This is a genomic window from Georgenia sp. SUBG003 (genome assembly GCF_000715355.2).
Lineage (GTDB): Bacteria > Actinomycetota > Actinomycetes > Actinomycetales > Actinomycetaceae > Georgenia.
This window is the reverse complement of sequence record NZ_CP180204.1, coordinates 4,172,623-4,228,417: the sequence shown is the minus strand read 5'-3', so window position 1 is coordinate 4,228,417 and position 55,795 is coordinate 4,172,623. Positions and strand designations below refer to the sequence as shown.

At 63.7% G+C, this 55,795-nt stretch carries 48 protein-coding genes, 2 rRNA genes, 19 pseudogenes and 4 other annotated features (2 of these 73 running past the window's edge); of the genes and pseudogenes, 38 read left to right on the top strand and 31 right to left on the bottom strand.

The window, feature by feature from the left end:
- A protein-coding gene (locus tag DA06_RS23365; RefSeq protein ID WP_418606196.1) for a hypothetical protein crosses the window boundary here: on the bottom strand, nt 1–600 show its 5' portion. 300 nt of this gene lie to the left of the window's left edge; 600 of the gene's 900 nt are visible here — the first part of the coding sequence; its start codon is at nt 598–600; its stop codon lies off the left edge, out of view.
- A gap of 9 nt (nt 601–609) precedes the next feature.
- On the opposite strand from DA06_RS23365, the gene DA06_RS23360 reads away from it, so the two are divergent.
- The 3 genes from DA06_RS23360 to DA06_RS23350 are packed head-to-tail and all read left to right on the top strand — an operon-like array spanning nt 610 to nt 1,767.
- Entirely contained in the window at nt 610–807 is a 198-nt protein-coding gene (locus DA06_RS23360; protein WP_418605190.1) for a LacI family DNA-binding transcriptional regulator, read from the top strand.
- Entirely contained in the window at nt 804–1,481 is a 678-nt protein-coding gene (locus DA06_RS23355) for a substrate-binding domain-containing protein (protein ID WP_418606194.1), read from the top strand. The genes DA06_RS23360 and DA06_RS23355 overlap by 4 nt, the downstream gene beginning before the upstream one ends.
- The gene (locus DA06_RS23350) at nt 1,396–1,767 is read left to right on the top strand and encodes a hypothetical protein (protein WP_418608393.1); all 372 of its coding nucleotides are present in this window, start codon (nt 1,396–1,398) and stop codon (nt 1,765–1,767) included. The genes DA06_RS23355 and DA06_RS23350 overlap by 86 nt, the downstream gene beginning before the upstream one ends.
- A gap of 101 nt (nt 1,768–1,868) precedes the next feature.
- On the opposite strand, the pseudogene DA06_RS23345 reads toward DA06_RS23350, so the two are convergent.
- Nucleotides 1,869–2,162: pseudogene (locus tag DA06_RS23345) on the bottom strand (CpaF family protein); the annotation flags it as partial.
- Between the two features lie 540 nt (nt 2,163–2,702).
- Between DA06_RS23345 and DA06_RS23340 the strand changes: the two are divergent.
- From DA06_RS23340 to DA06_RS23330, 3 genes and pseudogenes are all read left to right on the top strand, one after another.
- Nucleotides 2,703–2,897 (top strand): hypothetical protein, encoded by a 195-nt coding sequence (locus tag DA06_RS23340; RefSeq protein ID WP_418606191.1) that lies wholly within the window; start codon nt 2,703–2,705, stop codon nt 2,895–2,897.
- 178 nt (nt 2,898–3,075) lie between these two features.
- Nucleotides 3,076–4,022 (top strand): annotated as a pseudogene (locus tag DA06_RS23335) (cytochrome b); the annotation flags it as partial.
- Between the two features lie 25 nt (nt 4,023–4,047).
- The gene (locus DA06_RS23330) at nt 4,048–4,953 is read left to right on the top strand and encodes an AGE family epimerase/isomerase (RefSeq protein WP_418606188.1); all 906 of its coding nucleotides are present in this window, start codon (nt 4,048–4,050) and stop codon (nt 4,951–4,953) included.
- 20 nt (nt 4,954–4,973) lie between these two features.
- Here DA06_RS23330 and rrf (DA06_RS23325) read toward each other — a convergent pair.
- From rrf (DA06_RS23325) to DA06_RS23315, 3 genes and pseudogenes are all read right to left on the bottom strand, one after another.
- Nucleotides 4,974–5,090: ribosomal RNA gene (gene rrf / locus DA06_RS23325) — 5S ribosomal RNA — on the bottom strand.
- 120 nt (nt 5,091–5,210) lie between these two features.
- Nucleotides 5,211–5,473, bottom strand: a sequence feature (23S ribosomal RNA rRNA prediction is too short).
- A 19-nt stretch (nt 5,474–5,492) separates the two neighbouring features.
- Nucleotides 5,493–5,653: a sequence feature (23S ribosomal RNA rRNA prediction is too short), on the bottom strand.
- A 98-nt stretch (nt 5,654–5,751) separates the two neighbouring features.
- Nucleotides 5,752–5,879, bottom strand: a 5S ribosomal RNA gene (gene rrf, locus DA06_RS23320).
- Between the two features lie 464 nt (nt 5,880–6,343).
- Nucleotides 6,344–6,955, bottom strand: a pseudogene (locus tag DA06_RS23315) (AMP-binding protein); the annotation flags it as partial.
- Between DA06_RS23315 and DA06_RS23310 the strand changes: the two are divergent.
- The 4 genes and pseudogenes from DA06_RS23310 to DA06_RS23295 all read left to right on the top strand — a co-directional run bounded on the left by DA06_RS23310 (nt 6,848) and on the right by DA06_RS23295 (nt 9,303).
- Entirely contained in the window at nt 6,848–7,720 is an 873-nt protein-coding gene (locus tag DA06_RS23310; protein ID WP_418606187.1) for an ABC transporter permease subunit, read from the top strand. The pseudogene DA06_RS23315 and the gene DA06_RS23310 sit on opposite strands and share 108 nt — an antisense overlap.
- Nucleotides 7,678–8,352: pseudogene (locus DA06_RS23305) on the top strand (alpha-amylase family glycosyl hydrolase); the annotation flags it as partial. The gene DA06_RS23310 and the pseudogene DA06_RS23305, both read left to right, overlap by 43 nt.
- A complete protein-coding gene (locus DA06_RS23300; RefSeq protein WP_043506314.1) occupies nt 8,352–9,068 on the top strand; it encodes a DEAD/DEAH box helicase family protein in 717 nt (238 codons plus the stop codon). The pseudogene DA06_RS23305 and the gene DA06_RS23300, both read left to right, overlap by 1 nt.
- The gene (locus tag DA06_RS23295; protein ID WP_418606185.1) at nt 9,052–9,303 is read left to right on the top strand and encodes a hypothetical protein; all 252 of its coding nucleotides are present in this window, start codon (nt 9,052–9,054) and stop codon (nt 9,301–9,303) included. The genes DA06_RS23300 and DA06_RS23295 overlap by 17 nt, the downstream gene beginning before the upstream one ends.
- A gap of 155 nt (nt 9,304–9,458) precedes the next feature.
- Here the strand turns inward: DA06_RS23295 and DA06_RS23290 are convergent, their stop codons facing one another.
- Nucleotides 9,459–9,698, bottom strand: coding sequence for a hypothetical protein (locus DA06_RS23290; RefSeq protein ID WP_418606184.1), 240 nt, complete (start codon nt 9,696–9,698; stop codon nt 9,459–9,461).
- A gap of 502 nt (nt 9,699–10,200) precedes the next feature.
- Nucleotides 10,201–10,503 (bottom strand): hypothetical protein, encoded by a 303-nt coding sequence (locus DA06_RS23285; RefSeq protein ID WP_418608391.1) that lies wholly within the window; start codon nt 10,501–10,503, stop codon nt 10,201–10,203.
- 87 nt (nt 10,504–10,590) lie between these two features.
- Here DA06_RS23285 and DA06_RS23280 point away from each other — a divergent pair, with 87 nt between their 5' ends.
- The 5 genes and pseudogenes from DA06_RS23280 to DA06_RS23260 all read left to right on the top strand — a co-directional run bounded on the left by DA06_RS23280 (nt 10,591) and on the right by DA06_RS23260 (nt 14,738).
- On the top strand, nt 10,591–10,827 hold the full coding sequence (locus DA06_RS23280; RefSeq protein WP_418606183.1) for a hypothetical protein: 237 nt from the start codon (nt 10,591–10,593) through the stop codon (nt 10,825–10,827).
- Between the two features lie 260 nt (nt 10,828–11,087).
- The gene (locus tag DA06_RS23275) at nt 11,088–11,939 is read left to right on the top strand and encodes a hypothetical protein (RefSeq protein WP_418606181.1); all 852 of its coding nucleotides are present in this window, start codon (nt 11,088–11,090) and stop codon (nt 11,937–11,939) included.
- A 478-nt stretch (nt 11,940–12,417) separates the two neighbouring features.
- Nucleotides 12,418–12,732, top strand: a pseudogene (locus tag DA06_RS23270) (nuclease-related domain-containing protein); the annotation flags it as partial.
- 310 nt (nt 12,733–13,042) lie between these two features.
- Entirely contained in the window at nt 13,043–13,414 is a 372-nt protein-coding gene (locus DA06_RS23265; protein WP_418608389.1) for a hypothetical protein, read from the top strand.
- A gap of 9 nt (nt 13,415–13,423) precedes the next feature.
- Nucleotides 13,424–14,738: pseudogene (locus DA06_RS23260) on the top strand (glucose-1-phosphate adenylyltransferase).
- On the opposite strand, the pseudogene DA06_RS23255 reads toward DA06_RS23260, so the two are convergent.
- Together DA06_RS23255 and DA06_RS23250 are read right to left on the bottom strand one after the other, a co-directional pair.
- Nucleotides 14,711–14,773, bottom strand: a pseudogene (locus DA06_RS23255) (hypothetical protein); the annotation flags it as partial. The pseudogenes DA06_RS23260 and DA06_RS23255 sit on opposite strands and share 28 nt — an antisense overlap.
- A gap of 173 nt (nt 14,774–14,946) precedes the next feature.
- On the bottom strand, nt 14,947–15,489 hold the full coding sequence (locus DA06_RS23250; protein ID WP_418608387.1) for a nucleoside/nucleotide kinase family protein: 543 nt from the start codon (nt 15,487–15,489) through the stop codon (nt 14,947–14,949).
- On the opposite strand from DA06_RS23250, the pseudogene DA06_RS23245 reads away from it, so the two are divergent.
- The 3 genes and pseudogenes from DA06_RS23245 to DA06_RS23235 all read left to right on the top strand — a co-directional run.
- Nucleotides 15,467–16,205: pseudogene (locus DA06_RS23245) on the top strand (DNA polymerase III subunit alpha); the annotation flags it as partial. The gene DA06_RS23250 and the pseudogene DA06_RS23245 sit on opposite strands and share 23 nt — an antisense overlap.
- Nucleotides 16,188–16,472, top strand: a complete 285-nt coding sequence (locus tag DA06_RS23240; protein ID WP_418608183.1) for a hypothetical protein — start codon at nt 16,188–16,190, stop codon at nt 16,470–16,472. The pseudogene DA06_RS23245 and the gene DA06_RS23240, both read left to right, overlap by 18 nt.
- Nucleotides 16,473–16,622: 150 nt before the next feature.
- Nucleotides 16,623–16,868: pseudogene (locus tag DA06_RS23235) on the top strand (WXG100 family type VII secretion target); the annotation flags it as partial.
- Nucleotides 16,869–16,940: 72 nt separating this feature from the next.
- Here the strand turns inward: DA06_RS23235 and DA06_RS23230 are convergent.
- Nucleotides 16,941–17,537 carry a GTPase domain-containing protein gene (locus tag DA06_RS23230; RefSeq protein WP_418608182.1) on the bottom strand — a complete coding sequence of 199 codons (597 nt, stop codon included), beginning with the start codon at nt 17,535–17,537 and terminating at the stop codon, nt 16,941–16,943.
- A gap of 216 nt (nt 17,538–17,753) precedes the next feature.
- Between DA06_RS23230 and DA06_RS23225 the strand changes: the two are divergent.
- A pseudogene (locus DA06_RS23225) lies at nt 17,754–18,734 on the top strand (hypothetical protein); the annotation flags it as partial.
- A 125-nt stretch (nt 18,735–18,859) separates the two neighbouring features.
- Nucleotides 18,860–19,174 (bottom strand) — a sequence feature (16S ribosomal RNA rRNA prediction is too short).
- Between the two features lie 558 nt (nt 19,175–19,732).
- On the opposite strand, the gene DA06_RS23220 reads toward DA06_RS23225, so the two are convergent.
- Nucleotides 19,733–20,314 (bottom strand): prepilin peptidase, encoded by a 582-nt coding sequence (locus DA06_RS23220; RefSeq protein ID WP_418606180.1) that lies wholly within the window; start codon nt 20,312–20,314, stop codon nt 19,733–19,735.
- 768 nt (nt 20,315–21,082) lie between these two features.
- Here DA06_RS23220 and secF point away from each other — a divergent pair.
- Nucleotides 21,083–21,754: pseudogene (secF, locus tag DA06_RS23215) on the top strand (protein translocase subunit SecF); the annotation flags it as partial.
- A gap of 366 nt (nt 21,755–22,120) precedes the next feature.
- Here secF and DA06_RS23210 read toward each other — a convergent pair.
- Nucleotides 22,121–22,876: a DUF4062 domain-containing protein gene (locus tag DA06_RS23210; protein ID WP_052437062.1), complete on the bottom strand. Its 756-nt coding sequence runs from the start codon at nt 22,874–22,876 to the stop codon at nt 22,121–22,123.
- A gap of 32 nt (nt 22,877–22,908) precedes the next feature.
- Nucleotides 22,909–23,163, bottom strand: coding sequence for a hypothetical protein (locus DA06_RS23205; RefSeq protein ID WP_418606178.1), 255 nt, complete (start codon nt 23,161–23,163; stop codon nt 22,909–22,911).
- On the opposite strand from DA06_RS23205, the gene DA06_RS23200 reads away from it, so the two are divergent.
- The 3 genes from DA06_RS23200 to DA06_RS23190 all read left to right on the top strand — a co-directional run bounded on the left by DA06_RS23200 (nt 23,135) and on the right by DA06_RS23190 (nt 25,709).
- Nucleotides 23,135–24,319: a cytochrome c oxidase subunit I gene (locus DA06_RS23200; protein WP_418606177.1), complete on the top strand. Its 1,185-nt coding sequence runs from the start codon at nt 23,135–23,137 to the stop codon at nt 24,317–24,319. The two genes, DA06_RS23205 and DA06_RS23200, sit on opposite strands and share 29 nt — an antisense overlap.
- Before the next feature lie 268 nt (nt 24,320–24,587).
- Nucleotides 24,588–24,899, top strand: coding sequence for a hypothetical protein (locus tag DA06_RS23195; RefSeq protein ID WP_052437061.1), 312 nt, complete (start codon nt 24,588–24,590; stop codon nt 24,897–24,899).
- A gap of 549 nt (nt 24,900–25,448) precedes the next feature.
- A complete protein-coding gene (locus DA06_RS23190; RefSeq protein WP_418606176.1) occupies nt 25,449–25,709 on the top strand; it encodes a hypothetical protein in 261 nt (86 codons plus the stop codon).
- Between the two features lie 211 nt (nt 25,710–25,920).
- On the opposite strand, the pseudogene DA06_RS23185 reads toward DA06_RS23190, so the two are convergent.
- Nucleotides 25,921–26,785 (bottom strand): annotated as a pseudogene (locus DA06_RS23185) (FAD-binding protein); the annotation flags it as partial.
- A gap of 12 nt (nt 26,786–26,797) precedes the next feature.
- Between DA06_RS23185 and DA06_RS23180 the strand changes: the two are divergent.
- A complete protein-coding gene (locus DA06_RS23180) occupies nt 26,798–27,430 on the top strand; it encodes an ABC transporter substrate-binding protein (RefSeq protein WP_052437060.1) in 633 nt (210 codons plus the stop codon).
- Nucleotides 27,431–27,467: 37 nt separating this feature from the next.
- On the top strand, nt 27,468–27,608 hold the full coding sequence (locus tag DA06_RS23175; RefSeq protein WP_418606175.1) for a hypothetical protein: 141 nt from the start codon (nt 27,468–27,470) through the stop codon (nt 27,606–27,608).
- A 676-nt stretch (nt 27,609–28,284) separates the two neighbouring features.
- On the opposite strand, the gene DA06_RS23170 is transcribed toward DA06_RS23175, so the two are convergent.
- Nucleotides 28,285–28,665 (bottom strand): substrate-binding domain-containing protein, encoded by a 381-nt coding sequence (locus tag DA06_RS23170; protein WP_418606174.1) that lies wholly within the window; start codon nt 28,663–28,665, stop codon nt 28,285–28,287.
- A gap of 37 nt (nt 28,666–28,702) precedes the next feature.
- Nucleotides 28,703–29,128 (bottom strand): ABC transporter permease, encoded by a 426-nt coding sequence (locus tag DA06_RS23165; protein WP_418606172.1) that lies wholly within the window; start codon nt 29,126–29,128, stop codon nt 28,703–28,705.
- Between the two features lie 169 nt (nt 29,129–29,297).
- Here DA06_RS23165 and DA06_RS23160 point away from each other — a divergent pair, with 169 nt between their 5' ends.
- Nucleotides 29,298–29,843, top strand: coding sequence for a hypothetical protein (locus tag DA06_RS23160; protein WP_418606171.1), 546 nt, complete (start codon nt 29,298–29,300; stop codon nt 29,841–29,843).
- A gap of 50 nt (nt 29,844–29,893) precedes the next feature.
- On the opposite strand, the gene DA06_RS23155 is transcribed toward DA06_RS23160, so the two are convergent.
- Together DA06_RS23155 and DA06_RS23150 are read right to left on the bottom strand one after the other, a co-directional pair.
- A complete protein-coding gene (locus DA06_RS23155) occupies nt 29,894–30,187 on the bottom strand; it encodes a DUF6228 family protein (RefSeq protein ID WP_418606169.1) in 294 nt (97 codons plus the stop codon).
- 652 nt (nt 30,188–30,839) lie between these two features.
- A complete protein-coding gene (locus DA06_RS23150; protein WP_052437059.1) occupies nt 30,840–31,139 on the bottom strand; it encodes a DUF2809 domain-containing protein in 300 nt (99 codons plus the stop codon).
- Between the two features lie 422 nt (nt 31,140–31,561).
- On the opposite strand from DA06_RS23150, the gene DA06_RS23145 reads away from it, so the two are divergent.
- The 3 genes from DA06_RS23145 to DA06_RS23135 are packed head-to-tail and all read left to right on the top strand — an operon-like array spanning nt 31,562 to nt 32,948.
- Nucleotides 31,562–32,302: an NAD(P)/FAD-dependent oxidoreductase gene (locus tag DA06_RS23145; RefSeq protein ID WP_418606168.1), complete on the top strand. Its 741-nt coding sequence runs from the start codon at nt 31,562–31,564 to the stop codon at nt 32,300–32,302.
- Nucleotides 32,303–32,334: 32 nt separating this feature from the next.
- A complete protein-coding gene (locus tag DA06_RS23140) occupies nt 32,335–32,811 on the top strand; it encodes an ABC transporter permease (protein WP_418606166.1) in 477 nt (158 codons plus the stop codon).
- Nucleotides 32,808–32,948 carry a hypothetical protein gene (locus tag DA06_RS23135; RefSeq protein WP_418606165.1) on the top strand — a complete coding sequence of 47 codons (141 nt, stop codon included), beginning with the start codon at nt 32,808–32,810 and terminating at the stop codon, nt 32,946–32,948. The genes DA06_RS23140 and DA06_RS23135 overlap by 4 nt, the downstream gene beginning before the upstream one ends.
- Nucleotides 32,949–33,113: 165 nt before the next feature.
- Here DA06_RS23135 and DA06_RS23130 read toward each other — a convergent pair whose 3' ends face one another.
- On the bottom strand, nt 33,114–33,407 hold the full coding sequence (locus DA06_RS23130; protein WP_418606163.1) for a hypothetical protein: 294 nt from the start codon (nt 33,405–33,407) through the stop codon (nt 33,114–33,116).
- A gap of 1,463 nt (nt 33,408–34,870) precedes the next feature.
- Here DA06_RS23130 and DA06_RS23125 point away from each other — a divergent pair.
- A complete protein-coding gene (locus DA06_RS23125; RefSeq protein WP_418608180.1) occupies nt 34,871–35,434 on the top strand; it encodes a glycosyltransferase in 564 nt (187 codons plus the stop codon).
- Between the two features lie 88 nt (nt 35,435–35,522).
- Here DA06_RS23125 and DA06_RS23120 read toward each other — a convergent pair.
- A pseudogene (locus tag DA06_RS23120) lies at nt 35,523–36,014 on the bottom strand (SpoIID/LytB domain-containing protein); the annotation flags it as partial.
- Nucleotides 36,015–36,880: 866 nt separating this feature from the next.
- Nucleotides 36,881–37,093 carry a DNA cytosine methyltransferase gene (locus DA06_RS23115; protein ID WP_418606162.1) on the bottom strand — a complete coding sequence of 71 codons (213 nt, stop codon included), beginning with the start codon at nt 37,091–37,093 and terminating at the stop codon, nt 36,881–36,883.
- A gap of 1,067 nt (nt 37,094–38,160) precedes the next feature.
- Here DA06_RS23115 and DA06_RS23110 point away from each other — a divergent pair.
- The 5 genes and pseudogenes from DA06_RS23110 to DA06_RS23090 all read left to right on the top strand — a co-directional run bounded on the left by DA06_RS23110 (nt 38,161) and on the right by DA06_RS23090 (nt 42,839).
- Nucleotides 38,161–39,449, top strand: a pseudogene (locus DA06_RS23110) (tripartite tricarboxylate transporter permease).
- A gap of 142 nt (nt 39,450–39,591) precedes the next feature.
- Complete coding sequence (locus tag DA06_RS23105) at nt 39,592–40,197, top strand: dihydrodipicolinate synthase family protein (protein WP_052437056.1); 606 nt, start codon at nt 39,592–39,594, stop codon at nt 40,195–40,197.
- Between the two features lie 107 nt (nt 40,198–40,304).
- A pseudogene (locus DA06_RS23100) lies at nt 40,305–40,940 on the top strand (mannitol dehydrogenase family protein); the annotation flags it as partial.
- A gap of 42 nt (nt 40,941–40,982) precedes the next feature.
- Nucleotides 40,983–41,613 (top strand) — a sequence feature (16S ribosomal RNA rRNA prediction is too short).
- A 274-nt stretch (nt 41,614–41,887) separates the two neighbouring features.
- The gene (locus tag DA06_RS23095; protein ID WP_418606160.1) at nt 41,888–42,355 is read left to right on the top strand and encodes a hypothetical protein; all 468 of its coding nucleotides are present in this window, start codon (nt 41,888–41,890) and stop codon (nt 42,353–42,355) included.
- A gap of 52 nt (nt 42,356–42,407) precedes the next feature.
- Entirely contained in the window at nt 42,408–42,839 is a 432-nt protein-coding gene (locus tag DA06_RS23090; RefSeq protein ID WP_052436323.1) for a hypothetical protein, read from the top strand.
- A gap of 180 nt (nt 42,840–43,019) precedes the next feature.
- Here DA06_RS23090 and DA06_RS23085 read toward each other — a convergent pair whose 3' ends face one another.
- The 4 genes and pseudogenes from DA06_RS23085 to DA06_RS23070 form a co-directional block, all read right to left on the bottom strand.
- Nucleotides 43,020–43,520, bottom strand: a complete 501-nt coding sequence (locus tag DA06_RS23085) for a hypothetical protein (protein WP_418606158.1) — start codon at nt 43,518–43,520, stop codon at nt 43,020–43,022.
- Between the two features lie 514 nt (nt 43,521–44,034).
- Nucleotides 44,035–44,444 (bottom strand): annotated as a pseudogene (locus tag DA06_RS23080) (GTP-binding protein); the annotation flags it as partial.
- Between the two features lie 123 nt (nt 44,445–44,567).
- Nucleotides 44,568–44,885: pseudogene (gene fusA / locus DA06_RS23075) on the bottom strand (elongation factor G); the annotation flags it as partial.
- 414 nt (nt 44,886–45,299) lie between these two features.
- Nucleotides 45,300–45,671 carry a hypothetical protein gene (locus DA06_RS23070; RefSeq protein WP_418606157.1) on the bottom strand — a complete coding sequence of 124 codons (372 nt, stop codon included), beginning with the start codon at nt 45,669–45,671 and terminating at the stop codon, nt 45,300–45,302.
- Between the two features lie 15 nt (nt 45,672–45,686).
- Here DA06_RS23070 and DA06_RS23065 point away from each other — a divergent pair.
- Nucleotides 45,687–46,145: pseudogene (locus DA06_RS23065) on the top strand (molybdopterin dinucleotide binding domain-containing protein); the annotation flags it as partial.
- A 55-nt stretch (nt 46,146–46,200) separates the two neighbouring features.
- A pseudogene (locus tag DA06_RS23060) lies at nt 46,201–46,914 on the top strand (4Fe-4S dicluster domain-containing protein); the annotation flags it as partial.
- 838 nt (nt 46,915–47,752) lie between these two features.
- Here the strand turns inward: DA06_RS23060 and DA06_RS23055 are convergent.
- From DA06_RS23055 to DA06_RS23035, 5 genes are all read right to left on the bottom strand, one after another.
- Nucleotides 47,753–48,226 carry a hypothetical protein gene (locus DA06_RS23055; RefSeq protein ID WP_418606155.1) on the bottom strand — a complete coding sequence of 158 codons (474 nt, stop codon included), beginning with the start codon at nt 48,224–48,226 and terminating at the stop codon, nt 47,753–47,755.
- Between the two features lie 1,897 nt (nt 48,227–50,123).
- Complete coding sequence (locus DA06_RS23050) at nt 50,124–50,711, bottom strand: DUF416 family protein (RefSeq protein ID WP_418606154.1); 588 nt, start codon at nt 50,709–50,711, stop codon at nt 50,124–50,126.
- Between the two features lie 904 nt (nt 50,712–51,615).
- Nucleotides 51,616–52,098, bottom strand: coding sequence for an RHS repeat-associated core domain-containing protein (locus tag DA06_RS23045; protein ID WP_418606153.1), 483 nt, complete (start codon nt 52,096–52,098; stop codon nt 51,616–51,618).
- Nucleotides 52,065–52,928: a hypothetical protein gene (locus DA06_RS23040; protein ID WP_418606151.1), complete on the bottom strand. Its 864-nt coding sequence runs from the start codon at nt 52,926–52,928 to the stop codon at nt 52,065–52,067. The genes DA06_RS23045 and DA06_RS23040 overlap by 34 nt, the downstream gene beginning before the upstream one ends.
- 760 nt (nt 52,929–53,688) lie before the next feature.
- On the bottom strand, nt 53,689–54,117 hold the full coding sequence (locus tag DA06_RS23035) for a zinc-ribbon domain-containing protein (RefSeq protein ID WP_418606150.1): 429 nt from the start codon (nt 54,115–54,117) through the stop codon (nt 53,689–53,691).
- Between the two features lie 102 nt (nt 54,118–54,219).
- On the opposite strand from DA06_RS23035, the gene DA06_RS23030 reads away from it, so the two are divergent.
- The gene (locus DA06_RS23030) at nt 54,220–54,618 is read left to right on the top strand and encodes a hypothetical protein (protein WP_043497264.1); all 399 of its coding nucleotides are present in this window, start codon (nt 54,220–54,222) and stop codon (nt 54,616–54,618) included.
- Between the two features lie 724 nt (nt 54,619–55,342).
- Here the strand turns inward: DA06_RS23030 and DA06_RS23025 are convergent.
- A protein-coding gene (locus tag DA06_RS23025; RefSeq protein WP_043506103.1) for a PH domain-containing protein crosses the window boundary here: on the bottom strand, nt 55,343–55,795 show its 3' portion. The gene runs 27 nt beyond the window's last position; 453 of the gene's 480 nt are visible here — the last part of the coding sequence; its start codon lies beyond the right edge, outside the window — the gene reads right to left on this strand; its stop codon occupies nt 55,343–55,345.

Sequence of the window (55,795 nt, the reverse complement as noted above, 5' to 3'; positions counted from 1 at the left end):
GAGGGCGGCCGTGTTGCCCGGCAGCACTGCCTCGATCCTTTCCGAGACCGCCGCTGGATTGTAACGAAGATAGGAGTCGTAAACGTATGAACCACTGAAGAAAACGGGCTCGAACTGGGAAAGCAGCCCTTCGCCGCGCAGCTCATTGAACAGTGCGACCACATCCTGCTCTTCCATTGGCTCCGACAAATACGACAGTCGAACAGCCTCCGAGTTTATAGGGAAGGGGTTCGCGAGCCGCGACTGAGCTTTTAGGTTGGGTGCCTCGTAGTCTATCTCGCGGCCCGACGTGCTCGTCGGGATCAGGAAGGGATCAGACTGCTTGGCAACATCGTCAGCCACAGGATCCTCGAGCAGGTTTAGCAGCTCTACAATTTCTGGCGGATAATCCTTCCTGCCGAGATCAGGTTCCACGCCGTTGAAGTGCACGACTACCCATATTCTTTCAACGTTGAACCCACGATGACTGAGGCTCAAGTCTCTCTGCCATGATGAAATCATCGAATCTGTGGCTACACGAATGCTCGGCGACACGAGGCGCCTGTTCTTCGGCACATCCCAGCTGGTGGAAAGCGCAGGCGCGTGCAGCAGTGCCGGCACGGGCTGAAGATGAACACGAAGGTGGCGGTCGCGACGATCGTGGACGTGGCGGCGCGTGCCGGGGTCTCGACCGCGACTGTCTCCAGGGTGATCAACGGCAAGTCCGTGCGCCCTGATCTAGCGGACGCAGTGCGCGCGGCCGCCGAAGAGTTGAATTACTCACCCAACAGGACAGCCCGCACTCTCCGCCGACGCTTGGCGAGGTGATCGCCCTAATCCTTCCTGACATCGAGAATCCCTTTTTCACTTCGCTGGCACGTGGGGTCGAGGACGTGGCCCAGCAACATGGCTACTCCGTCGTGATGTGCAACTCCGACGACGACATTGATAAAGAGTCTCAATACCTGCGCATCGCAATGAGCGACAGGATGGCGGGCATCATCATTTGCCCAGCCGATGAGACGACGTCGTTGGAGTCGGTACTGGGCTCCATCGGATCAGTCGTGGTGGTGGACCGCACGGTGAGGGAAGACGTTGATCAGGTCGTTCTGGACAACGACGCGGTCTCTCGCAGGGCTGTGACAGCCCTCATCAAGGCGGGTCGTACGCGCATCGCTTGCGTAACCGGTCCGGCCAAAACACTGACCGCCCGGACCCGGGCCGAGGTGTGGCGGCGGGAACTCACGGCTGCAGGGCTGCACGCGTCAGACGACCTTCTCGCGTACGGGAACTTTCGCGTGGACGGTGGGCGCACCGCGACCGAACGGCTGCTTTCCCTGCCGGAGCCACCGGATGGCATTCTGACGTGGGCTCCTCGGACTCGGCTGCGACTGAGTCCAATGCCTGGAGGATGCTGTGGCCGGCACGCAGTGCACCGGCCATCAACTGCAGCGAGTCGTCCAGTTGATCCGCGAAGGCGGCTTTCCGGCGATCGACCATAAGGGCGAGAACCAACCGCACAAGGATCGGGCCGAAGGCCGCCAGCAGCACGGCCAGCAACGGCCCTCCGGCCAGGAGGCCGAGCGTGGCCGCGACGAGAGCCCCTATGCCGACGAGAAAGACGAAATCCTGGGGTCGAGTCTTCACTCCTGCCCGCTGCAGGATCGTGTCCGCTCCGACGTCGGCTCTGCGCTCGAGAACTCTGCCGATCGCCCCAGTAGCCGCCGTAGCTCCCCTTGCGAGGGCGCCGCTGCCATGTCCCACGTTCAGGCGGCGACGTTCGAGTGAAAGGCGGACCTGTCCGGGAGAGATCGCCGCATAGACCAGTGTGGCGAGCGCGAGGGCAATCAAACAGGTACCGACGCCGGCGGGCGTCATGAGGTATTGGATCATCGGAAGCCGCCTTGGGGGCCAGGTACACCGAAGATGTGCGGCGACACCTTGATGCCGAGTTCGTCGAACTTGTCCGTGAACCGCGGACGGATCCCTGTGGGAATAGGGCGGCCGAGGAACCTCCCGTTAACGTCGACGCCTGCGGAGTAGTCGAACACGAACGCGTCCTGGAGCGTGACCGTCTGACCTTCCATCCCCTGGACCTCGGTGACGGCGGTGACTCGACGGGTGCCGTCGCGCAGTCGGCTGAGCTGCACGACCAGGTCGACCGCGGAGGCGATTTGTTCCCGCGTTCTAGCTGGCCCCACAGCCCCCCCTCAAGGCAAGGCAACGTTCGATTTCCGTTTCACGTGAAGTGGTGTATAGGGTGCCTGAACCTTTCCATAGCCCTGAACCTTGCCATAGCGCTGTAGCCAGCTCGCAGGCGCCGGCTCATTAACAGCGACGCCTGGGGCGCCCGCGATTGTGCCTGAAAATTCTGCTGGCGCTTACCGGCACCAATCGATCAGAGCTCACCATCCTTTCGCTTGAAACGGGTGAAGTTCAGTGGGCGACACTCGAGTATGGGCAGTAGGCAGGTGAACACCTGAGCGTTGTGGAAGAGTGCCATTCTTACGGCTGGGACACTGCGCTGCGGCTCACGGACGTCGCAGTATCGAGGACCTTCCTGTGGGAACGAGTGGTCGGCACCATCGCCGCGCGTGTTGCCGCTTTAAACTTAGGGCCGTTCGTTTCACGTGAACGCCCGAGTGTAAGAACCCGGCGCACGACTCTCAGCGCCTGCGTATTGCTGGCCTCATAGTTCGTCCCTGATCCCCTAATCAAGAGGCTTGCTGCCACTCTTCGAAGCGCTGACCGCGAACCGACGAGGTTCAACTGAAGTTGCTAACAACACCTGTTTCGAACTCTATTCCGCGCTTGCCGCTTTTGATGCGCTCTGGCTCTACGCCGCGTTTCACGTGAACGATGGACAGCCGCCGCCGCTGCTGGCGAACTCCGATTGCTGCCACGGACCCGGAATCTGAAGGTTGCAGCTTTGGCCCTGTCGGCCATAGAGAATGGTGTAAGTCGCGGAGCGCCCCAGCCGCCGCGGCGCATCCGTCGGTACCGGCCCACTTGTTGCTCAGCCCGGCAGCGGCAAAGAGCAAGGCACGCGATACCGCCTCTTCGGCCTTGCTGATGCGGCGCGTGCGCAATACGTGCGAGGTCAAGGGTGGCCTGCTCATGCGGCAGATGCACCACTGGGCCGCGCTGCTGTTCATGGCGGCGATCGTCACGCACATGATGCGCATCTTCTTCACCGGTGCGTTCCGCAAGCCGCGTGAGATCAACTGGCTCGTGGGCTTCACCCTGATGATCCTCGGCCTGGCCGCCGGATTCTCCGGCTACTCGCTCCCCGACGACGTCCTGTCCGGCAACGGTCTGCGCATCGCCGACGGCGTGGCCAAGCGATCCCGATCATCGGTTCCTACCTCAGCTACGGCCTCTTCGGCGGGGAGTTCCCCGGCACCGAGATCATCCCGCGCCTGTTCACGGTCCACATCCTGCTCGTCCCGGGGCTGATCATCGCGCTCGTGACGGTGCACCTGATCCTGATGGTCGTCCACAAGCACACCCAGTACCCGGGCGTCGGCCGCACCGACAACAACGTCGTCGGGTACCCCGCGTTCCCCGTGTACGTGGCGAAGATGGCCGGCTACTTCTTCATCGTCTTCGGCTTCATCGCCCTCATGGGCGCGCTGATCGCGATCAACAACGTCTGGAACTACGGTCCGTACGACCCCTCCCCCCGTTTCCGCGGCGCCCAGCCGGACTGGTACATGCTCTTCCTCGAGGGCGGGCTGCGCCTCATGCCCAACTGGGAGGTCGTCATCGGCGGCTACACGCTGTCGCTCAACATCCTCGTCCCCCGGCGTCGTCGTCCCCCGGCCTGCTGTTCACGTTCATCGCGCTCTACCCCGTTCCTCGAGCGGGCGGCGACCAACGACGTGCGCGAGCACCACGTGCTCGACCGGCCTCGCAACGTGCCCGTGCGCACCGCCCTCGGTGTCGCGTGGCTCGGCGCGTTCCTGATCCTGGTCCTGGCAGGGGCCAACGACATCATCGCGACCCACTTCGACCTGTCGATCAACGACATCACGTGGGCGTTCGGTCGAGCTCTACATCACCTGCCGGATGACCCACGTGTTCAGCCTCGGGTTGCTGGCCGACGAACAACCTAGTGCCGGCGGTCCGGACCGGGAGAGCTTGCGTGAACTGACCACGCATGGGATCCGTGCACTGCTCGGCCCCCTCCACGATGGCGAGTACCGTGGCTGGTACGCCGCCGTGGACGACGGAGCGGTCTCCCCCACCAAGCAGGCATACGGGCACGCATTCGTCGTGCTCGCCGCGAGTTCCGCGCGCGCAGCAGGTATCGAGGCGGCCACGGAGCTGCTCACCGAGGCGCTCGACGTCCAGGACCGGTACTTCTGGGACGAGGCGGCCGGACTAGTCGTAGAGGAGTGGGACCGTACGTGGAACGCGCTTGACCCATATCGTGGCGTCAACTCGAACATGCACACGGTGGAGGCCTACCTGGCAGCGGGCGACGTGACAGGCGAGCGCACCTGGCACCACCGAGCTGGACGGATCGCCGCGAAGGTAGCCGCATGGGCAGCCGGCAACGCATGGCGGATCCCCGAGCACTTCGACGCCGACTGGGCTCCGATGCTCGAGCATCACAAGGACAAGCCGGCAGACCCCTTCCGGCCCTACGGCGCCACCGTCGGTCATGGACTCGAATGGGCAAGGCTCCTTGTGGCAACTGACGCCACGCTAGGCGACGCGGCTCCGCCGGGGCTCGTGGCGGCCGCCGTCTCGCTTGACCGTGCGGTCGCCGACGGCTGGGCGACCGACGGATCAGAAGGCTTCATCCCGGTCATCACCGGAATGCCGATGTGTGGCCCCTCGAGGTGCCGAGCCACTGCGCCACTCGAGCGCCGCCTGTCCCCGTACCGGTTCCGTGGCGTTGAGGTAATCCCGATAGCCCTTGGGATGATGGCGCCCTGGGATGCAGAAATGGCCCTCACCGGGTGGTGAGGGCCATTTCTGGGATGGGTGTTCGGCGGTGTCCTACTCTCCCACACAGTCTCCCGTGCAGTACCATCGCGCTGAGGGGCTTAGCTTCCGGGTTCGGAATGGGACCCGGGCGTTTCCCCCTCGCTGTGACCGCCGTAACTCTATGGAGATATCGGTCGCCCGACCCGGCGGTCGGGGGGTGCGTATCTCGGGAACCGCACAGTGGACGCGTAGCACTCTTCGTTTCTTCCAACACGTGTTGGTGTTGTGGCAAGTTGTCGGCCAATTAGTACCGGTCAGCTCCACGCGTTGCCGCGCTTCCACGTCCGGCCTATCAACCCAGTGGTCTGCTGGGGGCCTTCCCACCACGAGGGTGGTGGAAACCTCATCTTGAAGCAGGCTTCCCGCTTAGATGCTTTCAGCGGTTATCCCTTCCGAACGTAGCCAACCAGCCATGCTCCTGGCGGAACAACTGGCACACCAGAGGTTCGTCCGTCCCGGTCCTCTCGTACTAGGGACAGCCCTTCTCAAGTTTCCTGCGCGCGCAGCGGATAGGGACCGAACTGTCTCACGACGTTCTAAACCCAGCTCGCGTACCGCTTTAATGGGGCGAACAGCCCAACCCTTGGGACCTACTCCAGCCCCAGGATGCGACGAGCCGACATCGAGGTGCCAAACCATGCCGTCGATATGGACTCTTGGGCAAGATCAGCCTGTTATCCCCGGGGTACCTTTTATCCGTTGAGCGACGGCGCTTCCACAAGCCCACCAGGAAAGTGGCCCTCGACCGGGTTGGTGAGGGGCATTCTTGGGATGGGTGTTCGGCGGTGTCCCTACTCTCCCACACCAGTCTCCCGTGCAGTACCATCGGCGGCTTGAGGGGGCTTTAGGCTTTCCCGGGGTTCGGATGGGACCCGGGCGTTTCCCCCCTCGCTGTGACCGCCGTAACTCTATGGAGATATCGGTGCGCCGACCCGGCCGCGGTCGGGGGTGCGTATCTCGGGAACCGCACAGTGGACGCGTAGCACTCTTCGTTTCTTCCAACACGTGTTGGTGTTGTGGCAAGTTGTCGGCCAATTAGTACCGGTCAGCTCCACGCGTTGCCGCGCTTCCACGTCCGGCCTATCAACCCAGTGGTCTGCTGGGGGCCTTCCCACCACGAGGGTGGTGGAAACCTCATCTTGAAGCAGGCTTCCCGCTTAGATGCTTTCAGCGGTTATCCCTTCCGAACGTAGCCAACCAGCCATGCTCCTGGCGGAACAACTGGCACACCAGGAGGTTCGTCCGTCCCGGTCCTCTCGTACTAGGGACAGCCCTTCTCAAGTTTCCTGCGCGCGCAGCGGATAGGGACCGAACTGTCTCACGACGTCTAAACCCAGCTCGCGTACCGCTTATGGGCGAACAGCCCAACGGAGATCATGATCGCGCCCGTCTCGGTCTGCCACCACGTGTCGACCACCGGCGTCCTCCCGCCGCCGATGGTGCTGCGGTACCAGACCCAGGCCTCAGGGTTGATCGGCTCGCCCACCGAGCCCAGCACGCGCAGCGAGGAGAGGTCGTGGCGCTCGGGGTACTCCGCGCCCCACTTCATGCACGTGCGGATCGCCGTCGGGGCCGTGTAGAGGATCGAGACCCTGTACTTCTCCACGATCTCCCACCACCGGTCCTTGTCCGGGGTGTCGGGCGTGCCCTCGTAGATCACCTGGGTGGCGCCGTTGACCAGCGGGCCGTAGGTGACGTAGCTGTGTCCGGTGACCCAGCCGATGTCCGCGGTGCACCAGTAGACGTCGGTCTCGGCCTTGAGGTCGAAGACGTTCTTGTGGGTGAACGCCGACTGGGTGAGGTACCCGCCCGTGGTGTGCAGGATGCCCTTCGGCTTCCCGGTGGTCCCGGAGGTGTAGAGGATGTAGAGCGGGTGCTCCGCCCCGACGGCGACCGGTGTGTGCTCCGGCGAGGCGGCGGCCAGCAGGTCGGTCCACCTCTTGTCCCGGCCCTCCGTCCACGCGACCTCCTGGCCGGTCCGCTCTGGAAGGTCTTCGTCGGCCTCGAGAACTTCGCCACGGCGTTCGGCGACACCCGCTACTCCGGGCCCTTCCTGCAGGTGCTCCTGTGGACGCTCGCCTTCTCCGTGCTGTCCGTGGTGACGACCTTCCTGCTCGGGCTCTTCCTCGCCATGGTCTTCAACGACGAGAGGGTCCGCGGGCGCAAGATCTACCGGACGCTGCTGATCCTGCCCTACGCCTTCCCGGGCTTCCTCGCCGCCCTGCTGTGGTCGGGGCTGCTCAACCGGCGCTTCGGCTTCGTCAACTCGGTGCTCCTCGGCGGCGCCGAGATCCCGTGGCTCACCGATCCGTGGCTGGCGAAGCTCTCGGTGATCGGGGTGAACCTGTGGCTGGGTTTCCCGTACATGTTCCTGATCTGCACCGGTGCCCTCCAGTCGATCCCGAAGGACGTCCTGGAGGCGGCCAAGATCGACGGCGCAAGCAGGTTCCGGACGTGGCGCTCCGTGGTGCTCCCGCTGCTCATGGTCTCCACCGCGCCGCTGCTGATCTCCTCCTTCGCGTTCAACTTCAACTTCAACCTCATCTACATGCTGACCGGCGGCGGGCCACGGATGGCTGACGCCTCCGTGCCCATCGGGCACACCGACATCCTCATCTCGATGGTCTACTCGATCTCCGGACTCGACGGCACGGCGGACAAGAACTACGGCCTGGCCAGCGCCTGTCGATCGTCTCTTCCTGATACCAGTTCGTCAACGACCCCCACCTGCAGGAGAAGGGCCTGAGCAACTACTGGGGCTACAACTCCATCGGGTTCTTCGCCCCGCACAACGGCTACGCCGCCTACGGCACCCGCGGCGAGCAGGTCCAGGAGTTCAAGACCCTCGTCAAGGCGCTGCACGAGGCGGGCATCGAGGTCATCCTGGACGTCGTCTACAACCACACCGCCGAGGGCAACCACCTCGGCCCCACGCTGTCCTTCCGGGGGATCGACAACGCCGCGTACTACCGCCTCGTGGACGGCGACGAGGCGCACTACTTCGACACCACCGGTACGGGCAACTCCCTGCTGATGCGCTCCCCGCACACGCTGCAGATGATCATGGACTCGCTGCGGTACTGGATCGAGGAGATGCACGTCGACGGCTTCCGCTTCGACCTCGCCTCGACGCTGGCCCGTGAGCTGCACGAGGTCGACCGGCTGTCGGCGTTCTTCGACATCATCCAGCAGGACCCGGTCATCTCCCAGGTCAAGCTCATCGCCGAGCCGTGGGACGTCGGCGAGGGCGGGTACCGAGGTGGGCGGGTTCCCCCCGCTCTGGTCGGAGTGGAACGGCAAGTACCGCGACACGGTCCGCGACTCTGGCGCGGCGAGCCCTCGACCCTGGGCGAGTTCGCCAGCCGGCTCACCGGGACATGACCCTGAGCATCAGCCGGTTCTGGGGAAGCAACACCATCGCCGAGCACCCGGAGGCGGCCGAGGTCGTCGTCTCGACACCGCAGACGCTGATGAACGCGCAGTCGTCACCGTCCTACCAGTGGCTCACGGGCGCCGACATGGTCGTCGTGGACGAGGCGCACACTTCAGTGGCGCCCATGTACACCGCCGTCCTCGACTGGCTCGGCCGAGGTAGGTCCCGGCGGGAGCGCCGCCTCCTCCTTGGGCTCACCGCAACGCCCTTCCGTGGCACGAACGAGGCGGAGACGCACCGCCTGGTGCGGCGCTACGACGACAACCGTCTTGAGAAGGGGGCGTTCGACGGCGACATGTACCGCGCCCTGCAGGACAAGGGCATCCTTGCGCGGGTGAACCAGCGCGTCCTCGACGGAAGCGAGCTCAGCCTGAACTATCAGGAACTGACCGAGCTCCAGGATCGCCGGCTTCTTCCGAAGGGGGTCGAGCAGCGACTCGGGCAGGACCTGGCCAGGAACCAGCGGATCGTCCAGTCGATCGTGGATCTGCCCGAGGACTGGACCGTGCTCCTGTTCGCAACGTCGGTGGAGAACGCCGAGTCGCTGGCGGCGCAGCTCGCATATGCCGGTGTACCGGCCGCCGCTGTCTCGGGAGCCACCAAGGCGGCGTACCGGAGGGATGTGGTCCGGCGATTCCGTGCGCGTGAACTACGAGCCTGACGAACTACAGCGTGCTCACCCAGGCTTCGATGCCCCGGAGGTCAGGGCCGTCTACGTAACTAGGCCGACGTGGAGTCCCAACCTGTATCAGCAGATGATCGGGCGCGGATTGCGTGGCCCCAAAAACGGCGGCTCAGAGCTGGTGGACATCATCAACGTCGCGGACAACGTCAACGAGTACGGAGAGCAACTCGCCTTCAGCCACTTCGACTACCTGTGGTCGACCAGCCGATGAATTTAGGGCGAAGTATTAGGGATGACTAGCGACCACTTCCCAACGCCGTTGCACTCACTCGACGGGCGCTGGAGTGTGTTCGCTAAGCCCTTCGATCTGTGGCGTTAGTTGGAGATTTTCGAGTCGACTCAGCAGATCGGTGAGTTCGCTGACGATCAACTCGAGGCTGTGGTGATGTGACGCGGGCCGTTGAGGTCGGTCAGAACCTCGGTTCTGTTCATCTCCAGCGGCGCAATCTGTTCGGCCTCGGTCGTATCAATGCGTGAGTTCCAGTCCTTCGCCACCACACTGCAGATTTCGGACGCGATTCGCCGAGCCTCCGCGGGCCAGCGCCGCTCCTGCTGCACATCTCGAAGCTGCTCGACGCCATCAAGAGCCAGATCGATGAAGACCATCGACTTCTCGACGATTGGCAGCTTGGGTTCTCATGCGAAACCTCTCGACCTTCGTTCGTTCTTTCCATCAATGTTTTGGAGCGATTAGAGACTGCGAACCAACTCAGGCCGCACGCCAAAACTGGTCACGCTCGCTGGGACTGCGTTGCGCCACACCTTACAGTCCACCGAACATTCGACAAGCACAACCCACGGAAACAATTCACTCCAGCTGCGGACCAAGCCAGTACTCCATGACCTAGCGGCACACACGCTGGCCAAGGCATCCATGGTCATCATAGGGCCGCGGTCGGGTCTTTCCTAAGCGTGAACGCGGCCGAGTCTTTCCTAAGCGTGACGCGCGCTCCAAGCTGTCAGGCGGGCGTTTTTCGCTGCCGTGATGTAGAAACATGGCTTGCCCCCTCCCGCCGCGAAGGAACTCTAGGCCGAGAGCGTCGAGGTGACCTACGACCTAACCCGAAATTCAGGCGAGCCGATCGAGCGAGGTGCGTCGGCGGGGCGGTTAGGCGGCCTTCTCGAGCGTGACCCTGTAGCCGAGGTTCTCCAGGTCGTGGACGTGGTTGCGGATGGGTCGGTTGTGGTTGACGTGGGAGTCGTAGAAGTCCGGGCCGAGGTCGGTGAACCGGGCCTGCGGGTCGCTGAGCAGGTGCCAGATGATGGTGAGAATTGAACGGCCGACCGCCACGATCGCGCGCTTCTTGCCTCGCCGGCGGGCGATGCGCCGGTACCACTCGCCCAGGAAGGTGACCTCGGGCAGCGCTTCCTGGGTGACGCGCGCCTGGTGTACTCGAGCTCGGTGCCCCACTCGTCCGGCAGCGCGGGCACGGCGGGCTGATACGGCGTGACGACGATCGTCTCGTAGGTCGGCGGCACGTACTCCTGGCCGGGGTCGATGAGGACCTCCTCGACCCACGCCTCCTTCACGAGCACCTGCTCGTCCCACGCCGCGGTGACGAGGATCTCCTCCTCCCAGGCCGCGCTGACGAGCCTCTGCTCGACCCAGGCGTCCTGCAGCACCTCGCTGACACCGGTGGCCTCCCAGCCGACGCTGCTCGAGTTGCTCTCCGAGTTCCAGTCGGGATCGATCTCCCACCGCGTGGCGCTCCCGTTCTTCTGGCGGAACTCGTAGCGGATCACCGCGTCATGGTGGATGGTCTCGTACACGGCGGGGTGCTGGACGGTCTCGTACACGGCCGGGTGGTGCACGGTCGTGTACTCGGCCTCGTGGTGAATCTGCTGGACCGTCGGCGCAACGTAGGGCTGTCCCGGGTCGACGAGACGCTGCTCCGTGACCGCCGGAACCTCCGGCACCCCCGGCGTACCCGGGCGGACGGAGCACGTCCTCAGCCGGACAAGCTCGTCGTCAACCGGGGTGACCCCATGTGGCCCATGGAGATGCTCCCGCGGCTCTCCACGCTAGGCCGCGTAGCGATCACCGAGGCTGTGCTCAACTTCGGGAGGACTCAGCCCTGGACCGTGCAGCACCGCTCGAATGTCAGCTACGGCCGGAACGCATACAACCCGCCGGAGTACTGGTGGGTGAGTCAGCACGGCATGCTCCTGACACCGCTCGGGCCATGGCCGGTGGCCTCCTGCCTCTCGCCCGATGCCGATCCGGTTCCGCCGGGCTTCCCGGTCCCGGACGTGACGACGGCGCAGGCGCGCCGGCTCGGAATGGTCGAGTCGCTGGACGACCTCTCCTACGACGACTGGGTCACAATTCTCGAAGCCGTCGAGAAGACCGACGACATCGCGCGAATAGCCTCGGCCTACAGCTGGGCCTGCCGCTACATCACCGCCCCGGAGCAGCTCAGGGTCGCAGTAGGGCAGGAGCTTCGACACGTGCCGACCAAGAACGTCTGCGTGGTGTCGAGCCACGAGGCGTCCCGCTCCATGCGAGAACTCGGCCAGCCTGTGCTGGTCGTGACGGACCGGGAGGCGTTCACCGATCTGGTCGAGGAGTGGGGAATCACCGACGGTGATGATGCTGTCCGCTACACCATGGAGGCGGCGCCCGTGGGAGAGCCGGTTCGCATCCTCGACAAATATCCGCCGCTTCGAAACTTCCTCAGCAAGGACCAAAGGGTGACTTCTCCCGCCACGAGAAGTCACCTAAGAGATATCAGCGTGACTACAACGAACGGGCGTATCACTTCTACGACTTCCGGTGGCGGAACATCCTGCACTTGCTGCCCGACCTCGTTCGACAACTTGATGGCACACCCACCACGAAGATCTTGAGCCACTGAGGAGCCGATATGACCGCCATTGCTCTGCTGAGCCACTTCGGCATCAATGTCCCCCCGATACGTCACGATGAACGGACGTGTCGTGTTCGACAACGTCACGTCAACCCCTACCGGCGGATACGCGCACGCTACCTTCGGTGACGTGACACCGGTTGCACCTCACACGTTCCATGGGGGGGCAGACGAGCCCGATGACACACCGGGTGGAGATGCGGCGTGGTGGGATGTGGATGCGGATCAGGTGACTCGCCACATCGAGGCCATGGAACGTGCATTTCCCGGGTTCACCTACTTGCCGGCCGAGGACGACTTCGCTCCGTGCTGGATGGGCGACATCGTCACCGGACGTGGGACGTTCCCGATCGGCGTCTTCTTGCGTCGCGACCGTGGGCTCCCTTACGTGGCCGTTCGTGGGCAGCGCCGTTTGGGCGCGCCCGCCGGTCGTCGGTGGGAGCGCGCGCCTCACCTGTATGACAGCGGCAACTTGTGTGTCGCTGACCAAGGCGATTGGAATCCCGATGAGCACACCGCGCTGGCCTGGTCCGCTCGCTCTCCCGGTTCGGAGAGCGCAATGCGCGCTCGGCACGCTAGGTGAACATTTCACCGCGAGCCTCTTGGAGCACCTCTGCCGAATGCTCGGCGTGCGCCTCGTGCATGGCTTGCGATTTCCCGGCTCCGTACGCGCGGACATCGACCACGCTGTGGTTGCCGGCAACCGGGTAGCGCTCATCGATTCCAAGCTATGGAAGCCCGCCCTTTACGAGCTGGACCCGTGGCGGAAGATCCTTGGCAACAAGCAGACGCACGCGGGCTACCACACGAGCCTCGGCACGGCGATCGAGCGCGTCCGCGCACTCATTCCGGCAGCCGAGGTGCGTGGCTGGATCGTGGTGCATCCCAACGCGCCCAGCACCGTCGGTGTCGTCAACTCGTGCACGTTCATGCAAGTGACAGGTCGGCGGGGCGATAATTTCAATGACCGGAATACTTCTGCGCCACGTCCGACTGGAAGCAAGCTATGTGTGACTCCCCTAGCATCTGCACGGATGCCGGGTTGTGCGACGCACCACCCGACCGCAACGGGGAGGAAACAGCATGGCTTCGTCGAGCGCAGCGCGCAGGTACCGCTACCTCATGACCTTGCACCGGCTGGACCGGCTCGCGTTGCTCAACCTCATGCGGCCCGCGTTCCCCGCGCTCGACGAGGACTACCTCCGGTCGTTGACCCGCGCCAAGATGATCGATGCCCTCCTCGATGCGCAGGCCGAGGCCGTTAACGACGCGTGGGACGAGGTCGATCGTTACCCCCTTCGACGGCCGGACTTTGGCACCTCAGCCCCGGACGGGCGCCTGTTCTTGCGTCGATCGAAGGTGCACGTGATCTGGCAGAGCGACTGGGAGCTGGGTCCAACGCGACACGAGGCAATTTACCGCCATCGGACGACGGAGGACGCGGACCGGCCCTAAGGTCGGGGCATGGCAGCCCCACGCGTCCTCGCGATAGTCCTGGCCGGCGGCGAGGGAAAGCGGCTCATGCCGCTGACCGTCGACCGCGCTAAGCCCGCGGTGCCGTTCGGGGGCATCTACCGCCTCATCGACTTCGCCCTGTCCAACATCGTCAACTCGGGCTACCTCCGGGTCGTCGTGCTGACGCAGTACAAGTCGCACAGCCTGGACCGGCACATCGCCAAGACGTGGCGGATGTCGAACCTGCTCGGCAACTACGTCGCCCCGGTCCCCGCGCAGCAGCGCGTGGGCAAGCACTGGTTCCTCGGCAGCGCCGACGCCGTCTACCAGTCCCTCAACCTCATCGACGACGAGCGGCCCGACATCGTCGTCATCGTGGGCGCGGACAACATCTACCGCATGGACTTCTCCCAGATGGTGGAGCAGCACATGGACTCCGGCTTCCCGCTCACGGTGGCGGGCATCAGGCAGCCGCTGTCCCTGGCGGACCAGTTCGGGGTCATCCAGGCCGACGCGGACAACCCCCACAAGATCGGCGAGTTCCTCGAGAAGCCGACCGACGCCGTCGGGCTGACCGACTCCCCCGACGAGATTCTCGCCTCGATGGGCAACTACGTCCTCGACGCCGACGCGCTCGTCGAGGCCGTCACCGCCGACGCCAAGGACGAGTCCTCCAAGCACGACATGGGCGGCTCGATCGTCCCGGCGTTCGTGAACGACGGCGCCGCGGGCCTGTACGACTTCACCTTCAACGACGTGCCCGGGTCCACCGACCGTGACCGCAACTACTGGCGCGACGTCGGCACGGTGGACGCCTACTACGAGGCCAACCAGGACCTCATCTCCGTCTACCCGGTCTTCAACCTCTACAACGACTCCTGGCCGCTCTTCACCGGCTACACGGGGCTGCCGCCGGCCAAGTTCGTCTACGCCCACCGCGAGCGCCTGGGGCACGCCCTGGACTCGATCGTCTCCCCGGGGTGATCGTCTCCGGCGGCGAGGTCATCGGCTCCGTCCTCTCACCCGGTACCCGGGTGAACTCGTGGTCCTCGATCCGGGACTCGGTGCTCTTCGACGGGGTCGACGTCGGCCGCAACGCCACCGTCAACCGCGCGATCCTCGACAAGAACGTCAGCGTCGAGCCGGGCGCAGGTGGGGAGTCGACCACGAGCACGACCTCGCCCGCGGCTTCACCGTCACCGAGTCGGGCATTGAGCCGTCTGGCGCCGTGGTCCGCAAGGTGTACATCATGTCCTGGGCGGTCAACGCGTCTCGCATCGCACGGTCGGTGGGCAACGTGCCCACCCCGACAATTCCCCACTGACACTCGCCCGTGGCAAGCACGCGGTCGATGTACATCGCCTGGTGGGCGCGGTGGAAGCCGCCCACTCCGATGTGCAGGATGCCGGGCCGGACGGCTGCGCGGTCGTATCGCGGTCTCTGCACGTCCGGGTCGACGTGCTTCAGGGTGCGCGCGTTGAGCTGGGTCATTGCTTGTTCCTCCAATCCCGCACGTCGCTCGACGCCGCGGGTCATCCCAATGCCGTCGTTACATGCACGATTAAGTCGGCGCGGTCGCGCGACGGTTCGACTGCGGCCGCGTTTCGCTCGTCAACGCCATCGACCCATGTCACCGAGTCAAGCTCGGAGTGGCCGTACGAGATCCGCCGGTTGATGAGGCGTTCGCGTCGGACGTCAGGGGCGACGTCGATGAACCATGCCTCGTCGAGGTACTGCCGTACGGCTCCCCATCCGTGGTCGTCGTTAAGGAGGTAGTTGCCCTCGGTGATGACGAGCGGCACGTCGGGGAACACCGGTACAGCGCTGCCGATCGACTCCTCGAGGGCCCGGTCGAAGTACGGCGCGTAGACGACGCCGTCTCCCTGGTCAGACAGGCGGGACAGCAGAGCGACGTACCCGTCGACGTCGAAGGTGTCCGGTGCGCCTTTGCGGTGCGCTCGCCCGAGGCGCCGCAACTCCATGTTGGCGTAGTGGAACCCGTCCATGCCGATCAGCACAGCGGTGTCACCGAGGGCGGCGGCCAGCGCGGCAGAGCGCCGGCGTGGCGAGGTCATCGTACGTGACCAGGAAGTACGGCGACGACCGTGTCGCGCAGGTGGTCACCTACGGGACCATCAAGGCCAAGCAGGCGCTGAAGGACTCCTCCCGCGTGCTCGGCTACCCCTTCGCGATGGGGGAGAAGCTGACCAAGGCGATGCCGCCGTCGGTCATGGGCAAGGACATCACGCTCTCGGGGATCTTCGACCCCAAGGACAAGCGCTACGCCGAGGCGGAGGAGTTCCGCCAGGTCCACTCCACGGACCCCGAGGCGCAGAAGATCGTCGCGTACGCGCAGGGCCTGGAGGGCATCAAGCGCCAGTGGGGCGTGCACGCCTGCGCCGTCATCATGTCCTCCGCCCCCCTGATCGACATCATCCCGATCATGCGCCGGCCCCAGGACGGCGCCATCATCACGCAGTTCGACTACCCGACGTGCGAGGGCCTCGGCCTGCTGAAGATGGACTTCCTGGGCCTCCGGAACCTGACGGTGATCGACGACGCGCTGAAGAACCTCGAGGTCAACGGCAAGGAGCCGGTGGACCTGGAGACCCTCGGTCTCGACGACCCCAGGACGTACGAGCTGCTCGGGCGGGGCGACACCCTGGGGGTGTTCCAGCTCGACGGCGGCGGCATGCGGACGCTCCTGCGGCTCATGCGCCCCGACAACTTCGAGGACATCTCCGCCGTCGGCGCGCTCTACCGCCCCGGCCCGATGGGCGTGCCTCGCCACGCGGGGCGGCTGCCCGCGCGCGTCTACGCCCGCGCGACGATGGTGACCACCCTGTCCCCGTGCGACATGTGCGCGGGAGCGATCCTTCTCTACGGCATCCCGCGTGTGGTGATCGGCGAGAACCGCACGTTCCTGGGTGCGGAGGACCTGCTGCGCTCGCGCGGGGTCGAGGTGGTCGTGCTCGACGATCCCGCGTGCGTGGCGCTGATGCGCGAGTTCGTCGCCGCCGAACCGGCGCTGTGGAACGAGGACATCGGCGAGGAATGACCCGGGAGCTGACCCGGGGAGTTGTCCCCGGGGGGAGTTGTCCCCATGGCCGGTGGGCGACAAGGCGCATTTCGGACCGGTAGGAATGTTCCCAGCGGATCCCGCCGGCAGGCGGCGGGTCCTCGATCCCACGAGGGGGAGTGACGCACGATGTCGAACATCAACGTCTCCTACGACGAGATGCAGCGCGAGGCCAACAACCTGGTCACGGCGAAGGACCAGATCATCGCGGACCTGAACCGGCTGCAGGCGCAGATCCAGGGGCTGGTGGAGTCCGGGTTCGTCACGGACCAGGCCTCGGTGCGGTTCAACGAGTCCTACCAGCAGTTCACCACCGGGGCGCAGCAGACGATCGAGGGTCTGCAGGACCTATCGCAGTACCTGACCAACGCATACTCGAGCGTCGAGCGTCGCGTCTCTCCGAGGAGGTCTGCGACCCTGCGCGACCTCGCATCCATGAGATCGGCATCATCGAGGCAGCGGTGCGCTTCGAGTTCGAGCGCTGCGGCCACCGCACCGAGATTCGAGGCATCGGCCCACACGTTGCTGGCGTCCTGGCCTCCCCCACCGCAGCCTCGCCGCATCGAAGTGCGCGTGGAGCACGGCGCGAGGGGTGACGCCGCGAGCCGCCAGCTTCTCGGTCAGATGTGCCACATGCTCGTCGCGATGAGTGAGCAGTTGGGGCGGCGCGTCTGCGCTGAGGTCCTCGGGAAGCAGGGCGCGCTTGTGGTTGACGACCACGAGCATCGGAGCGCCGTCACGCGCAATGGTCGCGACGTCATCGAGCGTCTGCGGTTGTGGTGGGTCGTTCGACACCACCCAGACGAGCAGGTCCGCGGTCGAGGCCGCGAGCCTAGTCAGAGCGGTGTCGTCTGACCCGCGGAATGCGCCGACGCCGGGAGTGTCGATGTAGTCGACCTGCCCCGCGCACCACTCGATGATCCGTCTCGTGGTTCGTTGGTCGCCTCGGCCTATCTCCTCCTCCCCCGTCCCGGTAAGGGCATGTCTGAAGGTGCTCTTCCCGGCCTTGGTTCTGCCGACAAGCGCGACGAGAGGGGTTCCCATGACTGAGCGTTCGACTGCCCGCTTGGCCAAAGCGAGTTGATCGCGTAAGTCTCGTACAGCACGGTGCGCGGATGGGAGCTCCTCGAGGAGTCGTTCAAGTACGAGCATCTCGTCGAAGATCTCGGGAGCGCAGCGCCCTCCCTCGGCGAGATCGATGGCTGACGGCAATGAGTCCAACAACGCACCTGTCCTGTCCACGGAGATCTCTGCGTCAGGATGGCACGGTCCGATACTCGACGGCTCGCGTTCTGGCGTCGGAGTTTGACGATTACGCGCGCGGAGGACGACCCACTGGTAGTTCGGACGATCGTGGCAGCAAATAGGCGGTGTATCGCTTCCGTCCGCGGACGCAGCCGATACGATCGAACGGTTGTCACCACCGCTGAACCGAGGTCGATCCAGACGTGGCCGGCGAGGATCAACTGCCGATGGTGGTGCAGATCCGCCGCGCCCGACCTCTCGCAGAACGAGCGAGACCAGCTGGTCGAGGCGATTCTGGGGCAGCGCGGATTCGACTTCGGTGACGAGGCCGTCGCCGAGACCCAGCTGCGCCGTCAGGAGTACGACGCACTGAGGATCGGAAGGCCCGAGACCGATCCGCAGCAGAACTTCGTCGCCACGTCGGTCCCAGTCTCCGGGCGCCTCGACTCGGTCGTCTCTCAGGTGATGGCGGTGCCACGCCTCCGAGAGGTCCGAGCACTCCAGGCATTCACGCGCGTAACACCGTCCGGCGGTCCCGAGGACCGAAAGAGATATGCCCCTCTGGCGGACCGACGCACACGTTGGCTGCCCGCGATCGAAGTGCTGGGGGAGGGCATCTTCCTCGGGTTCGACGAGTCGACGCTCTCCGCATGGGAGGTCACTCCGTTCGCGGCCACGCGGACGGGCAAGATCCAGCGGGCGCTCGATGACCGCGCCATCGAACGCAATTCCGTGGCCCGGCAGCTCCAGCCACGGGAGGTCCTGCTTCACACGCTCGCACATGTCTTCCTCGAGGAGCTCTCCCTGGATGCGGGCTATCCGGCTTCGTCGCTCCGGGAACGCGTGTACTCGGACGAGGGCATGGCCGGGCTCCTTGTCTACACCGCTACCGCAGACGCGGCGGGCAGCCTGGGCGGGCTGGTCGCGCAGAGCGAGACCGACCGCCTTGCCGCCGTGCTGCACAGCGCCGTCGAACGCTCGGCTTGGTGCACGCAGGACCGGTGTGCATCGAGTCCGTGGCCGGCGGATCCGGAGGGCTCAACCTGGCGGCCTGTCACGCCTGCGTGCTGCTGCCTGAGGTCAGCTGCGAGAAGCAGAACACTCTTCTGGACCGTGCCGTGCTCATCGGCACCCCCGAGGAGCCGGATCGGGCCGTGTCTCAGTCCCAGTGTGGCCGGTCACCCTCTCAGGCCGGCTACCCGTCGCTTGGTAGGCCATCACCCCACCAACAAGCTGATAGGCCGCGAGCCCATCCCCGACCGACACAGTCTTTCCACACCCCACCATGCGGCAGGGGCGTCATATCCGGTATTAGCCACGATTTCTCGCGGTTATCCCGAAGTCGGGGGCAGGTTACTCACGTGTTACTCACCCGTTCGCCACTAATCAGACCCGGGCAAGCCCGGGCCCTCATCGTTCGACTTGCATGTGTTAAGCACGCCGCCAGCGTTCGTCCTGAGCCAGGATCAAACTCTCCGTTAAAAACACACGCCGAACCAACACCCCCAAAAGGCACGGCCGACAATCCATACGGAGAACCCCACCCCCACCAACCGGCAGGACCAGGGCCAATCCAGGCCAACGCACCCGGCCCCGACAGGCAGGACCAGGCACGACAACCAAAACAAAACAAAACCCCAGGCACCACGACACACCAACCACGAGGCCGGCCGCCACGACACCCAGAATTCAAATGGCATCAAAAAACTTGGCACACTGTTGAGTTCTCAAAGAACAGACACACACCGGAGACAGAACCCGAAACAATTCCCGCTCTCGGACCCCCTCCGGGGCAACCTCTCAAACCTAACCCGTCCGAACCCGCCCCCCGCAAATCCCCCCCGGAGTAATCCAGGACACATTCACCAGGACAAAGAATTCGACACAGGTCAGCTGCGCCCGACGGCGGAGATTGTGCGGGCCATCGTCGAAGGATGCGAAGGCACGGCTTCGCGAGCTGAGCGCGCTCACCGGTGCGAGGGTTGCCGAAGAAGTCAGCTGAGAGACGGGAACACGGCGGGACCCCACGCCGCGCCGACCGCTGCGCCAAGGATCATCGATGGCCCGAACGGCACGTCCGACTTCAGCGTTACCCGACGAAGGGCGAGCAGGACCAGGGCGGCTAGCGCGTTGATCGCGAAGGCAGCGAAGGTGCCGAGAAGAACCTGCGACCAGCCACACCAGCCGAGGAACATGCCGAGGACACCCGACAGTTTGACGTCGCCCAGACCCAAGCCGGCGGGGTAAACCCATGCGACTACGAAGTAGCTCAAAAGCAGAACAACGCTTGCCGTCCCTGCTCGGACAAGGGAACTCCATGTTCCGGCAGCGGTTGCAGCAATCGTTAGCAGCGCCAGTAGCGCCGGGTACATCGGAAGAACGATGATGTCCGGAAGCCGAAATTCTGCGAGGTCGGCAACAATGAGCACCGCGCACGCTACGGCGAGCACCGAAAAGGCGAGGACTTCTGCCCAAGTTTCGCCCAGGGCCGCCGCGCCAACGCCACCAATTGCGGCCAGCGGAACGTACGCATGGTGCGAGTGCAGCCGTGAACGCCTATTGGTGACGGTGTGCACCCAACGGCAGAGCGAGAATGCACCAAAGTACGTCCTGCGGAAGCTCGGGGCGCGCGACACCCGGGTCGAAGAGGTACGGCCCGTTCCCGGAGGGGAAAGCACGATGGTCGTTATTATCGACAAGCGTCGATAAGTAGCGCGGTCATCGGTGGGTAGCTGATCGAACTATTCGGTACTGAAGACGTGGTGGGTCGGTTGGCACGCCATCCAGAGGATGAGCCGCTTCCATGATCGGCGTCCGACCGTCGGCTCTGCTGGGGCATGAACCGGTATCCTGCCCAGGCGTTCCTGAGAATGTTTCTCAGGCTTCCTGCCGTAGCGCTCAACGCTTGGTGCAGTGGAAGTCGTCAAAGCTGCATGAAACGCCAGACGAGTCCATGGGGCGTCGCAGAAATCCGGACGCGTTCATCGTCGCGCCGAGGCATCGCTTTGGAGGGACGCCATCATTCCGATGGCCAAAACCCGACGCCGGGGGCGCATCACCCGTATCGCGGGCTGACCTGCGGGAACGTCGGGTTTCACGTGAAACTTCGCAGTGACGAGAAGTGCGTCCACTCTAGCCGGCCGCAAACTGCTGAACCGAACCATGGGTGACGGCGTGCCAAGTTCGGATACCTCTCTCGCGGTGTACGAACGTCAGAGAATCTCGCACGCCGTTGACTAAGGCCTCTCCTGACGGCAGCGCGGAGTTGCGTGGCGTTCCCACAAGCTTCCCCGCCTGTTTGGCGTCCCGTGAAAAACAGGGTGCTCGAGGACCTCGGCGCCGGCGAGCCGCCGCGCGTGTCCGCCGTGGGCAGCGACTCGGTGCGCGTGCAGACCGAGCGTCTCACCAACGAGCAGACCACCGAGGTCCAGGGTGCCCTGGCGGAGGCGTACGACGTCCCGCCCGAGGATGTCGCCGCCACGTTCGTCGGCCCGACCTGGGGAGCCGACGTCACCTCGAAGGCCGTCCAGGGCCTGATCATCTTCCTCGTGCTCATCACGGTCGGGATGGCGCTGTACTTCCGCACCTGGACGATGGCGCTGGGCGCCGTGGGAGCGCTCCTCCACGACCTGGTCGTCACGGTCGGCGTCTACGCCGCCGTGGGCTTCGAGGTCACGCCGGCCTCCGTGATCGGGTTCCTCACGATCCTCGGCTACTCCCTGTACGACACGGTCGTGGTGTTCGACAAGGTCCGCGAGAACAACGCCGACCTGTACACGCAGGACAAGTACACGTACGCCGAGGGCGCCAACCTCGCCGTGAACCAGACGCTCGTGCGCTCGATCAACACCTCGGTCACGGGACTCCTGCCGGTCGCGTCGATCCTCTTCGTCGGTGCCTTCCTGCTCGGAGCCGGCACGCTGCGGGACATCGCGCTCGCCCTGTTCGTCGGCATGACGCTCTCGTCCCTGTCCTCCGTCTTCCTCGCCGCCCCTCTCGAGGTGGCGCTGCGGGAGCCTCGCGCAGCACGGTGATCACTCCTCCGAGTATCGGCTGCGGTCGCTAGATCGCCGGCCGCCACTTCGAGTCTCGCGAGATTGATCAAGGACTGGGAGACCTCCCTTTGGCCAGCCTCGCGCCTAGCCTGCAAAGCTGTTTCAAGTTGCGCCGCGCGCTCGCCAGGTCGTCGACCTTCCTGTAGGCAAGCCCGAGGTCGTCATGGATCCGGCAGCGGACCGCCCGGGCGTAGGCGTCGTCTGCCACAACCAAAGTCAGCGCGTGCTCAAGTTGACCTACGGCATCATGGTTGCGCCCCTGGGCGCTGAGCACCTTAGCCTGAGCGGAGAAGCGTCCGCCGCGAGCGTTGAATAGATGGGCCCCTTCTATGAGTGGTCGACTGCCCTCTGTGTCTCCGCGTATGCGCTCTCCAAGTCACCTGATCGTCGGAGGAACCGTGCGTACGCCAAACGCTCAGCTGGGCCACCAAGAACGGCGGCCTCATGGAGCGAGGCGCGGCCAGCATCAGCCTGGCCAAGGTCGATGAGCTTCTCGCCCTGGAGTCGCAGATTTGCCGCCCGCAGAACGTCCTTCCCCGACGACGGCAGCAAGTCGACATGCTGCGGGATCTTGGTGCCCGCGAGCTCCTCCCACGACTTGAGACGATCAGTTAGCTTTTCCTTCAAATCTCGTAGGCCGCTGATCGATTCGAACATCACCGAGTGTCGGTCGATGATCTCCTGTCGCAACTTGACGATGCGCCTATCGGGGTCAGAGTCGTCGACGAAGCCGACCCATAGATCTCGCATGGGCTGCTCGATCTGTCCTAGTTCGAGGAGGCCGGTGAAGAACTCTTCCTCGGTGCCCGAGGTATAACCCCAGGGGCTGCCCGGCGCGCTGCCCCAAGCACGCTTGAACAATACGATCATGAAGTGGCTCTCGGCGATCAGTTCGTTGATCGCCTCTTGGGCCCGGCGCGCGGTGCCGCGCACACGGTTCCATTCCACAACCTCGTACGTCACCCTGCTCTCGCCAGTCTGACGAGCGTTGTGCTCATCGACGCACGCACGCACGGTGGACCGCTCATCTTCTAGATCACCGGGCGAAGCGAGAAAGATACGGAGCGGGAGCGCGTCAACCATGGGACGAACGATAGTCATCGTCCAAGATGCGGCTAAGTCGCAGGGCCGGACGCCATGTCCACCCGGGCTAGCGCAGGAAACGTCCCAGTAGAGGAACCCTCGCGGGGACGGTGCAGGTCATCCGGCGCCGCCCCGGCCTCGGCGGTGACCTCTGGGTCCTCGGCCTGGCCATGACCGGGTTCGCGACCATCTTCGGCGCCGTCAACTTCATCGCCACGATCGTCACGCTGCGCGCCCCCCGGCATGACCATGTTCCGGATGCCCATCTTCACGTGGAACACCCTCATCACCTCGCTCCTGGTGCTCATGGCGTTCCCCCGTCCTGGCCTCGGCCCTGTTCGGTCTGGGCATCGACCGGGTGCTCGGCGGCCAGATCTACAACCCCGACTTCGGCGGAGCTTGCTGTGGCAGCACCTCTTCTGGTTCTTCGGCCACCCCGAGGTCTACGTCATCGCCCTGCCCTTCTTCGGGATCATCTCCGAGGTCATCCCGGTCTTCTCCCGCAAGCCGATCTTCGGCTACAAGGGCCTCGTCTTCGCCACCATCACCATCGCGGCGCTGTCGATGACCGTCTGGGCGCACCACATGTTCACCACCGGCGGCGTCATGCTGCCGTTCTTCTCGCTGATGACGATGCTCATCGCCGTGCCCACGGGCGTGAAGTTCTTCAACTGGATCGGCACGATGTGGCGCGGCCAGATCACGTTCGACGCCGGCATGCTCTTCGCCCTCGGCTTCCTCGTCACGTTCCTGTTCGGCGGCCTGACCGGCGTCATCCTGTCCAGCCCCGCGATGGACTTCCAGGTCCACGACACCTACTTCGTGGTGGCGCACTTCCACTACGTCGTGTTCGGCACCGTCGTGTTCGCGATGTACTCCGGCTTCCACTTCTGGTGGCCCAAGTGGACCGGGCGGATGCTCGACGAGCGGCTCGGCAAGATCAGCTTCTGGATCCTTTTCATCGGCTTCCACACGACGTTCCTGGTCCAGCACTGGCTGGGGGCCCAGGGCATGCCCCGCCGCTACGCGGAGTACATGGTGGAGGACGGGTTCACCCTGTACAACCAGCTCTCGACGGTGGGAGCCTTCCTCATCGCCTTGTCCACGCTGCCGTTCCTGTGGAACGTCTACACTCACCCAGCGGCGGGCCGCGGACGGTGTTCGTCGACGACCCGTGGGGCTTCGGCAACTCCCTCGAGTGGGCCACCTCGTGCCCCCCTGCCGCGGCACAACTTCACCGTGCTGCCACGGATCCGCTCCGAGCGTCCGGCGTTCGACCTGCACCATCCCGAGGTCGCCGTGATGGACCACTCCGAGCCGAACCGGGACCTGTTCGACTCGCTGTACGCCGGCCCCGAGTGCGTGGCCGGGACGATCTCCTCGATCGCCTCGACCGCGGACGCAACCCCGAACCCGCCCGAGCGCGGGAAGGAGATCCCCTGATCTCGTCGCCGGCCTCGGCCTGCCGGGTCTGACCAGTCCGGCTCGGCGACGCGACCGCGGACCGCCGGCCCTCCCCCGGACCGCGGACGGGAGGTAGCACGGCCGGTCGACACCCTGGCCGGCGCCGAGCAGTCGCCTACCTGGCCGGGGACGTCGGCACCTTCGACGCAGGCACGGCGGACGACATCGTGGACCACCATCAGGCCACCGTCGGCTCACATACCTGCACGCCGGACTGCACATCCCCGGTCGGCCGGACCGGGTACCCGTGCGCATCGAGTTTCGAGCGGAACCGACATGGGAGACGTACGGCCTTCCGCCGGAGGACTATCCGGCGGTCTATGCCGACGACGGCGACTCCCCGCATCGCATGCCTGACGATGGCCTGTGCCTGTTCTATCCGGGTGACCTGCCGTGGCGTCGATGGCGCTCCCGCGTGGACTTCTTGGACGGGCTGTTGCGCATCGTCTACGACCACCTGTGCGCTGAGCACATCTGGCGGGAGACCGGCGGACATGACGGTGGGGTGTGGGTGTTGGACGAGGCCCCGCACGGGTTCCCAGCGAGGGAGGCGGCGTGATCGTTCGCGAGCCCTTAGTGGTGACCGTCGAGACGGCCTGGTTGTTCTGGGGGTTCGGACCGCTTGAGGTAGCCACAGTCGTGGCCGCGGTACTGGGCGCTCTGATCGCGGCCCTGGTCGTGGTGGCCGCTACCGCCAGCAGAAGAACGCCACCAGGCGCGAGGAACGCGTCACGGTGTACGCCGAGGCGCTGCGCGCGGTCGAGGACTATCTCGAGTCGCCTTACCTCATCATGCGCCGCGACGGGGCCACCAAGCCCGCATGGACCTGGTTCGGCACGTGAGCCGCTGGCGATCTGGTACGGGGCGAGATTGCCCCCCGGTAACAACGGCAACGCCACCATGCGTCTTGCTGTGGTGCCTCATCTGCCGGTGATTCCCTACCTTGCCGATGAAGTCGTTATCAGGTCTAACCTCGCAGTAACGGTCGGTGCAGTCGCGAAGTCAGAGGTTCCCGAGGCGCACCCGCTCGAGACGCCCCGTTCGCCTCGACGCTGAGCGGTTCAGCGAAAGCTTCACCGACCAACCACGCCTTGGCACCGGAGCGCAGGTGCTGAACGTCGAGACGAGCGGGAATCGGCGACGCTACCTGGTTCAGGTCAGCGTCCAAGGTGGCCGCGCAGTGGGAGCCGACAGCAGGACGTTCATGGTCACCCCGGCGCGCGTCGCCGAGATTCTCGTGGCCCTCAGTGGGCAGCTCGTGTCACGAGTCGGACGGGTGACCAAGCTGGAAAATCTGAACACGACGGCGGACGGTGCCACCGCAGTTCTGACCATCGAATCCCGCACCGCCTACCCCGAGGAGGTGTAACTGTGTCGGACAAGATGACCTTCCCCGCTCAGTACGTAGAGAAACTGCACAAGGAGCGGGACGACATGCGCACCCGTCTCGTTGCCGCTGAGGCGCGGCTTGCCGCCCAGGCCGAGGTTGAGCGGTTGAGGTCGGAGAACCTGGCACTACATCGCCGGATCATTGCCCGAGCGCATGGCCTAGAGCCAATTGCCGACCGGCTGAGGGGCGCGGTGATGCGCTGGTACATGTCGAAGAGGTTTGCCGTACTTCGAGGACACGGCCCCGCTGCCCATGCGCCGGACCGCCTCGGAGAAGTCCAGGTACACGCCGCGGCGCACGCCCTCGACCTCCGGGCCGACGCCGCGCCCCTCGTCGCACACGTACTTGGCCGCACGCGAGGCGATGTCGCGCGGGACGAGGTTGCCGAAGGCGGGGGTAGATGCGCTCGAGGTAGTAGTCGCGGTCCTCCTCGGGGATCTGCCGCGGGTCCTTGGTGCAGTCCTCAGGGCGCTTCGGCACCCAGATGCGTCCGTCGTTGCGGAGCGACTCGGACATGAGCGTCAGCTTCGACTGGTACTCGCCGGCGACCGGGATGCACGTGGGGTGGATCTGCGTGTAGCAGGGGTTGCCGAAGTAGGCACCCTTGCGGTGGGCCCGCCAGGTGGCGGTGACGTTCGACCCCATCGCGTTGGTGGAGAGGAAGAAGACGTTGCCGTAGCCGCCGGTGGCGAGCACGACGACGTCGGCCATGTGGGTCTCGATCTCCCCGGTGACCATGTCGCGGACGATGATCCCGCGCGCCCGCCCGTCGACGACGACGAGCTCGAGCATCTCGTGCCGCGCGTACGTCTTCACCGTGCCGGCGGCCACCTGTCGCTCGAGGGCCTGGTACGCACCGATGAGCAGCTGCTGGCCGGTCTGCCCGCGGGCGAGAAGGTGCGGGAGACCTGGACGCCGAAGGAACGGTTGTCGAGGAGGCCGCCGTACTCGCGGGCGAACGGCACGCCCTGGGCGACGGCCTGGTCGATGATGTTCGCGCTGACCTCGGCCAGGCGGTAGACGTTGGACTCGCGGGAGCGGAAGTCCCCGCCTTGACGCACCTCGCCGTGGAGGAGGGCTTCTTCGCCGACAACGGGCTCGACGTCGAGGTGAAGATCGCCGAGGCCGGCTCCGCCATCGTCCCGTCCGTGGTCAACCAGGAGAGCCCGATCGGCTACGCCAACGTGGTCTCCGACCTCCAGGCCATCGACCAGGGCCTGGACATCAAGTTCGTGTCCAACTGCTGCGGCACCGGGTCGGACCCGGAGAAGGACACCTCCCGCATCTACGTCCTGCCCGACGGCGAGATCCAGTCCGTCGAGCAGCTCGCCGGCGCGAACATCGCCGTGAACTCGGTCAACAACCTCGGGGACCTCACCATCAAGGCTGCCCTGGAGGGCGAGGGGGTGGACGTCTCGACCCTCGAGTTCACGCCCATGCCGTACTCGGACATGCCCGCGGCGCTCGAGCGCGGCGACGTCGACGCCATCTGGTCCGTCGAGCCGCACAAGTCGATCTCGGACAGCCGCGGCTTCAAGCCGCTGATCTCCAACTTCGTCGAGCCCTTCCCGGACACGACGCTGGGGTACTACATCACCTCGGGCGCTTTCGCCGAGGCCAACCCGGAGGTCGTGGCGAACTTCCAGGCCGCCATGGACGAGGCGAACCAGTTCGCCACCGAGAACCCGGACCGTCCGTGAGGTCATCACCGAAAAGCTCGAGCTCGACCCCGAGCTCGTGGAGCAGACCAACCTCGCGGTGTTCGCGCCGGGGCTGGACGAGGAGAGCGTGAAGACCTACGCCGAGGCGGCGGTGAAGTACGGGATGATCGGCGAGGAGCCGAACTTCGACGACATCTTCGTGCGTCCTGAGAGCTGAGCGGAGCGACGCGCAGCGGGGCGGGCGGTCCTTCGGGATCGGCTAGCGGTCCGCACACACGCTGGTTGGTACCTACGAAGCTGGCCGCATCGCTCCAGGGAATCCCACCGTCGGGGGGCTCTTCCACTGCAGTTTCGCCAGCAGGCGCTGGTGAGGGCCCGATGATGCACAGACCTTCCTCGCTGAGCAGGTCGATCGCTTCCCTACGGATTAGTTCGTTCCATGAGTCGCAGGATTCAGCGCCGTACTGCTCGGCGAATCCACGTGCCGACATGTAGTCGGGCCAGACACCAGATTCTGTCGGGCAGTTGTCCCCGAGCCAGTCGAGTTCCGAGTTGATGGCTTCCGACGTATCGTCGGTCCTAACTCGCTCCACGATGGTGTTGAACAAATCGCTGCACGAGACGTTTGTGGTGGATTGGGTGGACCAATCGACGTTCCCTCCAGCACCGCAACTGGCGAGCAGCATCACTGTTAGTGATGTAGCCCCAACCCGAACAGGAACCCACTTCAACCTCGTACTCACCTCGGCGCCAGCAATCGGACATCGACGAATGGAACTGAAGGCAAACCTATCGGTCCACGTCTGAAACTGTCCGACGTATGCCTTCTCGAAGTTTTGTCGGCGGTGTCTATCGTGAGAAGTGGACAGCTGTTGGGTTCCTCAAGCGAAGCTCTACTGCGCGATTTTGGAAATCTCCATGACCGCAGCGAACCTCCAGCTTGCCTTCAGCGGCAAGTCCCCAGGCCCCTCCATCGCCTGGACGTCGTTCGGAGCGATGAGGATTGCGTCCGGCTGGTTCGCGGAGACTGAGGACAGAATCGGCTGCTGCAGGGCCGGATCCCACTTCTGGGGACCCTGGACGCTGACGTCTACGCCGAGCTCCTCGGCGGCGGCTCGGACGCCGCACTCCATGGAGATGTAGAAGTTGTCGCCGATGACGCCCTGGATGAACGCGACGCTGAGCTCACCTCCGTCCGTGCCGCCGGCCGCGCCGGTCGAAGAGTCGGAGGGTGCTCCGGTCGAGCAGGCGGCAACGCTGCCGACCATGAGCATGGCGGTTCCAAGCAGCAGTGCTCGATTACGTCGCATGTCAGATTTCCTTTCGGTTGCGGGGGGCGATGCGGGAGATGAGAGAGACTTTCTTCTGGCCGCGAGAAGCGGCGGCACGGCGAACCTGATCGAAGTAGACCGCCGTGACAAGGAAGGCGCCCACGACGACCTGCTGCCAGTACGGTTCGACCCCGAGAATCACGAAGCCGTTGCGCAGGGTCGCCGGGATGAGAAGGCCGATGACGGTGCCGAAGACGGTGCCGACGCCGCCGAACAGGCTGGTTCCGCCGATGACGACGCCCGCAATGACATCGAGGTTGGTAAGGCTGTGGCCGGCGATCGTTGTCGAGCGGAAGAAGGTCAGGTTCAACAGGCCCGCAAGGCCGGCGAGCAGGCCTGCGAACGCGTAGACCTTGATCAGTTGACGGTCTACGTTGATGCCGACGCGTCGGCAGGCCTCGAGCAAGCCAGCTGCTTGAGCCACGCCTCTGACGCCACCGCGGACCGACTTTGGCCGTGCCTGTAACCGGCCACGCAGTCCATATCCGTTGGTGATGGCGGTTCCTGGGATTGTCAACGGAGAGGGCCAGAGTGAACACGGATCGTCCGGCTCTGTGTTGCTCTACGTTGGCGGGATGGGGACGCCGCTCACAGGGGATGCTCCGCGGACTGACGCAGAACGTGAATTCCTTCTCGCCTTCGCCGCCCACGTCTCTCACTGGGCCGTCCCCGACGTAGCCCTGGACGCTTTCCGGGTCGTCGCGGGCCTCCGCCCGTTGGTGGTGATGACCGACGTGCCCGGGGTGGATGTACCGCCTGGGCATTGCACCCTGCAGATCGGCTACTGGGACGACGGCCGGGGATGCCGGGCGCTCCAAGGCGAGTGGGGTGATGAGTATCTGCTCGACAACCATGAGTACACGAACGACGGATTGACGGTCTTCGGCCTCCAAGAGGAGCCGGGCACCTACGGGACGCTGGCCGCCAAGTGGCTCGAGCGCCAGCTGCAGCGCCCGGTGGACCGGCAGGACTGGTTACGCGACGCCACAGTGGTGCGGTCTCGCTGGGTGTTGCCGGACACCGGCAAACGAATTGCGCGGACTCAGGACAGAGCCTGGTTCGTGCGAGGCGCCCCGCACCGCACCACGCGGGTACGCGGGGAGCAGCAGAAACGTCCGTAAGCGTGAATTTGAGATTGGCCGGCATCGAATCTCTGCTGGCGCAGTCTCACTTAGCCCCGGGCGAGCGCAGTCACATCGCGAGCGACCTGCGAGAGCTGCTCGCCCGGCTCAAGGGTGATATCGCCGATCGCCCGCCAGCCTTCGTTGTCCCAGTCAGACCGATCGTGGCGCACGACCACGGTCAGGCGAACATGCCCATATTCGTGACCTGCCTCAATCGTGAGGTTCTGATGATCCGACGACGCCTCGGCATGGTCAGAGACGTCCGAAACTGCATCCACGCGCTGGATAAGACTTAGTTCCGGACGGAGTCTGGACGGTGCGATAGCGTCCAGCTCCAGCACCGTCCGATCTAGGGAAGGTTCCAAATGTGGAGAAAGCTGCCCGCGGGTGCGTCGGCTGTCGTAGTAGTGACCGTGTTTGTCGCTGGCTGCAGCGCCAATAGCGGCGCCGAGGCGATGTCAACTGAGAGCGCTCCGACGGCGTCTTCGTCGACCGCCGCCGTCGTGGCGGACGACGCCGTTTGCGCGGGGTTCAGCGATGTCATGACGATCGTGGAGAACGCGGACATCGGTGTTGGTGATGGGCGCATGGAGCGCCAGGAGCAGCAGGCTGGTACGGGATCGCCACGCGCGTGCTCGATCGTTTGCCATCAGGCAGAGACGGTGCCGTCAGTCATGCGATCGCCGACCTTCGAAGGATCGCCCCCGCGGTTGCGCCCGGGTCAGGAATGGAAGCGGTCGGCATCGGATCCGCGGAGTGGCACGGCGCCACGGAGGCCCTCGCCGCGGCGTGCCGGGACGCAGGTGTGGAACTGGCGATCGGCGTCTTCACCGGGGGATGACGCAGGCCTTTCACCACCGGCGTTACCGGGTGTCCTGTCGCCTGTGCTTCCGGTGTTGAGCCGAGTTGAGGGGGTGGGTGCCTCGTTCGGACGTTAGTGCCCCCGAGCGGTCCGGGCTCATGATGCGCGGCTGTGAGCGTGGTTGAGGGTTGCTAGCCCCGAGCGAGGTTCGGTGCGTTGCTGAGCTTCCGATCGAGTGCGTAGGCGAGGGTGCATGCGCCGGTGTAGGCGAACAGGTCCGCGATCCCGAAGGTGGTGCCCAGCACCAGTCGAATGGGCGGCCAGGATTGCGCCGGCTGAGCGGGCAGGCCGGTGAGTTGGAGTGCCTCGATCAGCAGGCAGACCGCTATTGCTGCGCCCGCGATCATTGCCCTGGGCCTGCCGGGAGACAAGATTGCGACGAGCAGATAGATGAGGACGGCGTACAGGCGTCGCCGGCCGGTCCCGTCCACGCGCCATCGGTAAACGTGCGGATGCTCAGCCCGAGCGCGACGGTTATCAGTGCGATGACGCACAACGTGGCTTGCCTGGTTCTGCTCGATGCGCCGGTGCGCGACAGGGTGGCGGGTACTGGATGGTCTGCCATGGACTCTCCAACTTGCGTGGAATCCCGCCGCCGTCAGGGCGAGAGTTGCGACTTAGTGTCCCTAACTCAGCGAATTCGATAGTGGTCAGTTAGTCGCCCGCTTGCCGTGAACAGTACGAAGAGCTGTCTGGTTCGTGAAATGCTGAGGATAGTTGTCTGGGTGCGGATCGGAACTTTGCGGGAGATCGGATGAGTAAACGACTCACGTGCATGTCGCTTGCGTGTGCCGTTGTGCTCATCGTTTCGGCCTGCACCGCCTCGGACACCGCGCCCCCGGACAACACAGTGGTGGCCACTTCCGACCCGGCGCCGGTTATGAGCACGGCCGCCACCCGTCGCGGTGTCTCGATCCACGAGGACTGCGAGGTCACGGAGCTACGTCGCGTGGCCGGCCGTGCGCACGACGTCCACACCTCGGTCGGTGTGGTTCGGGCAGACCAGGTAGTCGTCGCCACCAGCGGCTACACCGGGCGTCTGACTCCGTGGCTGCAGCGCAGGATCGTGCCGATCGGGAGCTACGTCATCGTCACGGAGCCCCTCAGCGACGAGCTGATCGACGACATCATGCCGACCCGTCGCGTCGCGGCCGACACGAACCGCGTCTGCTACTACTTCCGCATCACCCCGGACAACCGGCTGCTCTTCGGGGGACGTGCACGCTTCGCCGTGACCGTGAAGGAGTCGGACGCAAGAAGTGGCCGCATTCTCCGCCGGGGGATGACCGAGATATTCCCGCAGCTCACAGGTACCCGGATCGAGTACTGCTGGGGCGGCCTCGTGGACATGTCCCTGGACCAGATGGTCCACGCCGGCGAGCGTGACGGAGTCCTGTACTCGGTGGGCTACAGCGGCCACGGGGTCCAGATGGCGACCCACATGGGCTCGGTGATGGCGCAGATGGTCGGTGGCGCTTCTGACGTCAATCCCTGGGGATCCCTCACCTTCTTCCCCATGCCGGGCCACTTCGGTCCGCCGTGGTTCCTGCCGCCTGCGGCTCCACTGTTCAAGTTCCTGGACAAGGTGAGCTGAAGAACCGACATGGGCGGAGCGAGGAGGAACACATGATTTTTGCCCTGAGAAGGCTGGTCGTCCTGGCCGGTACCCTCATCGTCGCTTCATTCCTGGTCTTTCTCGTTCCCTACATGACCCCCGGCGATCCGGTACGCAAGCTCATGCGGGCCCGTACGGGATCGCTCGACATCGACCCGGCAGCCGTCGAGCGTTTCCGCACGGCGAACGGGTTGGACCAGCCGATCGTCGAGCAGTACGCGGGCTGGCTGAGCCGGGTCGCCCAGGGCGACTTCGGTCTGTCCTACACGAGCCGGACGTCCGTCACCGAGATGATCGGTGGTGCGCTCGGTGTCACCGCCACCCTGGCGGTCGCCGCACTCGGGTTCGCGGTGATCGTCGCGCTTCCGCTCGGCTCCATCGCGGCGATCCGGAAGGGGAGGTCCGCCGACACGTTCATCACGACGACGACACAGGCCTCGCCCGCGAGCTCCTGGGCTGGATCAACAACATCCGCCCGACGGACATGACCCAGCTGTTCTACATGCACTGCCACAACGAGCTTGTCCTTGCGCTTGAGGATCTGCTCGACGTCATCGACGGACGTCCGAAACGCGACGGGGATGACTCGGATCCTGATTGCGGCGGCCCCGCTACGGCTCAATGACCGATCGCTAGTCAAGGGCGAAGGTCTTCGCGTTCCGCTGGAGCGTCGTGACATAGGACTACCGATTGAGATGTGCGAAGGAGCGGGGGCTTCGGGTCCATTCCTCCGTGGTCGGTGCCCGCTCAGCGGGGTTCCTGTCCCGGCTCCCTGGATCTCCGTGGCGCCTTAGTGCGGCCTTTCGGCTTTTTCGCACGTGATTCCCCCGAGCAGGCGCTCGGCGTCTGACACATCTTCCAGACGCATCAGCACATCACCCCTGAGGACCTTGAGCATGCGGTCGTATCCCACGCCCGCCAGGGCCGCATAGTCCTTCACGGTCAGACCCCTAGATCGCAATTTGGCCGCGATGCGAGCGGCAATCGTGTTCTGGAGTCGTGCGGTTTCGAGTCGTGCTGCGTGATCCTCACCTGAAACGCTGCGCCAAGCGATGTGCTCGTCTTTTCCGAACTGGCCCGGCACCTGTGCGTATGTCCTCGGCCTGAATCGGGGATCGCTCATGCTCGGGAACGACCTTCCTTCGCCTTCGTGGCGACTCTCGCCACGCCTCAGGTTAAGGCGGATACCGGTCGAGACTCGACCCTGGCGCAGGTTCCAACACGCCCAGTCGTAGAGGTAAAGGGTCTCCTAGACATGCTAGCGTGTCTACCAGACATGGTCGAACAGCGACCGTCGAGTGGAGGACCGCTGTACAGGAATGAAAAGACCGAGCACGGCCGCGACGCAGGGGCAGTGGGGGAACTCATCAGCTGGGTTGACGCAGCTGGAGAAATCCACGGTTGTCGGCCCAGTCCCGAGTGTGTCGGGATCGAGCTGCACCTCGCACTACCAGCGCGTGAAGCGGCCCGGTACCAGGGGCAACGGAACTATCACGGCCATTACTGGTGCGCCGGGACGCGCAACCATGTGTGGTACGAGTCCATGACTGAGTACACCTCGCTGATGTACCTCGATCACACGGAAAACTGTCCGCGCTGGCGGCTCAACCGGCCTGCCTCCAGTTCAATGACGGCAGTCGCCACTATCCAGATTTCTTCGCCCTGCTCGAGTCCGGCAAGAAGGTGATGTACGACGTCCGGCCATCCGAGCTCGTGGACGAGGCAGCTGCAGCACAGTTCGCCAAAACAGCCGAGCTATGCCAGCGAATCGGCTGGGGGTACGAAGTGCTTCACGGGTTGATGGGCATCCAGAGGCACAACCTGGAGTGGGTTGCCGGGTATCGACATCCGTGGAACTGCCCGGCGGAGGAGGACCGCTTAAGGCTCCTAGCCTTCCTGGACCAGCCACGGACCCTCGGCGACGCTGCACGGCTGCTCGACCTGAAACGGCCGTCTCGCCACATCCACGGCATCTACCACCTGATGTGGCGACTTGGTCTTGAGGCTGTTGCTCTCACTGGCGCGTCAATCATTCACTCCCTTCGAAGTTGGTTCTTGACCACCACAGGTCCACAGTTGTTCATCTTCGTACTAGCCTGGTACGGGATTAGTCAAACGTCACGCAAGCGAGGCGACGGTATGCCAGCCATTGCCTGCCGAAACCAACGGCCATCTGGGCGGCCGCCTGCCACGGCGTTTAGCGACCCTGCGACTCTATAACAATAGCGTTTTTGAGAAAAGGATTTCGATCTTGATTCAGAATTTCACCCGTAAGCCGCTGATAATCTGGCGAAGTGCCCAGTGGATGTGGAGGGCGGTGTCTATCGGTATCTGTCTCAGCACTGGGGCAACGAGGTGCTGGTGGTGACCGCCCGCGGCACATCTCCAGAGCGCTCCCTTGTTGGATGGTCGTCCAGCGGTATTCCACACATAAAACTCGGAGAAGCTAGGGACCCAGACGAAGAAGCCTTGCGTATTGCTGATGAGTACGCCGATGGGATTCATCTGGTTTATGGCCTTCGTGGCGAGAACTTCCGACGGTTTCGTATGCTGTGCAAGAATCCTGGTAGGAAGCTCGGGATTGTAGCCGAGCGCCCGACAAGGATGCGGCCGGGGTGGCGCAATCTGTTCGGACGAATGTTGTCTATCGCGTACTACCGTACTTTGAGCCTCAGATACGGCAGCAGGATCCAATTGTTCTTCGCACTGGGGCGCCGCGGCGTTGAAGAGTATCGGCGCTTAGGGTTTCGGGGAGAGGTGCTGTATCCATACATGTACAGCCCGCCAGCGCATCATGTCGTGCCGGTCGTAGAGTCGGGTACGACCCAACTTCCTCTCCGCTTCGTTTACGTCGGCCGCCTACGGCGGCAGTTCAAAGGCGTGCACGTTCTGATGGAGGCTATCGATCGGCTTTCAGGCGGAGACTGGCGACTTGATTTCGTAGGTGGATATGGCGAGCTTCTCGCTGAGATAGAGCATTTGGCCGCGAAACACCCGAACGTGGAGTACCTCGGAGCGTGGAACTCGGCCGAAGTTGTAGAGAGACTGCGACCATATGATGTCTGTATAGTGCCGAGCACCTTTGACGGTTGGAAACGTCGTCGTAAATGAAGCGCTCAATGCGGCATTGGGCGTCATCGCGACTGACGAAGCGGTGAGTGCTGCCGCCGTCCGGGCACTTCGAGGCGACGGTGCTCACCTGGAGCCGGTTGGTCCAGCGGGTGCGAGTGTCGCCGGTAGCGGTGCCGGTGTACGGGTCGGGTCTCGCGGGCATGTAGGGCACATCGGCGCCGTATGCACGTCCTTGCCGGGAGTAGCCGCCGTTGGTGGAGGAGAACTCGGTGAACGCGACCCGCCCGCCGTACCAGCGAACCTGGCCGGCAGTCTCCTTGATCGCCCTGTCGGTCGAGTCAGCCTCGCTGGATCTCGGCAGGAAGTCGATCCCGTCGGCGACCACCTGGGCGCGCCCGCCGTACACCTGGCACCTTGTGGTGTCGCAGGTGTCTATATGACCGGTCTGGCGCGTGGCGAGCACGTAGCTCCGGGCTGCGACGGCTTGTGCCTTCAGTGCCTCCAGGTGCCAGCCTGAAGGGGACTCGCGCGGGACCACACCACGGAGGTAGTCCTCGAGAGGCAGGTGGTTCACGACATCGAACGCGTCTGCCTGCGACGAAGCCCCGACCAACCGCATGCTGCCGCGGTACCACGTGCCGTCCGTCGCCTTCTGGGCAGGAAAGAGAGCCACGCCGTCGGCGGTGGAGAACGTGATCTCTCGGGCGCTCGACCTGTAGGTGTTGCGGATGCCGGTGAGCGCAGCGGCACACACCAGCGAGATGCACGTCAGCCCTGGGCGCATCCGATCTCCCCGGCCCTCCGATCCGTATCAAACGACAGGTTCAGTATTTCACGAGCGGGACACTTCTGCGTCACTGCTTACGCTGACTCAGGGGAAACTGCTCAGCGATTTCAGCACCTCGCCACCGCCCTTTTGCAGAAGGCACTGACGTCACGGGTGCAGCAACAGCGGCCTCCCTGCTGATGGAACTACCATGCTGAGAAATTTCCTGCCGGGTATCCCGGAACAACGGAACTGCGGCACCGGTTCAGAACCTCCACTGGCATCACTTATTCCACGGTGCGAGACATTGTTGAGGCTAGCCGGTAATGTTCCCGCCACCAGGCGATGACGACTGAGGATGGGGTGTCCGGCTATCTTGCTCAGGAAGACGAAGGCAATCCCGGCAGCTGGGATCGTTCTTGCGGTATTGCTCGGCGGGTGCTCCTCCTCGGCTCCGTCGGAGCCCCCCGCAGGTGGCAAGGCCGATGCGCTGACCGATGTGGACGTGTCGGACGCGTCGGCGGAGCAGGCCGCGGAGATCAGTGACCGGATGGCGACGGCGGATGAGTACCGGGCGGCGTTCCAGCGGTACCGGGAGTGTTTGAGCGCGGCCGGTTTCGAGCTGACGGACCTGGATCCCACGGGCTCCGTGTACGAGTACGCAGTGCCCGATGCGGCGGTGGAGGACGGCGCCGACGCCGAGTGCTACGACGCGGAGTTCAGGTACGTGGACATGCTCTGGCAGACCGCCGAGCGATTAGGCGTGCGTGCTCTAGGTAAGTGCCGCGCCGCTTTCCAATCGGTATTTGCGCCTGTTGGCTCAAGCGGAGGGTCTCCATGCTGTCCGGAGCAATGTCAGTGGCCGTTACGACGTCCCATCCGGCTTGCTCCAAGCCGATATCTAGACCGCCGGCTCCGCTGAAGAGACTCACTACAGTGGGTCGACGCCTTCGCTGGGCCACGCGTCGCACTTCCTTTCCCTCACGCCGATCCTCGACACCAGTCGGGAGTCGCTCTGTCTCACGCCGCGCCTACGCGTCAGAGCGACCCCTTGATCCTGGGCCAAGACCGGCCGCGATTCCGTCAGGCGCGCCATAGGAGGATCGCACGAGACGGTGACATGCGGCGCGGCCCTGTGGATGTCCGCTCGGCCGGGGCATGCGTTTGTGTCTCTGGACGAGCCACGTGGTCCCCGTGGCTGTCTCTGGCTTGAGGTTTCCATGACGGTTGCGTCCAGGTCACAGCTGAGAGCGTTGGGAGCTGCTTGCGCGTCTTGTCAGTCGTTGTGGATAGCCTCCGACCATGAACGAGCGTGACGTAGAGCACATCGATTACTTTGTGACGCACCGAAGGCTGAGCGAGAGCACACGGAGGTTGTATCGCCACCACGTATCCGCGTTAGCTGCATGGTGTGGGTCTGAAGGTTTAAACTTAACTTCTGTCAGTTCCGCCTCGCTTGCTAGGTACATTCGTATCGAACGGCAGCGACTGGCCATCTCGACAGTCAGATCGCGATTCGACTGCCTGCGGTTATTTTCGCGTGGATGGTTGAGCAGGGGCCCGAGCCGACAATCCGGCGGCTAAGCTTGATGTAGAGATACCACAGAGGCCTATCCGTCAAGCACTGACTGCCGAACAAATCGGACTATTGTGGCGGGCGGCGCGGCGTCCGGGTGAACGGGTGATCGTCGGACTCCTAGGAATCTGCGCCCTGCGCCCAGAAGAGGTTTGCGGCGCTGAGGTGTCCCACCTCGGAGAACTTGACGGGCGCCGGATTCTGCACATCCCGACACGCGGACGTTCGCAGCCGTACACGGTTCTGCCTGACGAGGTGTACTCAGCGATTAAGGAGCATCTGGAAGGGCGAGACCGTGGCGCCCTGGTTGTCACTGGCAGCGGCGGGAAGGCGCATCGCAAGCACCTTTACGTCGTCGTGAGGCGACTGGGTGAACTTGCTGGCATTCCTTTTTCTGTGTCACCCCGGCTTCTTTCATATTCTATGCGTGCTGTTGCCGTGGAGAGAGGGTTCAGTTTTTCGAGCGTTATTCAGGCCGCCGGTGATGATGAGTTCAGGCGGCTTGCGGCATGGCTGAAGAGTGCTCCCAATTCTGCTCGGGAGCATGCTGCTCTGCGGATGGCTCGCCTGGTTGTAGGGACGGGCGATGAGGCGCTTGATTACTTGATGCATGCAGAAGTGGTTCTTCGGGAAACGGACTTGCCTCCTGCCGCTGCCGCAGGATTTGCTGGCGCGGCACTTGAGCGGCATCTCCGTCAACTAGTTTTGCAGTTGCGCGGTGACATTGAGGTCGACGGAAAAGCCGCCAAGCTTACTCGCTGGGCAGACCAGTTGAAGAAGGAGGGCGTCTTCACTGCGGCAGCGTCTTCGGCATCACACCAGCTGGTGATGATCCGCGAGTCCTCCGCGATGAGCGCTCTGCCCGAGATCTCCGGACGCCGCTGGATCTCCCGGCAGGACCTGCGCGACAGCACCACGACCATTGCGCGCGGATCTCTCATCGGCACCGCTATCGGTGCAATTCCCGGCACGGGCACCGACATCGGGGCGTTCCTGTCCTACTCGGAGGCGAAGCGGCGCCCGAAGGGCCGAATCCCGTTCGGCAGGGGAAACCCGCAGGCGTCGCGGCGTCGGAGTCCGCCAACAACGCCGTTGTGGGCGGTGCGATGATCCCCATGTTCACACTGGGCATCCCGGGGGAAGCAGGCACTGCCGTGCTGCTCGGCGGCCTGCTCATCCACGGGCTGACGCCAGGACCGCAACTCTTCACGGGCGAGCAGTCCTCACTCGTGTACACGATTTTCGCCAGCTTCATCGTCGCCAACGTGCTGATCCTCTTGGTAGGCACTGTTGCTGCGCGAATGTTCGCGTACGTGGTGAGAATCCCGACCTCCGTGATCGTTCCGATCATCCTGCTGCTGTGCCTGGTGGGCTCGTACGCCATCAACAACCGTATTGCGGACGTATTCGTGGCGGTCGTTTTCGGTGTGCTCGGCTACTTCATGGTGGTCCGTGAGTTCCCGGTCTCACCGCTGATCCTCGGCCTGATCCTCGGTCCCATGGCGGAGACCAACTTCCGGCGGGCGATGACGATCACCCACGGGGACTGGACGATCTTCTTCACCCGGCCGGCCTCGCTGATCTTCTGGGCACTGATCGTGCTGTCGCTCGTCTATGTCTGGCGATCGGAGCGCAAACAGCGTGACCAGATGGAGACGATCCTCGAAGAAGGCAGCGAGGACGCCGTCAAGGTCGCACGGACCGTGGACTGACGCACCCAACGACGCCGCCACCCTGAACACACCATCCAAGGAGTGATGCGATCAAGCCCGCAGCTCAGCGCTACGCCATCGCAACGGAAAAACTCAGAGAGACCGCTCCGCCCCGAGAGTCAAAACCGACGAGCTCTCACCAGTGAATGCGAAGGACACGATGTTCGACAAGAACCGCTACGGCAAGATCCTGGTCCCCGTCCTGACGCTCGGGAGTGACCAGGAACTCGACCTGGAGAAGTTGACGAGCCTCATCGACTACCTGATCGAGAACAACAAGGCCGACACACTCATCCTCTCCGGGACCACAGGGGAGTTCCACACTCAGACGTTCGACGAGCGCGTAGCCGTGTTCGAGGCCGGCGTCGAGGCCGCTGCCGGCCGCCTGCCGGTGGTGGCTGGTATTGGCTGCACGTCCACCAAGGAGACAATCGCCCTGGGCCGCAAGGCGGTTGACCTTGGCATCGAGACCCTCATGGTCGTCTCCCCGTACTACACCAAGCCGAGCCAGACAGAACTGCTCGCGCACTACGAGGCCGTGGCCGGCGAGCTCGGTAACGCCAACATCATGCTCTACAACATCCCGATCTTCACCGGCGCAACCTCTCCGGAGATCGTCGGACAGCTCGCCCAGATCGAGAACGTCGTCGCCATCAAGGACGAGGCCGAGCTCAACCCAAGCAGATCACCCAGTACCTCAATGTCACGCCGGAGGACTTCATCCTCTACAACGGCGACGACACCATGATCCTGGAGACCTACGCCCAGGCTGGTGAGCGCGTCGGCGGCGTCGTCTCGGGCGCGTCGCACCTGCTGGGCGACTTCATCCGCACGTGATCGAGACCTTCCAGGCCGGTGACGTCGCCCTTGGGAGCGGTTCCGCGCAGCGCCCTCGGCTTCCTGTTCGCGGGGCTGCGTGCCCGGCGCGACGCGGGACAGGTGCCGTTCACCGTCTTGTCGTGCGACAACATCCAGAGCAACGGCGCCCACGCGAAGAAGGCCCTGCTGTCCTTCGCTGAACGAGTGGATCCGACGCTCGCCCGGTGGATCGCGCAAGAAGTGAGTTTCCCCAACTCCATGGTCGACCGGATCACGCCGGTTACGACTGCGGAGATGCGTCAGCAGATCACTCGTGAGTTCGGGATAGAGGACCGCTGGCCCGTAGTCTCCGAAGCGTTCGAACAGTGGGTGCTCGAGGACACTTTCCCCGCGGGCCGCCCCGACTTCACTCGCGCGGGGGTTCAGCTCGTCGATGACGTCGAGCCCTACGAACTGATGAAGCTGCGCCTGCTCAACGCCTCTCACCAGGTCATGAGCTACCTCGGGCTCCTTGATGGAGCGACCTACGTGCACGAGGTCTGCCGTGACCCGCTCTTCGCTGAGTTCCTTCTCGGATACATGCACGAGGAGGCTAAGCCGACGCTCAGGCCTGTACCTGGAGTTGATCTCGACGAGTACTGCGCCGAACTGATGAGAAGATTCAGAAGCGAGGCGATCAAAGACACGCTGGTCCGGCAGGTCGTCGACGCCTCCGACCGTATCCCCAAGTTCCCTCCTGCCAGTCATCCGCGACCGGCTGAGCGCCATGCGGATTAATTCGATGCAACGCGAAGAACCTTACCAAGGCTTGACATACACCGGAACGTCCAGAGATGGGCGCCCCGCAAGGTCGGTGTACAGGTGGTGCATGGTTGTCGTCAGCTCGTGTCGTGAGATGTTGGGTTAGTCCCGCAACGAGCGCAACCCTTGTCCTGTGTTGCCAGCGGGTTATGCCGGGGACTCATGGGAGACTGCCGGGGTCAACTCGGAGGAAGGTGGGGATGACGTCAAATCATCATGCCCCTTATGTCTTGGGCTTCACGCATGCTACAATGGCCGGTACAAAGGGCGGCGATGCCGTAAGGTGGAGCGAATCCCAAAAAGCCGGTCTCAGTTCGGATTGGGGTCTGCAACTCGACCCCATGAAGTCGGAGTCGCTAGTAATCGCAGATCAGCAACGCTGCGGTGAATACGTTCTCGGGCCTTGTACACACCGCCCGTCACGTCACGAAAGTCGGTAACACCCGAAGCCGGTGGCCCAACCCTTGTGGGGGGAGCCGTCGAAGGTGGGACTGGCGATTGGGACGAAGTCGTAACAAGGTAGCCGTACCGGAAGGTGCGGCTGGATCACCTCCTTTCTAAGGAGCTCACTCACGCCCCCGCCGTCTTCGTACGGGTTGAGGGGGTGTGCAGGTGGCCGCGCCCGGGCCGAGGGTGTCCGGGGTGGTTCGCTCACGGGTGGAACGTCAAGAGCTTGTGCATGCTGTTGGGTCCTGAGGGAACAGGCCCCGCGGCCCCGTGACCGTCGTGCCCCTTTCGGGGGTGGGGCGGGGTTAGCCAGCGGTGTGCAGCAGTAGCTGACCAGGTTGCCCTCATGAGAAGCGAGCGAGTTGGTCTCAATGCTGCTCGTTTTCCGCAAGGATGGTCGTGTGCCAAATCTCTACTACAGTGAACGCGCGAATGGGCCCGTTGCCCGCGAACGAAGCCAACTCCCCACGGTGGCCGCCCAGGGACTGCTACAGCTCGTCTCCATCAAACTCTCGGCGAACTGGTTCGCTCGCACGTTCCCGGAGCAGTGCTACGACGGTAACGGGATCGTCGGCACGGATATCAAAGCGTTCACCGCTTACTTGCGCGTTATGGTGCCGGGTGCCCCATGGCCACTATCGGACCCAGACCAGCCTGTCTCAGATGAGGTCATTTTTGACTTACTCGAGTTCGCGCACGAACGATTGGCTGAGCCTCAGGAAGATTCGTGGCACGAGTTCTTTCGCCATCATGAGCTGACTTTCAACCAGGAAAGGGGGACGACGTACGTTCCGCTTCGAGGTCAACCAGATGCTGCGCCGAAGCGGAGTGATGTATGAGTTGGGAGAAGATGGGCAGGTTCGAAGGCTCGGGTCCTCAGTCGTGCGACGCGTGATGACCTCGCTGGCGCCGGCAACAGGTGACGATGCACTTGACGAGTTGCTCGCCGAAGCAATGGAAAAGTTTTCTTCACATCACGCGAATGATCGCAAGATCGGCATCGAGCGGCTCTGGGACGGGTTCGAAAGACTGAAGACCCTGGACAATCGGACGAACAAGAAGGCGAGTGTTGCGGCCCTCTTGGACAACATCACCGACCCGGCTTGGCGCGCGGTCGTCGAAGCTGAAATGGTCGCCCTGACAGACCTCGGAAATCAGTTCAACATCCGCCACTTCGAGACTCGCGTAGCGACCTTGCCGCCGGGCACCGACGACTACCTGTTCGGACGCATGGGGAACATGCTGCTGCACCTGCTACTGGTCAGCGGCCGGTTGGAAGGCCCGCAAGACCCATCAAGCATCGAGCATCCGTACTCGCGGTAGGCCGCGCGGCACGCGCGCAGCCGCACCGGTACATGCGGCGGGCTGCTCGGCGACGCGCTCGCGGCGCAACAGGGCAGCACGCTGTCGCCGACGGCACGGCAGCACGCTGTCACTGACGACGCGCGCGAAGGCCCTGATCGCGCCGCTGCAACGGGTGCTCCAGCAGGCCGCGCGGTCCTTTCACACTCCCGCGCGGACCGCCATCTCTTGGCCGCCGTAACCGAACAGGTTCACGCTAAGAACATCGACCTCACGTCGAGGGTCACCGAAGAACGCAGAGAGGCGATGGGCCACCAGAGGAAACGGCTTCTCCCGCTGACTGCCGTCCGCGCGCCAATTTGCCATCGGGACCACAAGAAAAAGATGTTGCACGAATGGCGCTATGTGCGCTTTCCAGAAATCTTTGAGATCATGGTTGTTGGTTGTCGTACCTCCCCGCTCGACCTCGCCGATAATCCCTCGACCGGGGCGAAGCTGGTAGTAGAAATCTGGACGAGCACGGGTGACCAACCCGTCAGAAGGATCGATCACCACCTCCTCGGAGAAACCAAGCTCGTCCCTCAGCAGCCGCGAAACGATCGCCTGCACCGCGGCACTACCCGCACCGTGGATGTGGACTGCGTTGAGTTCTGCTGCGCTCGATGCCAGATACGACTGTAGCTGGGATGCGATCCCATCCACTACGACAAGCTCCTCCTTTTCCGCACCACTTAAGCCGGACCTAGTGAACGTTCGCCGCGCGTACATGTTCGCAGCTTCGCATCCGGGACACGTTGCAGCTAGTCGCTAACTCGGAGCCATGCCGGCACACCGCATCATCCGGGGCGGCCCCCAACGACACGGCAGGAAGCCCCTTCACCGCGCCAAGCGTTGGGCCAGACCTGCCATTCGGTCCAATCGTTCACATATCAGCAGCAACTGCAAAAAGGCCACGCCTGTAGAGAAGCGCGAAAACTCATGAGCGGCGTAACGTCACATGACAGGCCAGGCCCCTAGCTTTTGCAGAAGTGTCTTCAGAGCCACCACATGTATAACCGCTTCTCCTGCTGCGTCAAGAGTGGCAATATGCGTGACTCCAGCATAGGCGTCGTCACCCTCAGCCACCTCGGAAACATGCATGGTAAGGCCACCCTGCGTCCTGCTGGTCGTCGCAGCCGTCCAGCACACGAGCCATCGGATTTCTGACCACTGCTTTCAGCGCGACCAGCAGGGTAGGGAACGCCGACTGGCGGGCGAGCAGCACGTGCTCGCGGGTCTGGGCCATCGGACCGTCGGTCGCCGCGACCACGAGGATCGCGCCGTCCATCTGGGCCGCACCGGTGATCATGTTCTTGATGTAGTCGGCGTGACCCGGGCGTCGACGTGCGCGTAGTGGCGCTTCTCGGTCTGGTACTCGACGTGCGAGACGTTGATCGTGATACCGCGCTGACGCTCCTCGGGAGCGTTGTCGACCTGGTCGAACGGGGTGAACGTGTTCAGGTCCGGGTACTTGTCCGCCAGCACCTTCGAGATCGCGGCGGTCAGCGTCGTCTTGCCGTGGTCGACGTGACCGATGGTGCCGATGTTGACGTGCGGCTTGGTCCGCTCGAACTTGGCCTTCGCCACTGGGGTCCTCCTGGGACTTGGGTAGTTGTCTCTCAGCTCTGGCAGGCGCTTGGCGGCCCCTGCCGGGGCGGATGGGATCCTACGGGTCGGTTATGGGTTACTTGCTGGGTCGACCTGTGGGACTCACTCGCCCCGGGTCTTCTTGATGATCTCCTCGGCGACGTTCCGAGGAACCTCCGCGTAGCTGTCGAACTGCATCGAGTACACCGCGCGACCCTGGGTCTTGGACCGGAGGTCGCCGACGTACCCGAACATCTCGGACAGCGGCACGAGAGCGCGGACGACCTTGACGCCGCTCGCGTCTTCCATCGACTGGATCATGCCACGGCGGGAGTTGAGGTCGCCAATGACGTCACCCATGTACTCCTCGGGCGTACGCACCTCGACGTCCATCATGGGCTCGAGCAGGGCCGGGTCGGCCTTCCTCACGCCCTCCTTGAGCGGACAAGGGAGACTTCTGACCACCGGGACTCTCATCTGAAGCGCACAAGGCCCTCGGCGCCGGCGCGCCGAGGGCCTGCGTCGTCGACCGCACTCCCCCGCCCGGTGATTCCGGGTGGGTCGTCGCCGGCCTGAGGCTCCTTGCCTCGGTGCACCGCCCCACGAGAGCGGACCTGTGAGACGCCACCGTAAGTGGCTCGGTGACACTCATCGCGACCGTTCTGATTCCGCCGCTCCGATGTGTGAGGCCTGCGCCTGATGTAAGCGAAAAGTGTCAACGTAGTTGGCACCGTTTCCCACGCTGCATGTTGGGGCGCGCCCCCTCAGGATCCCTGGAGGCCGACAGCCGTCGCTGCTACGCAAGCTCCCCTCGCGCCTGTCCCTCCGGCCAGAGGGAGTAAATACAACCGCTGATCACAGAGTTGCGTCGCGGTCGAAGAAAAAGACCTCTTCGGGCGAGCTGACCTGGCGGTGTGCCTGCTGCAGCACACGAAGTGCATGTCTGACGAACCGGGGCACTCGGTCAATGAAGGTCGCCACCGACAACGGAACTTCGATCTCCACGGATTTTGGAAGCCAGTTCCACCGGTAGCCGCTCGCCGTGACCATCAGTTTGACGTTGGAGACGGGACGGATGTTCTCGAGCTCTTCAGGTGTCACGGCATCACCGCGGTAGCGCACCTCAAGAACAGCGTGGTCGTCTCGCGGCCAAAGTGAGTCAGACTCGTCGACCATCTCGATTGGGAGCGCTCGGTCGCCGTGGACGAAACCTGAGGACTGGTTCACGCGTAGGATCGGGGTGAGACGGAGGTCGCGGTGCGCTACCTGACCCCGCACTCGAAGTGGTCCATCCACTCCGAGTACCAGGACAACCTCTTCATGCTCTCGCTCTCCCGCGGCGGCCGAACGTGTGGATGTCCCCCGGCCGACGCGCTGAAGATCGGCGTGAAGGACAACGAGTGGATCGAGGCGTACAACCGCAACGGCGTCGTCGCCCGGGCGATCGTCTCCCACCGGATGCCCGAGGGAACGGTGTACATGTACCACGCGACCGACCGGGTGATCGACGTGCCGCGGACGGAGACGTCGGGACTGCGCGGCGGCATCCACAACTCCCTGACCCGGGTGCTGCTCAAGCCCAGCCACCTCATCGGCGGGTACGCGCAGCTGTCCTACGGGTTCAACTACATCGGCCCGACGGGCAACCAGCGCGACGAGGTCACGGTCATCCGCCGCCGGAGCCAGGAGGTGCAGTACTGATGGACGGAACGGCGAACTCCGCAGCGAGGGGCGAGCGAAGGGGGAGCGTGACTCTATGAAGGTCATGGCGCAGATGTCGATGGTGATGAACCTCGACAAGTGCATCGGCTGCCACACCTGCTCGGTGACGTGCAAGCAGGCGTGGACGAACCGCACCGGCATGGAGTACGTCTGGTTCAACAACGTCGAGACCCGCCCCGGCCTCGGCTACCCGCGCACGTACGAGGACCAGGACACCTGGGAGGGCGGCTGGGTCCGCAACCGGCGGGGCAAGCTCAAGCTCCGTGCGGGCGGCCGGCTGAAGAAGCTCGCCACGATCTTCTCCAACCCCAAGCTGCCGACGATCCACGACTACTACGAGCCGTGGACGTACGAGTACGACATGCTTCTCTCGGCACCCGCCGACTCCCGGCACACCCCGGTGGCGCGGCCCAAGTCGCTGCTCACCGGCGAGGACCACAAGATCGAGTGGTCGGCGAACTGGGACGACGACCTCGGCGGCTCGCAGGAGATCGCCGTGGAGGACCCGGTCCTCAAGCACATGAGCGAGCACGTGGCCATGGAGTTCGAGAAGACCTTCATGTTCTACCTGCCGCGAATCTGCGAGCACTGCCTCAACCCGTCGTGCGTGGCCTCCTGCCCCTCCGGCGCGATGTACAAGCGCGCCGAGGACGGCATCGTGCTCGTGGACCAGGAGCAGTGCCGCGGCTGGCGCATGTGCGTGACGGGCTGCCCGTACAAGAAGGTCTACTTCAACCACAAGACCGGAATGTTGCTCTTGGCTATTGGCCGCGTGCAATTAGACGGCCACGCACACTTTGCTCCGGGCGAGTTGAGGGACTTGCTCGGCAAGGCCAAGCTTGAGGATGGCGGAGAAGTCTCGCCGTGCTCTGGAAGCACCGTTAACCGCGCAATTGATGCACTCGTGGATGCTGACGTTTTCCACCCGTCATCGTGGCTCCGTTGTCTGAAGTTTCAGATGAGCATCGTGGACTACGCCAAGCGTCACGGTGACATGACGACTTGCCCCAAGATACCTCCCGGCAACCGGCAGAACCTGCGTCACGCCCGCCCTACTCCACCGTGAACCTTTTCGGATCTGATCGAGCACAGAAAAGCTTTCGTTCACATTTTGGTCGAGTCGCTCGATCTTCTGGACCAGATTTGAGGGTTGTTGTCGCGAGATAGCAACGAAAGGCGGACGCTGCTCTCCTCTCATTTCATGCGGTGGCAGGGAGAAACAAAGGGGATAGTGAGTCCTCTGATCCAACGACGGAAGGCAATGGAAAGGGTTGGGGGTTAAATCCTCCCGCCTCCCTGGAGGTTGAAAGGTGTCGGACCCTCAAACCTTTCTGCCAAAGATGAAGGATGAGAAACAAAAGGGTAGGTGTTAGCTCTATCTCTCTATCTCTCTATCTCTCTACCTCGTAACTCTCTACCTCGTAACTCTCTACCTCGTAACTCTCTACCTCGTAACTCTCTACCTCGTAACTCTCTACCTCTCTATCTCTACAAGTGGCCCTACGGGGCTCCTGAAACCTCTGAGACTTCTTCTCAGAACCAACAACCGATACGCGCCCGTCGCGGCCGAATCGCCCCCTCTTCAACTAGGAGCTGAACCAGAAGTGACAAATGCAGAGAAGACCCAGCTTGTAGGTGATAACTGAATGGTAGTGGCGGGCGGTGTCGAGAAGGAGTGACCGCGCGGCGTCTGCCCATGAAGCCCGGGCCGACTCGTTGCCGACGTCCGCGACACTCCTCCAGCGCCCAGTTTCCGGAAGATCATCCAGTTCCGCGGTGACTTCAGGGCTGGTGACGTCGAAACCGAGGTCGCGGAGCACCCGGGCAGCGCCGCACTTGCCTCCCGAGAAGCCGTCCGCAGACAACGGCAGTCCGGTGGCACGCTGATAGGCCACCCCGAGAATCGCCTTCGAGTCATAACTGCGACCGTCCGACCACAGCACGTACTCACGGGCGCGGCCGAACCCATGCCGCTCGAGAAAGTCGTCGGCGCCCATGCGGTCGTACTCAGCCATTGCCGCCAGCACGTGATCTCGGGTCACGTTGTGGAAATCCACCATGAATGATCCCTACGCTGACCGAATCGTTGCAGCGGTTGCCGTTCCACGACCTCGCCCGCCCCCTGGCTATTGTCCCGCCCACGCCGACTCGGACTCACGACCCGCTTGGCTCGTGTTGGATGGGCAACGCACCCTGACAAGTGGAGATACCTCAGATGAGCGGTGAACTAGCCGTCGCGTTGATCGCCGGGTTCGCGGCCGTAATCGCGGCGGCATGGTCGGCGCAACAGCAACATAGCCTGGCTCGCCTCCAGGCGCGGTTGAAGCAGTCGGAGCAGGTCGAACTTCGCCATCAGGAGGCGAAGGAGCAACTAAACCTTCACCGTGAGCCCGTAATGCTTGCCGCGGCGGAGCTCGGCGAACGGCTCGACAACATCCTCCACGGTCGTTTCTGTCCTATCTCGGGACGGAGCGCCACCGTGACTTGGCCATTCTCACTACGCTTTACCGTCTCGCGAAGTACTTCGCCAAGCTCGAGATCCTCTATGCAGACACCAACTGGATGAAGTTCTCCAACGACAACGACACCAAGGACGTGGCACGCGCGCTCAAGCGGATCGGTAGGACCTTCGCTACCGACAGACTCGACCGTGGAAACGGCGACGGCCCCCGCTTCATGCTCTGGCGGGAGGAGCAACGTGCGATCGGTGAGCTGATGCGTTCCATGGATGCGGGGGGACAACCGGCTGCGACTCTCGCTTCGCCGACTTCGCCTCGGTCTACGAGAGCCGGTTCGCGAGGTGGCTCGAACCTTTCGGCGAGGACCTCAAGTCGGCCGACGCCGCCTCGAGCGAAAGGCTGCGCGAGTTGCAGGCTGCACTGGCAAGCCTGGTGATCAAACTCGACCACAGGGGCATCTACCGGTCATCGCACCAGAACGAGGCGGGCACGGAACCGAAATGGCTCACGCGATCCTGGGCGAAACAGCGCTGAACGCCATACCGGAGCATCGCCAGCTTCCACCCAGACGCCACTCCAGAAGTCAGGTGGCCTCTCCGATAAACCGTCTCAGAGGGGTTACTGAAGGTCCGGTGGGCCGAGGGCCTCGACCGGACGGTCGCGTGGTTCCGGGAGACGCTCAGCGCGACAGCGTGAGTCGGTTGCCCAACGAGACGGGCTGCGCCTACGAACGGCGTGAAAGCGGTCGACGCTACCTACTACGTGGTCTTTCGTCGGACAGATCCGCTCGCAGTCATCCGCGTTCGGGTCGGAGAATCAGACTGGAACGAACCTGAGCGACAAGAAGGCGGATGGTTCGCTTCTTTACATTTCTCCGACGATCCCGATGCGGAACCTGCAATCGAGCAGAGGGCGCCCAGTGGCTGGGATCACGTCATGTTAATAGTGTCTTGCAGGACCCATTACTTGAGGCAGGCCCGCTATGGAGTGCCGACAGCACGCCGGCACCTAACAGGGCGGTTATGGACGCTCCTTGCGACGCGAGCGTCCATAACCGTTCGTGCTTGATACTCGGCCGGGAAGTGGGTTGTCGCTAGCTCAGCAGGAGTTGTCCAGTGAGACCGACAAGTCCTATCAGAGTGGCCACGATGACCATCGGAGCCCACCACCGCAGGAACCGCCGGCGCTTCTCCGGCTGGGACGTAAGCGTCTCCAGCCTGATCAGCACCACGAAAGAGAACACCACGATGACGGCCAAGCCGGCGAGCGAGGCGGCACCGAGAGCGGTCTGCACAATCGAACCCTAGAACCGAGCGTCGCCGAGGTGTGGCAATTTCCGCCACACTGGCGCCGGACCGTGCGTATCGTCCGTACGGGTGAGAACACGGGCAGAGCGTGCGGACCCGCGGATGCGATCAACAACGGACGCGTTCTCCATCGCCCTCGTGACGACTTCCGCGCGGGAGAACAGCGCCCGTACTGTCGTACTGTGCGCTGCTCAGGGCAACCGCTTAGACCACGCATCGCCGAACCGTTGAGCACTGGCCCGAAGCTGCTGCCAATCGAGTCCGGATTCGACAGCGCGGAGATCAAGGGCGATGCTCTCGAGGGCCTCCTGAACCACTGGATGCTCACGCAAGGCGGTTTCCGCCTCTCCGCTATTGAGCTCAATATCTTGTTGCAACTGCTGAGACGCGTAATCTGCCGCCTCGTATAGTTGCAGGGCGGCCCATGTCGCTTCTTGCGGGTCGCCGGTTAGCCAGGTGGATGCCGCATAACCGATGCTGGAAATTGCATTCTGCGCATATCCAGCTTCGCGCGTCCAGCCGACATCATCCTCGTCGGGCATAACTTCGTCGGCGAGTGCGGGAACGCTGGCAAGATCAGCATGCTCTCCGGCAACTGCAAGCCATGTCGCTTCAAGCGCAGAGGCCAATTTATCCAGTTCGCCGTGCGCTGACTTCTCTGCGCACCGCTCCAGAAGCGGCCACAGTCGTTGGGCGCAGGCGACTGCAAATGCCGTCTTTTCCGCACGGCCGAGCAAGCTAAGCCGGCTGCAAATCTTGTCCCCATCGTAGGCAAGCACGCTGAACCCTAATCCTCGAACCACCAGGCAGTTGGGCTGGTTATCGTAGCGCCGGAGCGCTCAAGGAAGTCACGACAAGAGTCACAGATTGGGCGCGAAGTCACAGATTGGGCGCGAAGCCACAATACCTTGCGGGTTCAGACTAGCGTTGCGGGCTTGGTTCACGGCGGTAACCTCCGCGTGCAAGTCGGGGTCCTTGGCCAGCATGTCGCCACTGCTAGCAACGTCGCGCTGCAAGGCCGGGGCCGCTGGGAGGTTTCGCAGAGACAGGGCTACCCGACACAGACCCCGGATCTGAGCGCACCGGACCACGCGGACCTTCCGCACGTGCGGAGGGAAGGCGAACCGGGTTCGCTGATCCTCCGTGCGCAACGGTTCCAGTTCCGGCCCTTCGCGCAATTGCGGGTACTCCGACTTGTCGACTGGCGTTCACCGCTGCAGTTGCGGCTCTGTACGCGTACTTAGCCCCGATGGCAGCGGAGCCAACGACTGGAATTGCCGCGGCCATCGAGAACGACGCGTTTAGGTAGTCGCTTCGGCCGGGTACCAGAACCTTGACTACGTCGGCAGCTTCGCCCACCACGGGCACCATGCAGACGATGTCAAGTACTCCGTGCCCGCCTCCCACCGCGTTCCATGCGCGTACGGCACCGTCGGCAACTCCTCGAGCGACGTTGGCTGCTTCTCGGAATGTGCTTTGGATGGCCCCGGTGACGAGCTGTCCTGCGGGAGAGGACACGGCACGGGTGACAGCGGTGACGGCCGAATCGACATGCTCTCTGACGACGTTCCTGAGTTGGTGATCGCCGGGGTTGTCGGATGATGCTGCAGCTTTGTCGACTGCTGCGACGGCTTTGACGACGGTGTCTTCGGCCCATCTCAAGGCGCTTCCGAGGTCGATTCCTCAGTGGCCGTCGGGGTCGAAGACGTTGAGCGGGTCGGCGTTGGCGTAGGTGTACCGGTTAAGGGTTATCGGGTCGGAGAGGTTGCCGACGACGTTGTCGCGTGCCGTGAACCGGCCGGTGGTGAGGTCGTACTGGCGGAAGCCCATGTCCACGAGGCCGGAGGCGGGGTCGGTGTACATGGACTGGAAGCCAGCGGTGTCGAACCAGTGCCGTACTGCGTTGGTTGCCCGAAGGCCGAGTCCACGGTGGAGGACTTGAGCTGGCCCGTCGATTCGCCCAGCCTGCGCTCCGGTGCCAGCGTGGTTGGTCGGTGATTTCGCTGACCGCTCAGCGTCGAGGCGAACGGGCGTCTCGAGCGGGTGCGCCTCGGGAACCTCTGACTTCGCGACTGCACCGACCGTTACTGCGAGGTTAGACCTGATAACGACTTCATCGGCAAGGTAGGGAATCACCGGCAGATGAGGCACCACAGCAAGACGCATGGTGGCGTTGCCGTTGTTACCGGGGCAATCTCGCCCCGTACCAGATCGCCAGCGGCATATGACTGCCGATGCAGGATGTACCTACTTCCTTCCCGCCCACTTGTCAGGGCGTCCCACCAGGCGCCCAAGACGTGGAAGCCAGTAACTCCCACGACACCACGGACGAGACTCGGCGACTGAACATCGAAGGAGGCAACACCCGGGGCCACGGCTAGGTAGAGCGTCGGGTATTCGATGGCGTCCGGGTCAGGTTTCTCGGTGACTACCCGAGCGGCCTTGCCGACGGCTGACTCGATGGCAGCGACACCTACAGCGAGCAAGTCCTGGCCGGCGGCACGCTTCTGAGCCCGCCGTAGATCGGCCTCAGCATCGGAGACCTCACGGGCCGCGGCATCTCTGCGGATAGACGCAACCTCGACGCTGCCGCGAGCGTTGGCCAGTCTTGCATGGTCAGCGGAGCCCGAGGCCACTTTTCCGATGGTCTCGCTTAGTGACGCTTCAGCGTTTGTGAGGTTTTGCTCAGCGAGGGTGAGGGCTTCTCGTGCCTGGGCTAGACGGTCGGACGACTTAACCGTAGAGGTGGAGGTCTTCTGGGTCTTCTCTGCATTTGTCACTTCTGGTTCAGCTCCTAGTTGAAGAGGGGGCGATTCGGCCGCGACGGGCGCGTATCGGTTGTTGGTTCTGAGAAGAAGTCTCAGAGGTTTCAGGAGCCCCGTAGGGCCACTTGTAGAGATAGAGAGGTAGAGAGTTACGAGGTAGAGAGTTACGAGGTAGAGAGTTACGAGGTAGTGACCTTCCTCGCATATGGATTCAATTTTTTTTTGATTCATTTTTCGAGCTTGAGTCGCGAACCGACGCTGAACACTTTCGTGTCCGGATCGAGAACTCGCGTCGATGGGTGGAGGACCCGACAATAACGCAGTTCCCCTCCGCTCGGCTGGACTTGCTATCTGACGATGAAGGTGAGCTCAAGGCGCCTGGGACTGTCGTCACTGTCCAGGTTGGTGACCAGACCGAGCCTAGAAACTTGTCGAGAACCTTCCCGAATGTCGAGTATGCGCGGACCGTTCTAGAAACCCAGACCGCCATCGGGGTGTATCCGAAGAACGGCAGGATCGAGGAGGGGCAATTCCATTCTCAGCTTGACTACCGCGAGAAAGACGGCACCCTTCGGAGCAAAGTCCTCTCGTCCACATACCGTTTTCCACACCTTCACCTGAAGAAGGGCGTGAAAGTATTTGACGTCGGTTCATATCTGGCAGCGTCGCCTGGAGTGGTTCCCCCCGACTCGGCTTACGAAAAAGCACGAGGCTGGTTACCGGTTTTACAGTACCGACAAGCTGACCGAGCTTCTCAAGGGAAAGGCCGGAGGGGATCTCCTCATCGACGACGCTGACGTCGAAGGGCTCCTGCGGAAACACTCCGTTACAGCTTACGCGCTCGCTGGATATAGTGCGGCTTTCAAGGACACGCTTTCCACCAGCTGGGATGTGCCGAAGAACAGGCGCCTCGTGTCGCCGAGCATTCGTGTAGCCACAGATTCGATGATTTCATCATGGCAGAGAGACTTGAGCCTCAGTCATCGTGGGTTCAACGTTTGTAGCCCTGGAGCACCCGGAGGTTCGCGCACACGGGGCAACCCTGACCACGACCGGATCGTGCGTCGACCGTTGCCTTGTAGCGATGCCCGAGACCGCAGATCCAGCCCACCTTCAGGCCACTGCCAGGCCTGACGGTGGACGGTGAGGTCCCGGTGTTCGCTGTGAAGTCCCACTCTGATGCGATGGTTGGGTGTGTAGCGTCCAGCGAGTTCACTCCGCTGATGGCACTGCGCCCGGAGCAGTACGGGCATCCTCTGCCCTTGGCGCGGTTGTTCGGCGACTCCTCCCAAGAGTGATCTTGTCGGCACAGCCACCAGTACTTTCGGCTGTTTCCTGCACCCGTGATGTGACTGGGGGTGATGTTGCCGTTGAGCTCTGGGTGCCATTGAGCGGCGAGGCCGGGATGTGTCTCGGCCATGGAGTTGAACCCGGGAAGTGCGCTTCTTCCGGCACAGTACGGGCAGCCGGAGTGGCCGCGTCGGACGGCCTGGGAGACCGCGTTCGGGGTCGCTTGGTAGCGGTGGCCGTCGACACAGATGAACTCCAGCCGCTGTACACCATGCCCGCAGTTGCGCCGAGCGGTGCTGGTCTGACCGGCGAGGAGGTGCCTTTCACACCATGCCTCCCAGTCATACGTTTCTGTCCGGCTCATGGCTCGCCGAAACGGTTCCAGAGGACGGCTGACGCTGCATCCGGCGACAACGTCTTCCACGTTCACCTCGATGACTCCGGTGTCTCCAGGGGGCTTGCCCTCGAGGTACTCGCGGACAGCGAGAAAGCCTGGACGGAGGAGGAGCCAGACGCGTTCGAAGAGGTCGCCGCCTCGGTGGGGCACTACTTCTCGGAGTTCGGCATCGAGGAGGGCACGAGAGCTCGCGAACGTTCCTGCGGGATCGAAGATCCGCTTGAGGAATGCTGAGTCGGACAGCATTACGAGCAGGGCTACGACTTGTACGTAGTTGTCGGGGGTCGGTAAACCCCTCGTCGATCGACCGTCGACTTGGTCCAGGACGTCGACGAGCTCTCGAAGAAGGCCGGCTGGTATCCGGCTGTCGCTGCGGAGCCGTCGGTATGTTTCGTCCGCTACCAGGACATCGACGCCGACGGGGCTCGATGACCAGGGCGCTCGACTGGGTGTTCGATACCTGTTGCCGCCGGGCGAAGGCCCACCGTGTTCGGGACCCGTCCACCGTCCGTGCTGAAGGCAGCAGAACGAGTCTTCGTGGCGGGAGGAGTTCGATGTCTTCGCCGGCGGCGCACTCGAGACAGAGCAGGCGCGGGTTCGGCGCTGCCGCTTCAGCTTGCACCCGGGGACCCGCCTTGAGGGTGCCCGGGGGCAAGGGCGGTGAGCTGCTCGGCGAGAGCGACCAGTGCGGCCTCGACGGAGCGCTCTCAGTTGACATCGCCTCGGCGCCGCTATTGGCGCTGCAGCCAGCGACAAACACGGTCACTACTACGACAGCCGACGCACCCGCGGGCAGCTTTCTCCACATTTGGAACCTTCCCTAGATCGGACGGTGCTGGAGCTGGACGCTATCGCACCGTCCAGACTCCGTCCGGAACTAAGTCTTATCCAGCGCGTGGGATGCAGTTTCGGACGTCTCTGACCATGCCGAGGCGTTCGTCGGATCATTTTCAACCGGTCAGGGGCTGTGCTGGGTCCCGGCCGCAGCCGCGTGCCAACGCCGCACTGCGGAAAGATGTTCGACGTCGAGTGGGAAGTCGATAGCCCTCCCCCCACGCAGGGCTAGAACGAGCCACCTCTTGAACCTTTTCGTGCCCCTCGGCCGGATTTCCGCTATATCAGTCCAATGGAATGTCTTTTTTCTTACGATCGTGATGATGTGGAGACCGTTCAGATCGGCCTCGATCCGGGTCTTGTAGGCCACCCACGCCCCGAATCCGAACATGACGAACAGGCTCACGAAGGAGAACGACGCGACAACATATGAGGGCGAGTCCCGCCCCCGAGCGAAGATCCACGAGATAGCGAGCACCAGGCCGACGGCGCTGAAGAAGGCGTTGGAGTACATCATCGGTCGCCGCAGGATGTGATGCCATGACTCCCGTGGCGGCAGCGAGCCGCGCTTGTCTCC

What these genes read in the sequence shown, in the direction of transcription:
- DA06_RS23265 (WP_418608389.1), top strand. Translation starts at nt 13,043, where the DNA reads ATGGCTTCGTCGAGCGCAGCGCGCAGGTACCGCTACCTCATGACCTTG.
- DA06_RS23290 (WP_418606184.1), bottom strand. Translation starts at nt 9,698, where the DNA reads ATGGTCTTCATCGATCTGGCTCTTGATGGCGTCGAGCAGCTTCGAGAT.
- DA06_RS23055 (WP_418606155.1), bottom strand. Translation starts at nt 48,226, where the DNA reads ATGGTGGATTTCCACAACGTGACCCGAGATCACGTGCTGGCGGCAATG.
- DA06_RS23205 (WP_418606178.1), bottom strand. Translation starts at nt 23,163, where the DNA reads ATGAGGGTGTTCCACGTGAAGATGGGCATCCGGAACATGGTCATGCCG.
- DA06_RS23045 (WP_418606153.1), bottom strand. Translation starts at nt 52,098, where the DNA reads ATGCGTCTTGCTGTGGTGCCTCATCTGCCGGTGATTCCCTACCTTGCC.
- DA06_RS23280 (WP_418606183.1), top strand. Translation starts at nt 10,591, where the DNA reads ATGAGGACCTCCTCGACCCACGCCTCCTTCACGAGCACCTGCTCGTCC.
- DA06_RS23140 (WP_418606166.1), top strand. Translation starts at nt 32,335, where the DNA reads ATGATTTTTGCCCTGAGAAGGCTGGTCGTCCTGGCCGGTACCCTCATC.
- DA06_RS23095 (WP_418606160.1), top strand. Translation starts at nt 41,888, where the DNA reads ATGCTGCTCGTTTTCCGCAAGGATGGTCGTGTGCCAAATCTCTACTAC.
- DA06_RS23200 (WP_418606177.1), top strand. Translation starts at nt 23,135, where the DNA reads ATGCCCATCTTCACGTGGAACACCCTCATCACCTCGCTCCTGGTGCTC.
- DA06_RS23330 (WP_418606188.1), top strand. Translation starts at nt 4,048, where the DNA reads ATGACCCACGTGTTCAGCCTCGGGTTGCTGGCCGACGAACAACCTAGT.
- DA06_RS23160 (WP_418606171.1), top strand. Translation starts at nt 29,298, where the DNA reads ATGGGGACGCCGCTCACAGGGGATGCTCCGCGGACTGACGCAGAACGT.
- DA06_RS23040 (WP_418606151.1), bottom strand. Translation starts at nt 52,928, where the DNA reads ATGAATCAAAAAAAAATTGAATCCATATGCGAGGAAGGTCACTACCTC.
- DA06_RS23275 (WP_418606181.1), top strand. Translation starts at nt 11,088, where the DNA reads ATGGAGATGCTCCCGCGGCTCTCCACGCTAGGCCGCGTAGCGATCACC.
- DA06_RS23230 (WP_418608182.1), bottom strand. Translation starts at nt 17,537, where the DNA reads ATGGGAACCCCTCTCGTCGCGCTTGTCGGCAGAACCAAGGCCGGGAAG.
- DA06_RS23170 (WP_418606174.1), bottom strand. Translation starts at nt 28,665, where the DNA reads ATGCTCATGGTCGGCAGCGTTGCCGCCTGCTCGACCGGAGCACCCTCC.
- DA06_RS23210 (WP_052437062.1), bottom strand. Translation starts at nt 22,876, where the DNA reads ATGGTTGACGCGCTCCCGCTCCGTATCTTTCTCGCTTCGCCCGGTGAT.
- DA06_RS23035 (WP_418606150.1), bottom strand. Translation starts at nt 54,117, where the DNA reads ATGGCCGAGACACATCCCGGCCTCGCCGCTCAATGGCACCCAGAGCTC.
- DA06_RS23300 (WP_043506314.1), top strand. Translation starts at nt 8,352, where the DNA reads ATGACCCTGAGCATCAGCCGGTTCTGGGGAAGCAACACCATCGCCGAG.
- DA06_RS23250 (WP_418608387.1), bottom strand. Translation starts at nt 15,489, where the DNA reads ATGACCTCGCCACGCCGGCGCTCTGCCGCGCTGGCCGCCGCCCTCGGT.
- DA06_RS23135 (WP_418606165.1), top strand. Translation starts at nt 32,808, where the DNA reads ATGACCCAGCTGTTCTACATGCACTGCCACAACGAGCTTGTCCTTGCG.
- DA06_RS23125 (WP_418608180.1), top strand. Translation starts at nt 34,871, where the DNA reads ATGCTGTGCAAGAATCCTGGTAGGAAGCTCGGGATTGTAGCCGAGCGC.
- DA06_RS23360 (WP_418605190.1), top strand. Translation starts at nt 610, where the DNA reads ATGAACACGAAGGTGGCGGTCGCGACGATCGTGGACGTGGCGGCGCGT.
- DA06_RS23240 (WP_418608183.1), top strand. Translation starts at nt 16,188, where the DNA reads ATGGGCGTGCCTCGCCACGCGGGGCGGCTGCCCGCGCGCGTCTACGCC.